Source organism: Helicobacter suis (assembly GCF_902196135.1).
GTDB lineage: Bacteria > Campylobacterota > Campylobacteria > Campylobacterales > Helicobacteraceae > Helicobacter > Helicobacter suis_A.
Window position 1 is genome coordinate 230687 of the sequence record NZ_CABIKE010000001.1, and the last position, 57671, is coordinate 288357.

The following is a 57671-nucleotide window of genomic DNA, read 5'->3' on the forward strand; positions in this document are numbered from 1 at the left end:
GCGGCATAGCTGACCCTCGCGGGATTGGCTATATGTTTATGGGTGAGTGGAACGGGCTTTTCCCAAACTACTATCCAGCTAGTGCCTATACTCCCGGTCAATCACGCCGCTATGAAATTTATAAGGCTAATATCCAATATAAAAGCGATCGGGTTTGGATGATTTTAGGGCGTTATGATACCACTCAGGTTAAAGACATTGACTGGTTTTATCAATTAACGCAAGGTTTCTATGGGATGTTTAAGCTGACTAATAAGCTAACCTTCCAAGTGTTTAGCTCCTGGGGCCGTGGTATTGCTGACGGGCAATGGATGTTCCCAATCTATCGCGAAAAACCTTGGGGCCAACATAAAATCGGCTTTATTTATCAAGTGAATAAGCACTTCTCTATCCACCCGCATGTGTGGTTCTCTCCAGAAGTGTTTACCGCTCCAGAAATTAAAATGTATTATGACACCAACCCAGAATTTAACGGACGGGGTTTCCGCTCACAAACAACCTTCTATGGTATGTATGTTTATCAGTGGAACAACGCCAAATACGGCCGTTATGCGCCCGCTCGTTATAACTCTTGGGATCCTTTCTTAGATGGTGGCAAATGGCGCGGTTTACAAGGTCCGGGCGGTGCGGTTATCTTGATTAAAGAACGCCTAGACTTTAACAACTACAATGTTAGTTTTGGTATCTACGATGCCATCGGTAACCCGAACCAAAACATCGGTACATATGGTAACCCAGTGGCTATCGACGGCGTAGAACAATGGACAGGTGGTATCTACTCATTAGGGTTTGCATCCATCAACAACATCACCGACGCAGACGCCTTTACTGCGTATGCAAAGGTTGGTGCGGTGTATGGTAAATTTGACTGGGAGTTGGCTGAAAGATACACCACAGCTCCTCGTGCAGATGGTCAAGCTCTAGCGTTGTATTTAGACTACCAATTTGGCAAACATATTTCAGCGGGTATCAAGCTTGAATGGTTCTTGCAAGTGATTCGCGCGGGCTATAACCCAGGTGTGGGCTTCTTAAGCTATATGGGACAACCTTTAAGTTTGAATACAGGTCTGTTCTCTGCGGCTGGCTTTGCACAGGGTCCGCAAAATACTGGTGGTATTGCTCATACAGTGGCACAAGATCGAAGCCACTTGATGACTCACATCAGCTATAGTTTCTAGTCTTTTTTTCTAGCTTAAGGAGAACTTCTCCTTAAGTGTGTTGTTGCTATAATACGCCCCGTTTTTATAACTCCATCCAAGCAGGTTCCCATGCAAATGCAAGTTAGAGAGAATATTACGAAGTGGCTTGTTTTTGTGCTCCTTGTCCTTGTAATTGATCGTGCTTTGGCCTTTGACATGAGCATTAGCGGGAAACTGAGTAGCTATACCAAGTATGGCTTTAATAACCAAAAATACGATCCGTCTAAATTTATTTATCCTACAGGGAGTTATACCTCCCTTTTGGCTGAAATGAATATCAGCATGGATATTTATAAGGGCTTGCATGCTGAAGTAGGCGGCATGCTTTCAGCTTTGCCTTATGACTCAACCGCTTATCAAGGCAATAATATTCCTCCGGGTCAGCCCGGGGGCCCCGGAGATTTCTACCAACATGATGGCGGGATATTTTGGGAATATATTGGTTGGTATGCCGGGCATAGTGGTTTACATGTGCAAAAACCGCGTTATGCAATGGTGAATAACGCCTACATTAGTTATGATTATAAAGGCATTTTTGGCATTAAAGGCGGGCGTTATGAACTCTCAGATTATGACTGGTTTACCTCTTTTAGCCAAGGGGTAGAGGGGTATGCTAAGTATAAGGATATGAAACTACGCGTACTCTATTCAGATGCGCGTGCTTCTGCTTCAAGCGACTGGTTTTGGCCTTTTGGGCGTTATTATACTAGTGGCAAACCCTTAATGATTGCCGATTTTAAATACCAACACAAGGGCTGGAAAATCAACCCCTATTTTTACTCCATTTTTGGGCGCATGAATGCTCCCGGGATTAATATCACTTATGATACTAACCCTAATTTTAGAAATAAAGGGTTTAGATGGGTGGGTACTTTTGTGGGGTTTTTCCCTTTCTTTCCTCCCTCAGGGCGTGGCTATGATATGATCTTGTTCCAACAAGAAACAATGGGTAAGGCGGGTCAAACTCTTTTTTTCCGTTCTCGCTTCTACTATAACAAATGGATTTTTGGGGGGAGTATTTATAAAAATATTGGCAATGCCAACGGGGATATTGGGATTTATGGGGACCCTCTTGGTTATAACATCTGGACAAATAGTATTTATGATGCCGAAATTAACAACATCGTTGGTAAAGATGCCCTTAATGGATTTTTATATTTTGGATCGCGCTTCCATGGCATTACTTGGAAAGTTTTAGGCCGTTTAACCACCTCACCGCGGGCAAATGAACAAAGTGTTGCGCTCTTTTTGGGGTATTTTTTAAGCCGTTATAATCTGAAGTTTGATCTTAAATTAGAGTACTACAACAATATTACCAAAAAGGGCTACTGCATTGGTTATTGTAACTCTTGGGGAACTGTCCCTTTGCCCCGCAATGTTGACTCTGATCGTAGCCACCTTATGTTTACCATTACCTATGGTTTCCAAATTCTTTAAGAATAGAAATTTCGAGTAAGGCGTGGGGGTTTGGAGTGCTTATTTAGTGATTTGTAGTACAAAACCTTTTGCTTAAAGCTAGGGCTTATAGCGCGGGTGGCAAGTTTTACCCTTGGAGTAGAGTCTGTGAGAACGGCTAGCTAGCTAGCCTATGATGATTCTCTTAATCTGCTAGCTTAACGCGCGGGGGGTGTGTCAAAAGAGCAATAGCACCTCAGCGCTTTGTACGGGTTCTTCTACTTGGTGGATACAAGCAATGGCATTAGAGGCGCTAAGCGCATTAATAGCCCCCGCGCCGTAAGTGTTATTTTGATAGGGAGTGAAGACTCCCCCTTGTAATTGCCCTAAAATTAAATGTGTGCGTTTGCCTTTTAAAATAAGCGGATTTGCTAAAGTGGCTTTAAAAGTAGTTGGTTTAGCCAGACTAAGCGCTAATCTTTCCAAAACAGGCAACACCAAAGTTAAAAATGTCAGCGTACAACTCAAAGGATTACCCGGCATGCCAAAGATAATTTTTTGCGAGAGACTAGCTAACATGATAGGTTTACCCGGTTTAAGCTTAACCCCATGGTAGTGGATTTGTGCGCCCATTGATAAAAGCGTCTCTTTAAAATAATCCTTATCGCCCGCACTCACACCCGCACTACTAATAATCACATCATGATCTAAAGCTCTGATTAGGGCTTTTTTTTGTGCCTCAAGATCATCTTGCAAATAGCCTAAATGCATTGGCTCAAAACCATGTTTTTCTAAAAGATTGCATAAAATAACCCCGTTAGTATCATAGACTTGGTGTTTTTGCGCATGCCCTCCTAGAGCTATGATTTCATCGCCGCTACTAAAAACCCCCACTCTTAAACGCCTAAAGACGCGTACAGATACAACTCCTTGCGAGGCTAATAAAGCAATATGCCCGGTTGATAAACGCGTGCCTTTTATTAAAATCAAATCCCCACTTTTGATATTTTCACCCTCAAACCGGATATTATCCCCTTTTTTAAAGCCTTGTGGGGCGTGGGCATGCGTGTCTGTAAAACTTTGCATTTTTTCAAAAGGTACAACTAGTTCCACGCCTTTAGGGATAGAAGCTCCTGTCATGATCTTAACGCAGGTGTGGGGGGGTAATTCTAAGGGCGTTACATCCATGCCCGCATAAATGCTATAAGCAATGGGTAAAGATTTTCCTAAATCCTCTAAGTACAACCCAAAACCATCCATAGCCGCATTGCTTACTTTAGGTAGAGGGTCTTGTGCATAAATATCTTCTGCTAAAATGCGCCCTCGTGCCTTATTTAAAGCAATGGGTTTACTTTCTAAAGGTATTAAAGGGAGTGTTAATCCCAAATCTAGGGCTTCTTGAAAACTAATTAAATCCATAGATATTCCTTTAAAAGAGAGTTGTCAGTACATGGAATGCCTGTAATAATTGCTCTTTAAAGCGGTGCATAATAGAAGCCATGATTAAAATAAGCCCTAATAGAGCAATGGCAATTTTAAGCGGAAAACCAATAGCTAAGAGATTAAATTGCGGGTGGGTTTTCATGATCATGCCAAAGACAATATCGCCAAACATAATAATGGCTAGGATAGGAAAGGCCATGCTAAAACCTACCATGAACAAATGCCCTAAGGCTTGCATGCTGGCCTGTGCTATGTGATTTGTAAAGACAAACCCCCCTAAAGGAATTTTTTCTAAACTGTGCTGTACCCATAAAATGATTAAATGGTGCATGGAGGTTTGTAGCATGATTAGAATAGCTAAAAGCAAAACAACCTGCCCTACAATGGCCTTTTGTGCCCCTGAGATTGGATCATAAGCACTAGCCATAGTTAAACCCATAGAAAAACTAATGGTATCTGTAGCAAAAGCAATGGCGTGGAAAACCACTTGTAAAAAAAATGAGGCACATAGCCCTAAGAAAAACTCCGCACAGCAAGCGATTAAAAAAGTTTCTGCTGTGGTGTATAGTGGGGGGTGGGGTAGAGTGGGATAAAACACAAGGGTTAGAAAAAAACTAAGAGCCCCTCTTATAGAAACAGGGATAAGATTATTATCAAAGAAAGGAAAGAGCGCGATCACCCCACTTAAACGCAAAAACAAGAGTAAAAACCCCTCTACATTTTGATCGCTCATGTAGGCTAACCAATCTAACATGTAAGCATTATAGCGCATGGATTTTAACGGGTATTCTCTCTTGGGCTTATTATTAATCATTTAGTGTTACAATGGGCAGAAGTTTTTATATTTTATACAAGGAAGTTGTCATGCGCGGGTTTTGTTGTGTGTTGGCGTTGTGTGCTGGATTTGCTGGAGCAAGTGAGGTGGGTAGTAATGTGATTCGCTTAATTGATAAGCAAATCCATAAGAAAGTCAATGTGCTAGAGGTTAAACCTTTAAAAGCCAATAAAGATTTTCAAATAGTGGTTGTAGAAGATCCAGACACGCAATATCATATCCCCTTGCTAGTTAATAAAAGTAGCGATCTTGTGATAGGCATTACTAATATTTTCTTTAGCACGAGCAATAAGGATACAGAACTAGTCCAATCAATCTACCACCAAACCCAAAGCTATAATTTTAAACAGCAAAATAGCGAATCGCTGAATGCCATGTTTGATGCAGTCCCTAAGGATTATGTGATCAATCTGTCTTCTAGTAATAAAGGGGTGCATAAAGACCTTTATATTATTTCAGACCCCATGTGTCCTCATTGCCGCAACGAGTTAGGCCACATCCAAGAACGCCTTAAAGAAGCCAATGTACACATGGTTTTAGTCGGATTTTTAGGAAGTGAGTCTAATCTTAAAGCAGCGGTTATTCTTAAAGAGATCAAACGGGCTAGAAACACACAAGGCAAAATTGATATTTTAAATAAGGTTTATGCCTCTGCTTTCCACAGCCCTACAGATGCGCCTGATAAAGAAGTTCAAGAGGTACAACAGGTTACCAAAAGCATTTTAGCTACAAAACTTGTCAAAGGCGTGCCCTTTCTTTATGAATACCGGGGCACTCCAAAAGTACAAGGGGCTAAAGCTACAGATTAGCAACCTGCTGTTTTTTTAAGCTTTTTAAAATAGCACCGCTATAGGTGCTAGAAAAGATATAAAACAAAGTGAAAAGCCCTAAGAGCCCTTGATACCAGAGAAAAACAACCACATCTAAAAAGCCTACGCTATCTTTTGCAAAGCCTAAAAGAATTAACATTTGCGCGCCATAGGGGATTAAACCCTGAAAAACACAAGAAAAAATATCTAAAATCACTGCGCTTTCGCGTCGATCTACCCCAAATTTTAAACTGATTTTACGGCTAATCTCCCCGACAATTACAATAGCCACCGTGTTATTAGCCACCGCTAAATCCACTAAACTAACCAGACTTGCAATGCCTATTTTGGCGCTTTTTTGGCCAACAATGAGGGTTTCAATTTTAGCAATAATCCATGCAATGCCCCCCTCACGCGCCACCATAAAGGCAATTCCACCGGTAAGCATGGAAAGCAGAAAAATTTCTTGCATGCTAGTAAAGCCGTTATAAACTTCTTTACCAAAACTTAAAAGAGTGAAATTACCATAATAAAGCCCGATGGCTCCGGATAAAAGAATCCCACTAAAAAGTACTAAAAATACATTTACCCCCAAAAGCGCTAGGGTTAAAACAAAGACATAGGGTAAAGTTTTGATTAAAGAGTAGTCATGGATTTGAATCGGGGCGACATTTTCAGGTTGTCCCCAAATTAAAAGCAAAATCACGGTTAAAATACTAGCCGGCAGAGCAATATAAAGATTGATTTTAAATTTATCCTGCATGGCCACATCTTGGGTACGGGTGCTAGCAATGGTGGTATCTGAAATAATAGATAAATTATCCCCAAACATCGCCCCTCCCATTAAAGCTGCTAATACTAAGGGCATGGACAAATGGCTTTGCTGCGCTAATCCTACGGCTATAGGTCCTAAAGAGACAATAGAACCTACACTTGTGCCAATAGCCAAAGAGATAAAAGCAGCGATAACAAAAACCCCGGCTGCTAAATACTGTGCTGGGATATAACTAAGCCCAAAATTCACGCTAGCCTCAACTCCCCCCATTGCCTTACTCACCACAGCAAAAGCCCCAGCTAGTAAGTAAATGGTACACATAGTCATGATATTTTTATCCCCACACCCGGCTAAAAAATCATCAAATTTTTTATTCAGATCGCTTTTAAAGAGTAAAAAAGCTGTGGCTACACCCGCCCCTGCAGCTACGGGTCCTGGGAGTTGGTAAAAGCCCATTTTCACACCGCTTAGCTCCAAATAAAGACCTGTGCCTAAATAAATGCTAATAAAGACTAAAAAAGGAATGAGAGCAAAAGCATTAGGAACTGGCATAAAAATCCTTTAAGAGCAGACTAGGCTTTTAATTGTAGCTAAGAGGGCTTAAAAACCACTTGCTATTATGCCAACTACAGCTATTTATAAACCTCTAAAGTATTTATAGCCTTTTAAGAGGCATTGTAGTAGAGTGAGCGCCCTAATAATTTTAATCTAAGGGTTTTTAATGATTCATTCTTTACGGCTAACTTTATGGCTAGCTATTTGTGTGGCTTTGTTGCCCGGAGCACCTAAGCATTTGAAAGGAAAACACATGGAAGGACAAGAAATTACGCGTAAGGGACAATTAGGAGGGTTTGAAGGGGATAGTTCTAAGTTTAGCGGTGTTGTGCATGTGCAAATTTTATTTAAGTCTGAGAAGTGGCGTCATTTTGGAGGGGGTTTAGTATCCTTTGAGCCTAAGGCTAGGAGCGCATGGCATACCCACCCTGCTGGCCAAACACTCATTGTAACTAAAGGGGTGATTTATACGGGTACGCAGGATGGAAAAGTGAGTGTTGCCCATGAAGGAGATGTGATCTCTTGTCCACCGGGTGTTAAGCACTGGCATGGAGCAGGGCTAGATTCTGGTGGATCTCACATTGCCTTAACTGGAGTTAAAGATGGGGTCAATGTGATCTGGGGGGAGAAAGTTAGCGATGCGGAGTATATGCGCGCAATGGCCTCTATACATAACAAAGCTTCACACGCACCACATTTAACTAAAACCGCACAACATAATTTTGATACTCTTTTTAAAGATGCATCTTTGCCTCTAAGCCAAAGTGATCCGGATTTTGTAAACACTTATTTAAATTTTTCTTTAGGTGAGGCCCTTACTCAATCCGGTTTGAGTACTCAAGAATATATGCAATTAGTCCTAGCCTCTTTGGTGGCTACCCCGGCACTTGGTGAGTATAAAAACATGCTTGGGATAGCCCTTAAAAACCATGTCAATCCTGTTGCAATCAAAGAGATCTTATATCAGGCAGTGCCCTATGTGGGATTTGGACGGGTGTATGATTTTTTAGAGGCCACTAATGTAATCTTAAGCGCGCATGGCTTTAAACTCCCCTTAGAGGCACAAAAAAGTGTGGCTAGAAATCAAAGGCAAGAAAAAGGTCTAGCCATCCAAAGAAAATTCTTTGGGGAAGCAATTGATAAGCACAATGCTGCAGCGCCTAAAGATGAACAGCATATCCGCCGGTTTTTATCAGAAAATTGTTTTGGGGACTACTACACTAGGGAGGGTTTAGCCCTGCCTTTTAGAGAGCTTTTAACCTTTGTGTATCTGGCTTCTTTAGGAGGAGCAGAGGCGCAACTTAAAGGACATGTTAGCGGGAATATCACGGCGGGTAATGATAGGAGGAAACTAATAGGTGTTATAACAGCACTCATTCCCTATATTGGCTATCCAAAAAGTCTTAATGCTTTGAGTGCAATTGATAGCATGGCTCCAGCAAAATAGTTAGGCGCTGTTAAGAGTGTTGGCGCGGTTTTACCCCGCAGTTTTACCCGTTTCTAAAATTTCTTTTACTTTTTTTACATGTAAATCAGCTAAGGTTTCTACTTTGGTTGTTTCTTTATCAGCGTGGGCAGGACGGCCAATTTCACCGTAGGTGTAGACATTAGGCAATTTTTCCATCCGCGCATCGCGCGCCATAATATCAAAGCAATATAAACATTGATCTAGTGTGCACTTCGCATAACCGCTCTCTTGATAAATATCTTGGTGTCTTGCAGCTGTAACTGATAACATCAGTTTTTTTCCTTTGAGTTTGCCACCTTTAGAACCAGTTGCAAAATTATAAAATAAAAGATCGTCAATATAGCGTTTGAGTAAGGAGGGTGCGCTATGCCAAGATAATGGAAATTGTAGAACAATCACATCATATCGCACCAAACGGGCATATTCATATGCTATATCAATTTGATAGTCAGGGTAGGTAGTATCTAGATAAAGAAAATCAGCATTAGGTAGTGTTTTTTTCATTTTTTCTAAAATAACTTTGGTTACCTTGGATATTTTTAAATTAGGATGCCCTGAGATAACGAGTATTTTTTGCACTTGGTTTTCCTCTTTTGGGTTATGATTAGCGCAAATTATGCGTTTTTATAAACGCAAAGTCTACCGATCAATTTTATATTTTTAGCCAATAAATAACCGCAACCTCTATTTAAACACACTTAATTAAAATTTGATAGTATGCATACATCACACTATAAGGATTTTTATCTATGGACACGCAGAGCCATACGAATAAGGACGCCTATTTTCGCCAGTCCTTCCGCCTCAAACGCTATTTTGTTTATGTTGCCATCGCTCTTATCCCTATGATCATTCCTTTCTTGCACATAGGAGATGGGCAGATTTTTTTAATTTCCTTTGAACGCGGGCAACTCCACTTATTAGGCAAGATTTATAACACCCAAGAAATGTATCTTCTCCCCTTTTTAGTAATCTTTCTTTTTATTTTTATCTTTTTTATAACCACAATGCTTGGGCGAGTCTGGTGTGGCTGGGGTTGCCCACAGACTATTTTTAGAGTGATTCATCGCGATCTAATTGAAACCAAAATTTTAGGCTTGCACGCTAAAATTGCTAATAAACAGCGCCCCACTCCCCCCACAGCGGCTAATCGCCTTAAAAAAATTGCCGGCCTCTTTTTATTTGCTCCCGTGCCTTTGATGTCTATGGCCGTGCTTCTCTTTTATTTTATCCCGCCACTAGATTTTTTTAACCACCTCGCCCACCCTAGCCACCACCTCTTACTTTTAACAATCTGGTTAACTTTAAGTGCAGTTGTGTTCTTTGATATTGTGGTGGCTAAAGAACATTTTTGTATTTATCTTTGCCCTTATGCGCGAGTACAAAGCGTACTCTTTGATGATGATACTTTAAATCCCATTTATGACACGCAAAGAGGTGGGGCTATTTATGATGCAAATGATGTTAAAATCCCCGCCCTCCCACAAAAACGAAATAAAGCCAATGAATGCGTGAGCTGTAACCACTGCGTTTTAGTTTGCCCTACCCATATTGATATTAGAAAAGGCATGCAATTAGAGTGCATTAACTGCTTAGAGTGTGTAGATGCTTGTACCATTACAATGGGTAAACTCAATAAACCTAGCCTGATTAATTGGTCTTCAACTAACGCCACCGCTACACATAGCAAGGTTAAAATGTGGCGGCTTAAAACTTGGGCTTATTTGGGGGTGTTACTCGTGGTTATAGCTGCTCTTATCATCGGTACGCTTAGAAAATCTACCATGCTTTTAGACATCACGCATGGCGGGCAACTTTATAGCATTAAAAACGGCTTTGTGGATAATAGTTATATTTTCTTGTTCCAAAACACAAGTAACAAAGCCCACGAATATACTTTTAATGTAGATGATCCAGATATTAGCATTTTACGGCCTAAAAACACGCTTTCTATCGCACCACAGGGCAAGTTAAAAGTAGTTGTGATTTTGCGCATGTCTATTAAACTAGCCAAAGAATCTTATGAAAAACACGATGTAACCCACTCTAAAAAAGAGATTTTACCCATCGTGATTAAGGCCTATAGCACAGACGATCCAAAAATCTTTGTACAACAAGAGAGCGTCTTTATCGTTCCTACTTTTTAGGGGGCTCTTCGCCTTTAAGTCTATTTCCTCGCCCTCCTCTATCCAAAGGCAGGGAGGTATCCTCGCTATAAGGAATCCTAACTAGCGCATTATTTGCCTTTAATAGGAAGTGCTAGTTGCTGTTTTTCTTTTTGTTTTACAAGATGTTTAAATTTTCTAAGAGTTTCATAATATTTTTTTAGATCCGCAAAACTATTTGTATTATTTGCCAATAGTCTATGTATTTTTTCTTTATTGCTAAGTGGGTTTGAAAAAACTAAATAATCTATCACTGGGCAAACTTCTTTGGGAGCTTACACGCGCAATTGTTTTACACACTCTGTAATTTTCTCAAACATATTTAAGAAATTTTCATTAGTATTAACACTACTGCTAAAGGATTTTCAGTGGATGCGTTATTCCCCCTATCCCCTGAAAGCGCAACATTTCTTTTCAATGATGACTCTGGGCGTTTGTATGCATTTGATTGCGTATCTGAAAATGATCTTTTCTCTATAGCGCTAGCATTGGCAAAAGCTAAAAATTGTTTTGAGTTTGACTTTTCTAAGGGCTCTTGGGTTAAATTGACAAGAGAGGATTTTTTTACTAAAACAGATGTTACAGAATATGAGTATGTTGACAAGCTTAGTGTTGAAAAGGTTAAATCTTTAATGTCTCTTAGCGCTGATGAAGTTAAATCTTTAGTATCTAAAATAAAAGCATCAAGAACCTTATACCGCAAACGAGGTTAGGTCTTTAATATCAAAATCTAAATCCTGAAATAGCCTCTTGTTTTTCTACTTTGAGTGCTTCTATTTTCTGATCTGTAAGTGTCTGCTTTATTTTCTGTTCTCTTAACACATGGTAGATACTATCCGTTTGCTTTTTAATCTCCCAACCCTTAGTTGTCTGTAGCTGTATCTCACTTGGCACGCCATTAACTTAAATTGTACATGCATGTCTTTTGCGCTGGCCTTCTATGTGGTAATTTTGCACTTTAATGATCTTTTCTAGTCGGGCAATTTTCTCCTCTAAAGCTAAAACATGTCCCCTCTCCTCCGGTTGGTTGTTTTTCAACGCCTCTTGGAATTGGCTACTGGCTTATCTTTTTGCTCTAAAGCCTGCTTGAGAGTGGTAATTTGTTTTTTGGTTTTCCTCTAGTTTGGCTGTTATAATTTGGAGATATTTACGCTGGCAATCTTTTGATCTTTTTCTTGTAGGCGGGTATTAAATTCTTTTTCAAGTTTAGCCCTCTCCTGCTTGATAGCCACTTGCGATTTACATTTAAACTAGAAGTTAAAACCTCTTTGATTTCTTTAAGTGCTTTGTTTAAGATGGCTTCTTAAAGCCTGTTGCGTGTTTTGTTTGAAGAAAGCCCCCGTTTTAGGGGCATTTGGCATTAGAAGTTGTAGCGATACCCCACATACAAGCTATATTGTCTGCGGTAAGTGAAAGAGAGCCCTTTTTTGTTGAAGTAGTAATCATTAATGGTGGGGATTTTAATCCCAAAGTCAAATTCTTGGTGTTTGCCAATGGTGGTGCGCATACCTAAATTAAAGAGAAATTGGAAAATAGCAGGGTCAAGAGCTTGTTCAGAAGTAGCTGGATAGGCAAGAGCAAGAAGTGGCCCACCTGTAGTGTTACCCCAAGAGTTACCCGCAATGGCTGCTCCTAAGAAGAACCCAAAGGTTACATCATCTTTATTAATCACATCATAGAGTGTATCAATGCCACCGCCATAGGTAAACATATCAGAGAGGTTAGCAAAAGTGCCTTTACCAGGTACTAACTCATTAGCTCCAAAAACAGAGTGCCCATAGTCCATAAAACCATAGTAACGCAGACCAAACCATTTTTTCTTACCAAAGAATTGTTTATACCCCACACTAATACCAAGTCCTTGCATCACGGCCAAAAGGCTGTAATGGCCAGAAGGTAGCCTACTAAAATTGTAATCACTACCTCCCGGTTTGGGATTTCTTACCGTCTCACCAACCTGCCCTACTTCGTAACTTGCTCCCACATACCATGCATTTCTTTCGGCTTGCAGGCCCGTTACGCCAAGCACCATGGCACTTGATAAAAAGGCATAAAATTTTCTCTTCATGTCATCCTCTTCTTTATATTAAGTATTTTGGCGCTATTCTAGCATAATTTTTTTAAGATTTGTTTTTAAAAAAAGAAAAATTGCGATCTGTGAGCGCATGGTCTAAGAGCTCTATGGGGTGTAAAAATTGTACAGATGATTCAATCTGTGCTAGAGAATTATTAATCTGCATTCTACAAGCCGAACACTCCGCACTCACCACCTGCGCTTTAGTTTGAGCAATATCTAAAGCCTTAGGCGCTCCTGCTTTTAAAACTAAATCATAATGCTCACTTTGCATACTCACTCCTCCAAACCCGCAACAACGATCGCTCTCTTGCATTTCAATTAAAGAGTGGTTGATCTGCAAAAGCGCGCGGGGTTCTTTAAAAACCCCTAAAACTTTTTTGGCATGGCAAGGATCGTGGTAAGTAAGAGTGAGGGGGATTTGTGGGCGCTTTTGTAAATAATTTTTAAGCGGGGTAGAATTAGCTAAAAAAGCAGAGGCTAGTTGTAACTTATCCTCTATGACTTTAAATTTTTCTAGCCAAGAGATGCGATCCTTCTCATCGCTTAGGCTTTCTAAAATGTGTAAATAGTCTTTTTTAAGCATACCTATACAGGTGGCCTCTGGAACTAAAATAGCCTCCACTTCAGAGGCAATAGAATAAAGTGAGGCGATGTTTTTTTGTGCTAAAAAATAGGCTGTGTCTAAATCCCCTGTAAAATACGCCGGTGCTCCACAACAAAACTGCTCAGGGATTAAAGCGCTGATATTAAGTTTATCTAGCAAGGAAAGCAGACTTTGACCCACTTCTGTATAGTTATAATTGCTCAAACAGCCGATAAAAATACCCACTTTTCTAGGCGGAGTACTGGTATCTAAAGGGTTTTGAGGGGTAATTAACCCCTTGTAGGTTTGTAAAAAGCTTTTTCTAGCAAAAGGAAAGATCACGCGTTTTTGCCAAGCTTTAGAGCCTTTAAAGCGCCATTTGAGTTTGTCCTCATCTTTTTTAAACACACAAGGCGCAAGTACATCACAAAGAGAAAACACAAAATCCATAAGTTTAGGATGCTTTAAAAGATAAAAATATATTTTCTTATGCCAACTAATGCCATGTTTATTTGCGCTCATGTGGCGGATTCTCTCTATCATGGCATCTATGGGTAAATGCAGGGGGCAGACTTGTACGCAAGTGGTGCATAAAAAGCAGGTTTCAAAGATTTTTTTAAGCGAGTTATCTAACTCTAAACTCTCTTGTTTGACCTGTGCGATCAAATCTAAAAACCCGCGCGGAGAGGTGATTTCATCTTTATGGATACGATAAATCGTGCAAGTGGGTATGCATTTAGCGCATTTAACACAGGCATTTGTACTGCTTTCTATTTCTTGCCAAAGGGCATTAAAATGATTAGAGGGTTTGGCTAAAACGCTTTTCTCCTTGGTGGGTTTTAAGATAGCTATCAAAAACCATAGCAATATTGCGCACCAACATGGCCCCTGTGGCGCTTGTTTTAAGCCCTGTATCGCTTAAAGTGAGTAGGCCATCTTGTTCATAAGGTTTAAGCGCCTTAAGCGCCTCTTTGAAATGTACTTTAAAATCAATGTGAAACGCTTTTTCAATGCTTGCAAAATCAATTTCTAAATTATTCATCAAATGCATGATCACCTCTTTTCTAAGCCTATCCTCTGCACTCAAAACTATCCCCCTCTCTACCGGCAAATGCCTGTTATCTAGTGCTTGTTCGTAGTGCTTGAGGTCTTTAAAATTTTGGGTGTAATAATCTAGCCCCTCCCCAATGCTAGTAACCCCCACCCCTATTGTCTGGGAAAATTTTTGGGTGGTGTAGCCTTGAAAATTGCGCCTAAGCTCTTTATTTTGCAAGGCTTTATAAAGCTCATTGTCTTTTTTAGCGAAGTGATCCATTCCTATCATCTCATAGCCATGATCTTTTAAAAAAGCGATGAGAAACTGCAAGAGTTCTAATTTTTGCTCCGGGGAGGGCAGGGTTTTAGGATCAATTTTCATGGTGTGCTTAATCCATGGGACATGGGCATAATTAAACACCGCGAGGCGATCTGGATCAAGCTTAAGCACCTTTAAAAGGGTTTGTTCAAAACTTTGAATACTCTGGAAAGGCAACCCATAAATGAGATCAAAGTTAATAGAGTGGATACCACAATCCCTAGCCCACTGCACTTTTTCTTGCACCAACTCAAAGCTTTGCAAGCGATTAACAGCCCTTTGCACCACAGGATCAAAATCTTGGATACCAAAACTCAAGCGGTTAAACCCTTGATTTTTAAGTACCTGCATTTGCTCAAAAGTAAAGTGTCTAGGATCAATCTCACAGCTTAGCTCAGCCTGAGAAGAAAAATTAGAAAAGAGGTTATAAATACTTTGGATGATGATCTCTAATTGCGTGGCATTAAAAAAAGTGGGAGTCCCGCCGCCAAAATGCAGTTGCACCACCTCTCTTTTTGTGTCTAAATATTGTTTTAATAAATCTAACTCTTTTTGTAAATAGGTGATGTAGCGCTCTTTTTTGGCTTGGCTACTCGTATAGATCACACTACAGGCACAAAAATAACAAGCACTTTTACAAAAAGGCAAATGGAAATACAAAGAGAGCGGGATTTGCGAATCACTTCTTTGAAAAGCTTCAATCAAATCGGCTTCTTGAAAATGCGGGCCAAATTCCACTGCTGTAGGGTAGCTGGTGTATCTGGGCCCGGGTTTGGAGTAGGAGGCAAACTTTTGGAAATCTAGAGTCTCCATATTAAAAGGGAATTTGCAAGTTATCCAAATCTAGTTCTTGTCTCTTGCTCTCTAAAAATTCTGGGAGATTAAAGAAAAGATTAGGATATTGTTTTTTAATTTGTTTGACCAAATCTAAAGAGCTAATTTTAGGCAAACTCCCATCGCTCCCACGCATAGCCTCTAATTTCTTAAAGACAACCGCCATCGCATCTGCAAAGTCTATGGGGGTGAGTGTGGCCATGTCGCGCTCTAATTCTACGATAACTTTATCCTCATAGGCTTTTTGAATCATCCGTACGATGTATTGGAGTAAGGACTCTGGAATCACAACATATTTTTGATCTTGATCGTCTTTGACAAACCATGCTTCTTTGGTGTTAAAATCCCCTTCCTCTAATTCTAAAAGCATTTGTTTAGGTGAAAGCAATTTAGCCTGAACTCTATTTTTCCCTGATTCTAAACTTTGATAAATTTCTTGCATATCCGCTGGTTCATTTAAATGGGCTTTATTGCCTCTATTTTTACCAGATCGTGAACTTTGCATATACACCTCTCTTTCTGCCTATTTTAACATGTTTTAATTATTCTTAATAGAAATCCGGGCAAATGCGTTACCTTGTTTTTTAAAGGTCGTTTTATTTCAAAGGAGAGCAAATATTAAAGGGTGTTTGTGTGTAGCGTTGGTAGGTGTACTTTGCAGATGGATAACTACAAGTCTACCCGCCTTTAGTAGATAGTTTTACTAACTTCTTGTATAAAACGCCTCCACACCACTAAGTTTAGCCCCCATATTTAAGAGTAAAAAATCTGCCACCACTAAGGCTAACAAACTCTCACACACCACACTCCCACGAATTGCAATACAGGGATCATGCCTACCTTTAATCTCTAATTCTACACTTTGGTAATGGATATTGATACTCTCTTGTTTGAGGGCTATACTAGAGGTGGGTTTAAAATGCACCCACACTAAAATATCCTCCCCCGTGCCCATTCCTCCAAGCACCCCCCCGCTATGATTGCTCTTAAAGCCTTCTTTATTCATGGCATCGTTATAAACACTACCCCGCATAAAAGAGGCATGAGGATCGCCTATAAAAACCCCCTTCACCCCATTAAGCCCCATCATCACACTAGCAATCCGCCCATCTAATTTATCATAAAGTGGCTCACCTAAACCTAGTAGATTTTTATGCGCTTTAGCTTTAATTAAAACAACCCCTCCCAAACTATCCCCACTTTGTTTAGCCTCTAAAATGGCTTGTTTTTGATTAGCCTCTACCTTAGCATCTAAACTACAAATAACACTTTCTCTAGCAAAATTAAAATCTAAATTAGTAGCCTCTATCCCTCCCACACTAAAAACCCCTCCCATAACTTCCATGCCAAGCTGCTTTAATAAAAGTTTAGCAATCGCTCCAGCCCCCACTCTAATCACGCTTTCCCTAGCCGATGCGCGCCCCCCGCCTCTATAATCTCTAATGCCATATTTAGCAAAAGTACTAAAATCAGCATGCCCGGGTCTAAAATTCTCTTTAAGATTAGAATAATCCTTGCTCCTGACATTTTGATTATGCACTAAAAGCCCAATGGGAGCGCCGGTACTCTTGCCTTCAAATACCCCGCTTACAAGCTCAATCATATCCTCTTCTTGGCGAGGGGTGGTAAAAATACCCGTGCTTTTACGGCGATTTGTCTCTGCTTGGATAAAATCTAGATCAAGATTTAAACCAGCTGGTACCCCCTCTAAAACCCCTCCAACCATGTTTGCATGCGATTCTCCAAAGGTAGTAAGCCTTAGCATTCTACCCAGTGTATTCAAGGCAATTCCTTACTTAGTTGTTTATAAGCCACTTGGGCACAAAGTTGTTCGGCTTGTTTTTTACTCCCAGCCTTGCAAGTCCCATAAAGTTTATTTAAAATAAAAATTTGCATTTCAAATTGCTTAGCGTGATCCGGACCACTTTCACTTTTAAGCGCATAAATTGGAATGGCTTTGAAGCGCGCTTGGGTTAATTCTTGTAAAGCGCTTTTATAGTCCATAAACAAGGTTTGGGGGGATAAGTTAGGGTAGGTTATGTCTAATAAGTCTTGGATTAAGTTTTTAATGATCCCTAAGCCGCTTTCTAAATAAATAGCCCCCATTAAGGCTTCAAAGGCACTTGAAAGAATGGAGGGTTTGGTATGGCCATTATTATTAGCTTCAGCTTGTGAGATTAAAATATGATCTTGCAAGTTTAAAGATAAGGCTAATTTAAAAAAGGCTTTCTCATTGACTAAAGAAGCGCGCATTTTAGAGAGATCGCCCTCTTGCAAATCAGTAAAACGGGTGAACAAAATCTCAGCTACTACCAAATCTAGCACAGCATCGCCTAAAAATTCTAATCTCTCGTTGTTTTTGTGCGCTTTTGTACTTCTATGTGTTAGGGCTTGTTGTAGCAATAAAGGGTCTTTAAACGCATAACCCAAGCGTTTTTGGAGGGTTTCAAACATCTTAAATCCTTTTATCCTTAAGACGGGCAAAATGTGGCTTTTTGTTTGTAGTTTAGGGCTTGTTCTCTAGCAAGTTTATCACAGCGCTCATTTTCTGTATGTCCGTTATGGCCTTTGATCCAATGAGTGGTGATTAAATGATTAGCCTTAAGCGCTAAAAACTCTTTCCACAAATCCACATTTTTAACCTTAGAAAAATTTTTATGAATCCAGACTTGTAACCACTGGCTAATGCCATAGCAAACATAAGTTGAGTCGCTGTATAAATCAATTTTACACGATTCTTTGAGAACTTTAAGGGCTTCATTGACGGCTCTTAATTCCATGCGGTTATTGGTGGTGTGTAATTCCCCGCCTTGAATGATTTTTTCAACACCGCGGTAACGCAAAATAGAACAATACCCGCCAAAACCCGGATTACCCAGAGCCGAGCCATCACAAAAAAGCTCAATCTGTTTCATGCATTCTCCTAATTCAAATTGCCATTTTTACTATAATCGCTAGGGTGTTTGTCTAAACTCAAGATAACTTCCTTTGGCCCGATTTTAGCACAAACCAAACAGCGATAACTCTCAAACGGAGAAAGACTTTTACAAGCTGTGCACTTATAGCTAAAGTTTAAACTCAAAGCATATTGTTTTTGAAATGTCTTAAAAACTTCTAACTCTAAAGTGTGGCATTTTCCTTGTATATACCCCTTAGCCACAAACACTTCTAAGAGATGGGGGTGTAAATCTTGCAAATAGGGTTTGATTTCTAAATAGTCTATATCCCAAAGCAAATCAATAAAAGGTACTGCCTCTTTTAAATGCGTGATTTCCTCAAAAAATAGGGTTTTATGGTAGGTTTTAAGGTGTTTAAGGGCTAGTTTGTAGAGTTTATTTTGTTGGCGTCCTAGTTCTAAAATAGCCATGCTTTTATCCTCTAATCCTAAATCTTGCTCCATTAAAACTTGCATTTGTAGGTAATAATAATCATCTAATAACCCACTCTCCCCTAAAGCGTCTAAACATTCTAAAATCTCCAAAGCTGTTTGTGGATCACACATTGTTTCATAAACCTGCACCATTGCCTGCAACGCATGGGCATTTCTAGGATCGATACGCAAAACCTCTACCAAAATATCGCGCGCTTTTTGCACATAACCCATATCAATATAGGCTTTGGCTAAGTTTTCTAAAATCACAATGCGTTCATTTTGATATTTAAGCAAGAGCACTAAATAAATTTTAATAGCCTGCTCACTGCTGCCATATGTAGCGTAGTGTTTGGCTAGAAACATCCATGTTTTAAACCCTAAAACCTCTAGCGGGTTTTCTTGTTCTTTTTGTAAAAGTTGTTGTACTTCAAAGGCTAGTTCTACTTGTGTGTAAGAAAGTGAGAGGGCATTGAGAATTTTAAGGTTGCGGCGATGGGCTAGAGTGGAGCGGCAATAATCTAGTAAAATCACACCCCCGATAATAAAAGCCAAAACCGCCACGCTAAAAAGCGAGTCTTTATAAATAAAGGCTAATTGCTCCACCAAAAAGCCCTAGCGTAAAAATTTGATCTTAGCTTTGACCCGTAGTTTTTCATAATATTCGGCTAAGATTTTATCTTGTTGCTCCTCTATTAATTTATTGGCAATAAAACCCCTTGCTTGGACAAAAGACACCTCTTGTTTGCCTAATTTTTCCTCAATATAAAAGGCCACATAATTACCCCCCCCCGCATTTAAAATAGGCGTAAAGGTGTGCTCTTTAGTGGAGAGAAACATCTGGGCAATTTGGGGATTTAAAGCCTTAATGCTAATTCTTTCCTCTCCTTTAGTAACTCCGGGTACATCTGTATCTTTATGTTCTAGAGCTTGGGTAAGAGTCTGGGTGTCTTTAGCCGTATAACGGGTGGCAACCACATCGCTAGGCACAGTAAACTCATCTCTATGGGCATTGTAATACTCGCGCATTTTGGTTTCGCTATTGGTGTTTACATTAAAAAGCAAAATATTACGCAATAACTCCCGTGTTTCTAGCTGCTTTTTTAATTGCGCTTTGTAGGCAACTGGATTAATCCCCTCACCTGCTAGGGTACGCATAAAATCGCTTACATTCATTCCGTTATGTTTGGCGATATTTTCAATCTCAGCATCAACTTTATCATCCTCTATATCAATTTTAAGCCGTTTGATTTCTTGGGCTTGGATGCGCTGGAGAATTAATGAGTTAATCGCTTGTTGGCGGTTAACATGGTTGAGTTTCTCCTGCATTTCAATCTGATAGAGGGTAATGGGATCGTTATTTACCGTAAGAGCAATTCCGCCCACAATCCCATCTCTGCGGTTTTCTATCATATCCTCTGGGGAGGTTTTTTGCTGTTTTTGTGGCGTTTGGGCTGCTTGTTGAGTCTCTTTATTTACCGGTTTAGGTTGTTTGGTTTTCTCCGTGTGCCTTTGTTTTGGTGGCAAACTTCGCCGCAAAGATTGTTTGATTCTTTTATCCAAACTTCTAGCCCGACTCTTATTACCAGAAGCGCCACTACCCGTAACAGACTCCACCTTAGAACCTGCTCCCTGCAAAAGCACACACCCCACACACAAAGCAAGCCCCACACGCGATAACAATACCCAAGAACTAGAACAGGATTTTCTAACAAATTGGATAGACTTTAACAATTTTTTTCTCGTGTTGGTTTAACCACTCAAGTATAGTATAGCCAGACTAAGGAGCAGATTAAAAACCATAGATACAAAAATAACCAAGAGTGGTTATAATCTCTACATTTTTGAAAAAGGAACTTTTATGTCTTCTTCTATCTTTGAAAAACTCACGCATAATCTCAAAGAAGCCCTTGATCAAGCGCTTTCTTTGGCCTTGCATGCTAAAAATCCTGAGATTGAGCCTTTGCATTTATTCTGGGCTTTACTCTCTAATCACAGCTCTTTACTCAACCAAGCCTTAATTAAAATGGGTATAGATAAAACCCCGCTAGAATTAGAAGCCCGCAGTTTAGCCGACAAACTGCCCAAAAGCTCGCAAGTAAGCGCGCAGGATCTACGCCTGAGTAAAAATCTAGTTGATGGCTTGCAGGCAGCTTTAGGTTTAGCGCTAAAAAAAGGGGATTTATACGCGGCGATTGATACTTTTATTGAAGCCAATATAGAAAGTTTTAAGGCATGTTTTGGTCAGTTTTTAGATACAACAGAGCTTTTAAAAACTTTAGAGAGTTTAAGACAGGGGGTTAAAATCCAAGAACCCAATGACGATGCCAACTTAGAAGCTTTAGAAAAATATGGAATCAACCTGACAGCTAAGGCCTTAGATAATGGGCTTGATCCAGTCATTGGGCGCGATGAGGAAATTTTGCGGATGATGCAAATTCTTATTCGTAAAACTAAAAACAACCCTATTTTACTTGGCGAGCCCGGGGTGGGTAAAACCGCTGTTGTAGAAGGGCTAGCCCAACGAATCGCTAAAAAAGAAGTCCCGCTTTCTTTGCAACATAAACGGGTGGTGATGTTAGATTTAAGCATGCTTGTTGCGGGGGCTAAATACAGAGGCGAATTTGAGGAGCGCTTAAAAAAAGTGATAGAGGAAGTGAAAAAAGCGGGGAATGTGATTTTATTTATTGATGAAATCCACACTTTAGTAGGGGCGGGTGCTTCAGAGGGGAGCATGGACGCGGCTAATATTTTAAAACCGGCTCTAGCTAGAGGGGAACTACACACCATTGGCGCGACTACGCTAAAGGAATACCGCAAATATTTTGAGAAAGATAGCGCGCTGACTAGGCGTTTCCAGCCCATCTTTGTAAATGAGCCTAGCGTGAATGAGACTTTACAGATTTTAAGAGGGCTTAAAGAAACGCTAGAGGCACATCATAATGTCAGCATTAATGATAGCGCTTTAGTAGCTAGCGCTAAGCTCTCCAGCCGCTATATCCCCGATCGCTTTTTACCCGATAAGGCTATTGATTTAATTGATGAAGCGGCTGCAGCACTCAAAATGCAAATTGAATCTGAGCCCTTTGCGCTTTCTCAAACCAAACGCAGTATCCAACAACTAGAGGTAGAAAAGCAAGCGCTTTTAATGGAGGAGAGCGAGGGCAATAAGGAACGATTGGCGGTGGTAGAAAAAGAATTAGAACACGCTTTAGAGGAAAAACAACGGCTAGAGGCGCAGTTTAGCAACGAACAAAAGGTTTTTAAAGACATTGCAGAGGCTAAAAACACCATTGAAAATTTAAGGCGCGAGTCAGAAATAGCCAAACAACAAGCAGATTTTAGAAAGGCCGCTGAGATCGATCATGACAAAATCCCCACCCAAGAAAAAGAGGTACAGGCTTTAGAAAAACAACTTTCTGCCATGCAAGAACAGGGCTCTCTTTTAGAACATGCGGTGAGTAAAGAGGGGATTGCGCGCATTGTGAGCCAGTGGACACAAATCCCGGTACAAAAGATGCTACAAGAAGAGAAAGACAAGATTTTACACATGGAAGAAGAGCTAGAAAAACATGTGATCGGACAAAAAGCGGCTATTATGGCTATTTCTAAGGCCATTAAACGCAATAAGGCAGGTTTGAGCGATCCAAATAAACCCATTGGGAGTTTTTTATTCTTAGGGCCTACGGGGGTGGGTAAAACTCAGAGTGCTAAAAGTTTAGCCCACTTTCTTTTTGATAGCCAAAAGAATTTGATCCGTTTAGATATGAGTGAGTATATGGAAAAACATGCGGCCAGTCGGTTAGTGGGCGCGCCTCCGGGGTATGTGGGTTATGAAGAGGGGGGGCAATTAACAGAGGCGGTTAGGCGCATGCCCTATAGTGTGGTACTCTTTGATGAGATTGAAAAGGCACATCCAGATGTTTTTAATATGCTTTTACAAATTTTAGATGAGGGGCGTTTGACGGATAATAAAGGGGTGGTGGTGGATTTTAAAAACACCATTATTATTTTAACAAGCAATATTGCCAGCGAGGCTATTATCCAGTTAAGCGATGCAGAAGCCAAGAGAAAAGCGGTACAAGATACCCTTAAAAACTATTTTAAACCCGAGTTTTTAAACCGCCTAGATGATGTGGTGATCTTTAATCCTTTAGAAATGGAGAGCATTGTACAGATTGTGGATTTACTCTTTATGCAAATCCAAGAAAAACTCAAGGAAAGAGATATTGTCATTGAGATGAGCCAAGCGGCTAAAGAATACATCGCCAAAAGCGGGTTTGATCCTATTTATGGCGCGCGTCCGCTTAAACGGGCTTTGTATGAGGAAATAGAGGATAGACTAGCGACTTTACTTTTAGAAACGCATACAGATACCTCTAATCTACTTTTTGATGTGGAGAATGGGGGCATTGTGATTAAGAAATTTTAAGGGGCGGTTATGACAAGAAAAAAGAGAGTAGAAAATCTAGATGCAAACAAAGAGGCTATCCCTGATAATGTGATTCGCATTGAAACAAAAGATGATTGTGAGGATTATATAGAAATTATCTTTGATAGACCGGTAGCAGAAATAAAAAGAGAAATAGCCGCGCAAAAAAAGGCTGAGAGACTTTTATTAAACCAAAAGAGGACTTGGTGGTGGCGGCTTAAACGCATTTTTAAAAGAGGGCAAAATGAAAAACATACGCACAGGCATACAAAAGCAGGAGAACCCGCCTGAAAACCAAATATTTTTAGTCTTTAAAGCTTTAGGGTAAGCGAGCAAATTAACAGGAGCAGTTTATGCATTTATTTTCTTTAGGTAAGCAAATCGTAGCGTTATGGTTTTTTACGATTTTGGTGGTGGTGGCAACTTTGCTTTTATTTGCTAAGAGCAGTTATGAGTCTGTGGATCGCGTTAATACTTTTGTTAGTAAGGATTTTAGACAGCTTTTAGGTGAAAAGCTCCAGCTCTCTATTGACACTTTAGCCTATAGCCTTTCTAATGCTATTAAAAATGCCCCTACAGATGCAGTAAGACAACAAATCGTTACTGACAGGCTTAAAGGCTTTCGCTTTGAGAGGGATAAATCGGGTTATTATTTTGTCTTTAAGAAAACCACTTTGATGTATACAGGCAACCCGGAGTACCGCATTGGGGTAGATGAGGAAAACCTCAAAGATATAAATGGGGTGCACTATTTTAAAAAACTCTATAATAAGGCAATACAAGGCGGGGGCTTTGTAGACTACATCGCGCCTAAACCTTTGCCAGAAGGTGGGTCTCAAGATACGCCTAAAATTTCCTACGCCCAAAAGATTGCCGGTACAGAGGATTGGTGGGTGGGAGCGGGGGTTTATATGGATAATGTGGCTAAGCGCACCTACATGATCACCTCTGAAATTGAAAGAGATGTCAGGCACTCCTTTTACATTTATGCCTGCATTGTGGCTTTGATTTTGCTGATTGTAGTCGTACCTCTGTATTACTTTTTCTACCGCAAGATCACGGGCAATATTAAAACCCTTAATGGGGGACTCAACCAGTTTTTTAGCTTTATTAATTATGAGAGTAAGCAAGCCCCACAGACGATGATCTTGCGCTCTAAAGATGAGTTTGGGCAAATGGCGCAGGCTTTAAACACCAATGTACAAAAGGCCTGTAGCCATTTAGCAGATGATCAAAACTTTTCAGAGGAGGCACTCCATATTTTAGGGAGCGTGCGGGCAGGAGATTTGAGTAAAAACATTAAAACAAATGCCTCTAACCCACAACTCCAGCATTTAGGGAGCAACCTCAACGATTTTTTTACCTTTTTGGATCACATCTTCCGCCAAATTTGTAGCACGATTCAAATTTATTCTAAAAACGATTTTACAAAGGGTATGGATACGGCCACTTTGCAAGGTAGCTTTTTACAACTCGTTAACGATCTTAATACCTTGCAACAAAGCATCGTAGACTCGCTAAAGCATTCCTTAGATTTTGCCCACACCCTTAATGAGGAAACAAAAACCCTTAATAAAACCGCCTCTAGTCTGCAAGATGCCTCCAAACAACAAGCGCAGTCTTTAGAACAAACTACTAGTATGCTTGAGCAAATTAGCGCCTCTATGCAGGGGGTGAATGCTAAAAGCCATGAAGTGATCGAACAATCTGATGGCATTAAAAACATGGTGCTTATTATTAATGAAATTGCCGATCAAATTGGTTTATTGGCTTTAAATGCGGCTATTGAAGCAGCTAGAGCCGGTGAACACGGCAGAGGGTTTGCGGTGGTAGCTGATGAGGTAAGAAAACTTGCCGAGCGCACACAAAAATCTTTAAGAGAAATTGAGGTGAGTACGCAATCTCTCACGCAAAGTATCAATGATTCAGCCAGCGCTGTAGAAGAGCAGACCGCAAATATTGCTAAGATTAACGAGGCAATGGAAACGCTTAAAGAAACCACGATACACAATGCAGAGATTGCCAGTACTTCCCTAGATATTAGCCAAAATGTGGCCGCGATTGCGCAAAAAATCCTAGATGAAGCCAATAGTAAGAAATTTTAGACACTAGAGAAAATAATAGCTAAATGGGGCAGCTAAGCAGAGATAAGGGTTATTTTTTGCTAAAATTAACAAAGAAAATCCTAAAAATAATAACTTTTTAGTAAGGAGTCCCATGCAAAAAATAACAAAGGGAATTTTAATAACATTAGCAGGAATGTCTCTTGTACTCTCAGGCTGTGCTATCAATATTGGAGCAAAATCTACAAACAAACAAGCCAAAAAGCTAAGGCTTAAGAAAAATACCGCCTCTTTAGATTTTAACTACCCCATTGATATTAGGCAAGAAGATCTAAATAACCACACCATTGCTATTTTAGACCCACATATCCAAGCAGATGAAAATGTTGGGCCCTATATTAAGCAATTCCAAAGCGCCCTAGTCAAGCAGGTTCAAGAGGTACTTGAAAAAAAGGGTTATAACATCATACACCTCACATCTGCACGAAACTTAACACCCGAGCAAAAAATTAAAATATATTCTGTTTTAAAAATCAAAGGATGGGTGGGCGTACTTGAAGATGCAGATATTAATATAGATAACCCAGAGGATACTAACATGAAAACAACAGTCGATCAAAGTGCTGGGGCTGTTTTGTTTCAATTCTTTGAACCAAAAACAGGGCGCACCACCCATAACTTTGCTATTAATGTAGGCGGAGAACATGCCATCACTTATTCCTATTTGCAACAAATAACAGATAGTTTTGCTGGTGCAAACTCAATTAGTCTTGGCGCAGTCAGTTTAGTTGATCGCAACCAAATGGATAAAAACCGTGATGATGCAATCCATACAATTCTTAACAAGGTGTATGGAGATGTGATCAAAAAACTAATCTACTGGGTAATTAACACCGACTTAAAGCAATATAGAAAAGTCATCGATCAAATTAGAAATAAACTTGTTCTTTAATCTCAAATCAATATGTGGGCGTCTAATCTAACAACAAAACCTAATCATTTGGGCACTTCACAACACCCATACAAAAATTAAGCACCACATCGCTAAATTGGTATTTTAATCCCAAATTTTAAGGTGTAATAAGATTATTATGCTAGACTTAGGCGGTATCTTTTTGGATATGGGGCTGAACAGGATTTCGACAGGAATTGCGTCGCGTGGGTGGCATGCCAAGTGTCTCTTGTAAAACGACACAAACAATAACCGTAAACAATCCTAATTACGCTCCCAACTACGCTAAAGCAGCGTAGCGAGCCGGAAACTTAGCTGATCAACTGGTGTTGGCTTGGTATTTCCGTCATTTTTGCCAGTTGCCTTTAAAAAGCGCCCGCTTTTAAAGTAAGAAAAGGGCTATGGTCTTGCTAAGATTTTTAGAGAGATTGGATCGCAAGCACCAGAATCTCACCAATTTCTCTAAGCATGTAGAAGCCCGCGAAAGGATGTGATTTTTGGACTGGGGTTCGATTCCCCACGGCTCCACCATTAATCTAAGTTGTATAATAAAGGATTGATTAGATACATGGATTTTAAATTATACCCCTATGTTTTAGCTCCTTTTTTCTTGCTTTTTTCGCTTTGTTTGTCGCCACTAATAGCTATTGACATTCAAGCACTCGTAGATGAACAAATCAAGAGCGCAGGGTTAGCAGCCCAGTTAGTTACCAAGAGTAATAAAATGCTTGAAGATGCCATCAATACAGGGAAAAGTTACCAACAAGTCAAGCAATTAGATAAGCTCCACCAAGAATCGCAGAATCTAAAATCTGTACTCTCTCCTAATCAAGATACACCAGACAAACCAAAGAATTTAGGGGCGATTTTTAAACATGCCATCGAACCCCCCATTGATTTAGATAAGGCGCTGAGTCTGACAAATGCGTTGCAAAAGGAAATTAAAAACGCAACCCAAACTGGGATTAATTTTTCTCCCCTGTTAAGCATACTCAACAAATTAGAAGACTCGCTACAAAATGCTTTAGATCTTAAATCCCAGTGGCTAGATACAAGAAAAGCTAACTAATGCATCCAGTGGCGTACATCTCCGCTATAACGCACGCTTTTAGTGTCTGAATCTTGGATTTTCTGAATAATTTCTTGTAAGCCTAGAGCTTGTTGATCGTCTTCAGCATAGCTATAATGCATATGTGCACTTAAAACCCCTACAGCTTGTTCAATGGCTTTATTGGCCTCTAATTCTTCTTGGACATTATCTGCTTCAATCAAGGCAATTAAAATACCCTTATCCCGATCAAAGGTGGGTACTTCTACATGAGAAATGGCTTGAATAGCTTTTAAAGAAGCCTCAAAAGTTTCTACATTAACCTTGACAATTACACTTGAAATATTCACTTTAACCTCCTTGTGTAATGAGTTGGATTGCTTGAGTAGGGCACACCCCCACACACATGCCACAACCCGTGCAAGATGTTTGGATACTAGGATAAAAAAGCCCTGTAAAATGGATAGCATCTACTATGCAAGCATCTTTACAAGAAAAACAGATCACCTTTTGATAACTTAAACATGTGCTTAGATCAATCTGGGCAATTGCTTGGATCAAATCACCCCGCGCCTCTTCTAAGACTTTAAACCCCGTGCTCTCACAGGCTACAATACATTTTTTACAAAAGGTACAACCCCTTTGTTCTACCTGCAAATAGGGTTTATTCTGTTCTATTTTAAAAATAATTTTCTCTGGACAGCTAGATACGCATTCTGCGCTACACTCTAGGCAAGCATCTGCTTTCTCCGGATTAAAATAGGGCAAAGGAATAGGGGATTTAGAAGGGTTTAAAAGATCTTTAAAGGGTTTTCTTGTCATGTAAATCCAATCCAACCGGGCAGTGATCGCTACCTAAAATGTGGTGATAAATAGAGGCACTTTGTAAACAAGAGTTAAGGGTTTTAGAGGTTAAAAAATAATCAATGCGCCAACCGATATTTTTAGCCCGCGCTTGGTTGATATAACTCCACCAAGTATAACTTTCTGTTTTAGTGGGATAAAAATGGCGGAAAGTATCAATTAAGCCTAAATTGAGTAATTGTTCAAATGCATCGCGTTCAGGATCGCTAAAACCGGCATTATAGCGGTTACTCTGTGGATTGGTTAAATCAATTTCATTATGCGCTACATTTAAATCCCCACACACCACAACAGCTTTTTTTTGCATAAGATTTTGTAAAAACCCCCTAAAAGAGCGCTCCCATTCTAAGCGGTAGGGCAAACGCAATAAACCTCTTTGTGCATTAGGGGTATAGACATTAACCAAATAAAAATTGGGGTATTCACAGGTAATTACCCGCCCTTCTGTATCATGCTCTGCTATGCCAATGCCATAGCTAACTTGCAGTGGCGCAATTTTGCTTAAGGTGAGTACGCCACTATAGCCCTTTTTTTGTGCGCTATTCCAAAAGAGCTCATACCCTTTAAAACAAAAAGACGCCTGCTCTTGTTGCATTTTAGTCTCTTGTACACAAAAAATATCTGCTTGGCTTTGCTCTAAAAAATCGCAAAACCCTTTTTGCATACAGGCGCGCAAGCCATTAACATTCCAAGAGACTAGCCGCATTGCTTTCCTTGTTGCTAGAATTAATGAATCATTATAACATCTTAAGTAAAATTTAGTGTAATTTATAGTAGAATAAGAGCTTTTGAAGGCTTGATAGCTCAGTCGGTAGAGCAGAAGATTGAAAATCTTCGTGTCGGTGGTTCGATTCCGCCTCAAGCCACCATTCCTCTTAATAGACTATGCTACAATACACCCATGCAATTACGCCCTTCCATTATTCAAACGCTGGTAGCATTTTTACAAACAGAGAGTTCTCAACGCGGTTTTGTACGCGTGGTTTATGGTTTAAGCGGGGGAGTAGATAGCGCGGTTGTGGGGGTGTTATGCCAAAAAGCCTTTGAAAATAACGCCCACGCTTTACTTATGCCCGCCTTAAACACACCAAAAAGCGCTTTGCAAGATGCGTTATTGCTCTGTGAGCGTTTTAATATTGCTTATACTCAATGTCCCATTACTCCCTACCATAGCGCCTTTAAACAAGCATACCAAGAGGCTAGCCCAATTAGGCAGGGTAATTTTTGCGCGCGGATGCGCATGGCTATGCTTTATGATTATGCCTTAGCTGACAACGCTTTAGTGGTGGGCACGAGTAATAAAAGCGAAATCTTATTAGGATATGGTACGATTTTTGGGGATTTAGCTTACGCTATTAATCCTATTGGCAATTTATTTAAAACCCAAGTTTATGAGCTTGCGCGCATGTTAGAAATCCCTACTAGTATTTTAGATAAACCGCCCAGTGCAGATTTTTATCATAATCAAAGCGATCAAGACGAATTAGGCTATAGTTATACACAAATTGATCCATTGCTCTTACACATGGAGCAAAACCCGCATTTAAACACTCAAGATTTAATTAATTTAGGTTTTGCACCTGATTTAGTACACACTATAAAAGAAAGAGTGGCTAAAAACGCCTTTAAACGCGTGATGCCAACTTTATGCCCTCTATGACTTGGTTAGAACGCTATTTTTACCGCCCCTCTCTTTTTCAAAAAGCTTTGGCTTACGGGCTATATCCGCTCTCTTTTTTCTATGAAAAAATTGCAACCCTTAAACGGCAATTGGCTTCTTTTGAGGATTTGAATATTCCTATTATTAGTGTAGGTAATCTAGTAGCTGGAGGGAGTGGGAAAACACCTTTTATTTTAGCGCTTGCCCAAATCTTAGCCCCACTCTACCATGTAGGCATTGTGAGTCGGGGTTATAAACGCGCTTCTAGCGGGTTAGTGGTGGTGAGTGCGCGGGGGGATATTTTAGTGTCTGAACAAAAAGCAGGCGATGAGGCGTTTTTACTGGCTAAGGCGCTAAATAAATGCAGCGTGATTGTGAGTGAAGCGCGCAAAGAAGGCGTATTAGAGGCTAAAAAATTAGGGGCACAGGTGGTGTTATTAGATGATGGGTTTCGTTTTAATTTTAAAAAACTTAATATCTTACTCAAGCCAGAATCCACGCCCTATTTTGATTTTTGTTTGCCTAGTGGGATTTATCGCGAATGCCCTAAATGTTACACTCTAGCTGATATTATCGCACAAGAGGGAGTGGACTACACAAGAGAAGTACAGGTTTTAAACCCTACTTCTAGAATGCTCTTAGTTACCGCTATTGCTAATCCTAGCCGTTTAGATACTTATTTGCCTAAAGTGGTGGGCAAACTCTACTTTTTTGATCATGCAAACTTTTCTCTAAAGCGTTTGCAACGAGAATTTATAAATCATAGTGCCACTTCTTTACTAGTAACCTCTAAAGATATGATAAAACTTAGCCACTGTCCTATCCCTTTAAGTCTTTTAGATTTGCGCCTACATATCCAGCCAGCTATCCAAGCTAAAATTCTAAACTATGTCCAAATCTAGCACCAGATTATAAGGGTCAAAAACAAAATAACAAATGGTTGGCATGAAAACATGGGGGGTTTTATTCTGTAAGTGTTGGATTTTACTAGCTCTATTCTCTATTTGTTGGGCTAAGAATTTAAGTTATATGTCTTCGGCCTATCAAGTGGGTATGGTTTATTTAAAACCTTTAAATGCTAACAAACCTCTTCAAGGGGCTTCTATTACTTGGGGATATGAATACAACCCTAAGCATGATTGGTCTTATGGCCGTTATTATGCTTTTTTAGATTATGGAAATGTACTGTTAGACCCCGGAACTTCTAAACAGGCTAATTTATTCACTTATGGAGTGGGCGCGGATTTAATGGTAGCTTATAATAAAAACCCGATTAATTGCTGGGCGTTTTTTTTTGGGCTACAGCTAGCGGCTAATACTTGGGTGATTAATAGGCGATCTAAGGATTTAATCTTAAACACTTGGGATTCTTTTAAAAATTTTACTTTCAAACCCGCTTACTTTAGAGCTATTGGGACATTTGGGGTGCAATTCCGCACGATTGTAACATGGCATATTGTAGATGTAGAAGTTGGGATGAAGATTTTTCTAAACCCAGAAAAACAAAGCCCTTTTGAGCGCAATCTCTTATTTTTCATCTCACACGCATGGCATTTTTAAACCATGCGCGCTAGCAAATCCAAAGCATTAACAAAAGATTAACCTCTTTAAGGCACAATGGCTATCTGTAGATTTCTTAGGTTTCCAAATCCAAATTAGGAGACAGAGAGCAACATAACAACAGCAAAGAACTTTCCCCAACAGCTAGGAAAGTGGTTTACAAACAGCTTATCATGGATTTGCAGCACGGCTAGGTGTATCAAACACGGCGCGTATTCTACTACAAAGAGCCACCCTTGTCAAGGTAAAAACGCTAAAAATTTGGCGCATTGTCAAAATAGATTAGACTTTAGCGTCTAATACAAATTGAATCACAAACAAGACCCCAAAAAGATAAAGTAGGGGGTGTACTTCTTTAAACTTGCCCCGAGAGATTTTAATTAAGGGATAAAGAATAAGACCCACACCCACGCCATTTGTGATGCTATAAGAAATAGGAATCCAAAAGAGTACAAAAAAGGCAGGCAAAGCCTCTTCTAAGTCTTGCCAATCAATTTGGCTTAAATGACTCATCATCATAAAACCTACAATAATGAGTGCGGGGGAGGTGATGGCTGGCACGCTAGCTAAAGCTTTAGCCAAAGGCGCTAAAAAAAAGAGCAAAGCAAAGAGAAAAGCCACCACAACGCATGTAAAACCCGTGCGTCCTCCCATACTCACTCCCGCACCAGATTCAATATAGGTGGAGGTGGGCGAAGTGCCTGCAAGAGCCCCTATGGCGCTAGCAATGGCATCTGCTGATAAAGCACTTCTGGCATTTAAAAAATAATCGCCCTCCAAAAGATTAGCTTGCTTGGCTACTCCAATCATGGTAGCTGTGGTATCAAAGAGCATGACTAAAAAGAAAGTAAAGATCACAGCGCCTAAATCTGGTTTAAAGGCATGTAAAATATCTAGCTTTAAAAAAGTGCTATCTATGTTTTTGGGGAGTTCAAAGAGATGTTCAGGGAGTTTAAGATGTCCTAAGAGAAGGGCTAAAAAAGCGGTGATGAGAATGCCTAAAAAAATAGCTGCGCGCACACGATTGACGAGTAAAACAATGGTGATAAACAATCCAATTAAGGACATATAGGCAATGGGCTGGGAAAAATTGCCTAAGGTGATGATAGTAGCTGGGGAGGATTCAACTAAATGGGCATTTTGCATGCCAATAAAGGCGATAAAAAGCCCGATCCCGGCTGCAATACCTGCTTTTAAAGAGGTGGGAATGGCTTTAATAAGCGCCTCTCTAAAACCAGTCAGTGAGAGGCATAAAAAAATCACAGAGGCAATAAAAACACTCCCTAAAGCGCTTTGCCAAGGAATGCCCATTCCAAGCACCACCACAAAGGCAAAATAGGCGTGCATGCCCACCCCGGGGGCAATAGCAATGGGATAATTAGCCACAAGCCCCATAATTAAAGTACCGACGATAGTGGCTAATAAAGTGGCCATAAACACGCCATCAAAATCCATGCCTGTTTTTTGTAAAATGGCTGGGTTGACAATGGCGATATAGGCCATAGTTACAAAAGTGGTAAGACCGGCTAAAGTTTCAATACCAAGCGAAGTACGGCGCTCTTTAAAACGGAAGAAACGGGCTAAAAATGCTACCATGCAGGGGTTGCTCCTTTTGTTAAAATTCATCTAAAAGTAAATGGAGCAACGATTTTGAAATTGTAGTTTATCAAACTAAAATAGGGCTTAAATGCAAATTGTTTTAGAACATTTAGAGATTTTATTAAAGGGGCGGTGTTTGCTAGGGTTTTCAGGGGGAGGTGATTCAGTGGCGTTATTTTTTTTGCTTAAAAAAGAGGGTGTAAACTTTGACATCGCCATTTTAGATCATGGATTGCGCGCGCAGAGTCAAGAAGAGATCGCCTATGCTAGGCATTTAGGACAGATATATAGCAAGCGTGTACATGTGAGACAAGTGCATTTAAGCGGGAGTAATTTAGAGGCGCGCTATAGAAAAGAGCGCTATAGCTTTTTTGAGCGGATTATTCAAGAGTTTAACTACACCCATTTAATCCTAGCCCACCATCTTAATGATAAATTAGAGTGGTTTTTCATGCAACTAGCTAAAGGAAGTAGTTTACAAACTTTATTAGGCTTTAGCGCGCTAGAAAAACGCGTAGGCTATGATTTGATCCGCCCGCTTATTTACACACAAAAGCACACATTAAGAGAATATTTACACACAAATAAGTACCGCTATTTTGAGGATGAAACAAATCTTAGCCCGCGTTTTAAGCGCAATATTTTTAGGCAACATTTGAGCAATCCATTTTTAGAAGGGGTTTTTCCGGGTTTTAATGTGGCAAGGGGTTTAGTGCGCAGTTTCAAAGCCTTAGAAAAAGAAAAACAAGAACTCTACCCGGCTATTAATCCTGTTAAAGTGTGTGGGGTATGGGTATTTGCTACGCATTTACAAAACCTTTATTACATCACTTCTTTATTAAAAAAACTAGGCTATGTACTTAGCGCTAAACAACGCCTAGAGTTAGAAAAAAATCATTTCAATGGAGTTTTTGTAACCGCAAAACAAACTTATCTTGTGGGATTGGGTGGGAGGCTTGTTTATGTGGGCATGGCTATTAAAAATGATTCTAGAGTTCTTCCAAAGCCTTATAAACAGGCTTGCCGCCTTTTAAAAATACCGCCCCATTTGCGCCCTCTTTTTTTAAACCCTCATTGGGAGCAAAATTTTAAAATCCTTAAAAATCTTGTGCGCGCACAATCAAACTAGCAGGTAGATTAAAAACTCTAATCACTTCCTCCTCTTTCTCTCTTTGCTCCCCCCTATCTTTTTCGTGATCAAAACCTAAAAGATGTAAACAGCCATGTACAAATAAAAGCGTGATCTCTGCAAGTAGATCATGCCCTCTTTGCTTGGCCTCTATTGTGGCTAATTCTACATTAATCACCACACTCCCTAACAGTTTTTGCCCGGGTATTTCTAATGGGAAACTTAACACATCAGTACTTTTATTAAGCCCTCTAAATTCTAAATTTAACTCCCGCATCTTTTCTACATCTACAAGCAGTAATTCTACTAGACCTTGTATGTTTAAATACTCCATAAGCGGACTAAGTTTGTAGGATAAATCTGTTTCTAAATCCGGAGCTAAAGCGCTGTGGTTAAGAATTTCTAAGGGCATGGTTTTTGTCCTAGAGCGTTGGGATAATATTTTGTAAAAGTTTCAAATGTGATAAGGTGTTCTTTTTTAGGATCGTTAAAACTTTGGCGATAAAAAATTTGTGTACCCAAAATAGTACCATCTTTGCGATTATAATCTTCTTGGCTATACTGGTGCAAATAAAAAAGCAAGGGGCCTTTGTAGATAAAGGTGATCATAATTTTGCGCATAACATTTGTAAAAAGAGGGGTGAAAAATTCTAGGGTTATATAATTTCTCTTAACAACAAAATCAGCTTGTCCGGGTTGTTTAAAACAAAGAGGCATATTAGTAAGTTCTTGACCCTTTTGAGCGATGTTAAGACATGGATAGCCAAATTTTCCCTCTTTTGTTGTGATATGGCGAATCAAAATATAGGATTCTTGCTGGAAACGCACCGGTTGCAGAAAGGTAATGTTATCGGGGGCTAGAGTAATTTGGATAGCTTTTTTATGCTGGCGGAGTTTGTTTAAGAGATTGTTATTGATCTCTTGCAAGCTATATTGTAAGCCTCCTTTAGCTTGATAAAACACAGTAGAACCACTAGAAAACGCGCTAAATAGAAAATCCCGTTAATAAGTTTAAAAACAAGGTTGATAGGGCTTTTTTGGCCCGGTGTAGTGGGTGTGGGGTGTTTGGTAATCTGAGAAAGTTGGAGTTCTACTAAATCAGGGTTTTGGCTATTTTTAAGACTTAATAGATTTTCCATATCCTCCAGACAAAATTGACCTTGCATTTTAGAGGCAGAAAACACCCCTACACACAAAGCTCTATGAAAATCATCTGCTTTTTTGCCATACACATGGATAAAAGAATAAGTTTGGCTATGGATATTAACCTCGTTTTTCTCTTTTGTAAAACTTACCTTGTCATAGCCTCTATTCTTAAAAAAATCCGTTTTACTCAATTTGTTCCATTGATCCCAATTACAGGTAGAACAGGTTTTACATGCCAACAACAAACAAGAACTTAGCAAAAAACTTAAAATAAAACGCATGTTTACTCTTTTATGCAAAATCTATGCTTATAGCAAAGAGTGGCTAGACTCTCTAAAGCGGAGGTATTAAAATAGTTATCAATATTTAAAGGATTTTTACCACTAGGATCGTCTCTACTCTGGGAGTAAAAAAACATGGCTTCTTACAAGTTCTTTAATCCCTCCTTTCTTTTTAAAAACCTGTTCGCTGTATTGGTGTAAATAGAGGTGATCTCCGCGCTCTTTGATTGTAATAAATCGCTTGTATTTCATGTCTTTAGAAAATGTATGAGAAAGTTCTAAGGTGAGATAGCCTTCTTTATAGATAAAACGGCTTGTGGTGTTTGTGTGGCAAAGTCCAACATAGCTAGTTCCTTTGCTATTGATAATATAATCACAGCTTAAAAGTAAAGAAGCATCAAAGGAGGAGATGAATTTTAGAAGAGAGTAAGTTTGACTCCCCATTTTGATCTTTTGGGGCAAGGATTGCTTAAAACTTTCTATAGAGCAGGGATGCTTGTGGGATACTTTACTAAGCTTGGGTAAGAGATCGTTTGTAATGGCGCTCATAGGAATGAGGGCTTGAGAGCCGTTTGGATTGTCTCTAAAGAGGCAATAGTGATCGATTCTTTGATAGGCTGTTTGCCACCCGTAATATTCTAAATAAAAGGTGTTATAAAAATCATGATCAAGAGGCTTAAAGACTAAAAGAGGCATAGTAGGTTTGTTATAAAAACCTGTTATGTTTAGTGTCAAATACATTTCTTGCGGGTTTTTTATAATATGGATAAAGGCCGTTTTAAAACCTTGCAAACAAAAAGCCCTATATAGCTTACCCGCATAAAGCATACCCGAGCACATCCAAGCATTTTTATCTAGCTTGTTATGTGTAAAATGCTTGGCTATAGCATAAAGAAAGGTGTAGTTTTGGTTTGCAAACTTAAAAGAAACCTTGTTTTCTCGGCTCATTTCTGTTTCAGGATAGAGAACATAGTAATTTGTAGTTTGGGTATCTTTTGGTAAAAACTCGCGTAGCCACTCTTTAACCTGATGCATCGCTTGAAAATCATCTATTGCTTGCAAAGACAAAGAAAGAGCTAGTAAAAATACAAAAACGCGCATGCTATCCCTGTTTTTAGCAGAATTTTAGCAGAGAATAGAAAATCAAGAAAGCTAGGAAACAGAAGCCTTTCAACAATTTTAAAGAGATTTTTTAATTCAAGGTGATTTTGAGATAATTGCAAATAGTGGCGTGAATAGGGACAATTTGCGCTACAATCACACGCATGGATATTTAAAAAAACAAAATCATAAACTGCACACTGGCATGCTAATATTGCCAATCCACACTCACCTAGGAGACGATCAATAAAATGAATAAACAACAGCTTGCCAGCAAGATTTGGGATAGTTGCAATAAAATGCGGGGCAAAATTGAACCTAATGAATACAAAGACATTTTGCTAGGTTTTATCTTTTACAAGTATCTATGTGATCGCCTTATCAGCAAAGCGGACGAGGCAAAAATCCCACCAAATCAAAGAGAGCAGGCGTTGCGTTTTAATAGCTCAAGTTTTAAACGCCTACGACGAAAATTAGGTTATTTTATCGAGTATCAACATCTCTTTAGCACTTTTTTGCAAAAGGGAATAAACCTAAAAATCCAAGATATTACAGACGCTTTAGCAAATTTTAATGAGCATGTTGTAGAGGAGAACAACGAAAAAAAGGAGAACAACTTATTAAAGGGCATTTTTGACAATTTAGAGAAAAGTTTAAGCAAGCTAGGCGATCCTAAAGAGCAGGCCAATCATGTTAGAGAGCTTTTAAAAGAGATTGCAGATATCCCTAGCCAGTCTAAAACCTACGATGTTTTAGGTTTTGTCTATGAATACTTGATTGCCTGTTTTGCTAGCAGTGCGGGTAAAAAGGCGGGGGAATTTTACACCCCTTCTGAGGTGAGTGTGTTAATGAGTGAAATCCTAGCCTCATTTTTCAAAACCCGTACCCCTGAAGAAAACAAGAAAATTAGCCTCTATGATTCAGCCTGTGGATCGGGGAGTTTGCTTCTACACATACGCCACATTCTAGCCGAAAAATATCAAATCATAGAGAAAGATCAGATTGACTACAAGGCCCAAGAGTTAATTAGTAGCACCTGCAACCTAACTAAGATGAATTTAATCATGCGCGCCATCAATCCAAGTAACATTGACATACGCAACGCAGACACTTTAAAAGAGGATTGGCCCCGTGGAGAGGATGGTAAGGCTTTGTGGGTAGATGCTTGTGTGAGCAATCCCCCCTATTCAGCCCATTGGGATTCTAGCACCTACACAAATGATGCGCGCTATAAAGACTATGGTATTGCCCCACTAACAAAGGCAGATTACGCCTTTTTATTACACGATCTTTATCACCTCAAGCCAGATGGGATCATGGCCATTGTCTTGCCTCCTGGGGTGCTATCTAGGGGCAATGAAGAGGGCAAGATACGGCAAAATTTACTTGAAAAAAATAAGATTGATGCCATCATTAATCTACCTCCTAATTTATTCTTTGGCACCTCTATTAGCACGATTATTATGGTGTTAAAACAAAATAGGGCTAATAGCGATGTATTTATCATTGATGCTTCCAACGAATGCATTAAAGAAGGCAATAAAAATAAATTACAGGCTAGACATGTGCGTAAAATTGTAGATGTGTTAGAAAAAAGAGAGGATGTGCCCTATTTTGCCCGCAAAGTGGAGCTAGAGGAAATTAGAGCAAAAAATTATGTTTTGAGCATTTCTAGCTACATTGCCCCCAAACAAGAAAGCAAGGATGATCTAAATGCCCTAATCTTAGGGGGTATCCCAAAGTGGCAAATTCAAGAAATTGATTCATTAGAGCAACTTAATGTCAAAGAAAAACTCTTTATCCCCCTTGATCAAAGACCCGGATACTACCAAAGATGTACAGGGGATATTTTAGAGATTTTAAACACCCACGCCCCATAAAGGCTTTTAAGCAAAAATTTAAAAGCGCGTTTGGGGATTTTAAGCAGTTTTGCACCCAAAAGTTTTTAAAAAGTTTAGAATATCTAAGAGACTGCCCCGTACCTGCTTGCATGGAAGAATTAAGAGAGGAAGTTTTTAAGCGCTTTGATGGGCTAGAGTACCTTGATTCATACCAGGCCTTTCAAATATTAGAGGATAATAGCGTGGTATGGTTAGTAGATTTAGAGACGATCCAACTAGAAGGAGATCACACAATTAAAGAGACCTTACCCCTTAAAAAAGGGGAGAGATTTTCTACAATCGCCAAACACGCCAAATGTGAGGGGAAAATTATCCCCCTTGAGTGTATTGCATCGCAATTTTTTAAATCCCTCAATGAAGAAATCAATCGCCTTAACATAGAGTTAGAAAAAATCCTTGCAGAAAAACAAGCCCTTTTATTTGACTTAGAGCCTGAGGAAGTACAGGATTGTTTAGATTTCTTTGGCATGCAAGAGGAAAATGTAGAGGAGGAACAAGAAAAGTCAGAGCAAGAAGCAGAACAAAGTGAGGCAGAGCAGGCTATCAAAACGCTAAAAGCGCACTTGAAAGATAAGGGGTTAGAAAAATTGCTACGAAAAATGGGCGGGGAAGTTCTGATGCGATCCTCTTGTACTACTCAAGCGCGTTTAGTGGCGTTGCATGACTTTTTAGAGGAATATAAGGATAAAAGCTACAAACAAGAAAGAGAACAACGCCAAAAGGAGCTTTTAGAAGATAACACGACCTTGGAGCATTTTAAAGATTTATGTAATCGCGATTTAAAATCCTTTAATGCTAGCAAATTAAAAGCCAAATGTCTAGAGTTAGTCTTAGAAGCACTCAAGCAAGACCAGCTAGGGGCTAAGCTTGTATCTTACTATGAATACAGCAAGCAAGAAAAACCTCTTAAAGACGCACTCAAAACCAAAAAAGATGAGTTGGTGAAATTGGTGTTAGATAAACTTAAAAACTTAAGCGATAAAGAGATTATCACCCTCTTAGGGCAAAAATGGTTTGATCCTTTGGAAAACGCGCTTTTTGTACTGCCTAATTTATGGATTACAGATTTAGCACGCCAGGTACAAGGCTTAGAGAATAGATATAACCCTTGTTTGCAAGAAGTGCAGACGGCTATTATCCAAAACTGCAAAGAATGCAGCGCTGCACTTCAGGATTTAGAGGGCTTTAAGGATCATCAAGGGTTACAACACTTAGTAGAATTGCTTAAGGTCTAACATGTACATTACACAAAAGAAAGCCCTTTTAGAGAGAATTAAACAAAGGTTGCTAGAGCTGTTGTTAGACTTTAAAAACTATAGTTTAGCAGAAGCACCCAGCACACAAGACCCAATCTTAGACGCGTTTAATCCCCCAACAAGCCTTATTAAACACCCCCTACTCAAAGAGAGCTTTAGGGTGGAGTGGGTGAGATTGGGAGAGGTGTTAAGCTTGGAATATGGCGATAGTTTACCCGAATATAAAAGGATAATAGGAAAGTATCCTATTATGGGATCTAATGGAGTTGTAGGTTACCACAACACTTTTTTAATCAGAAGTCCCGCCATTATTGTTGGGCGTAAGGGTTCAGCGGGGAAAGTGAATTACATGGATCAGGATTGTTATCCCATAGATACAACTTATTTTGTCCAACTCAAAATAGAATGTTCTTTAAAGTTTGTTTATTATGTTCTTACTAATCTGCAATTGGAACATCTAAAGACGGGCGGAGGAGTCCCCGGATTGAATCGTGAACATGTGTATCAAATTCTTATTCCCCTCCCCCCTCTTCTTATTCAAGAAAAAATCATACACCTAATAAGCACCCTTGATAATCTCATTGTGCTTTATGCACAACAGCAAACTCTTTTAGAGAGAATCACCCACCACTTTAGAGATCAATTTGCAGGAGAGCTAAATGACAGAGAAAGATTTTGAAGAGCAATTTATAGAGGTTTTGCAAGAACATGGGTATAAAGAAGTGCTTAAGTGGCCTAAACATGAGGATCTTAAAAAAAATTGGCAGGAGATTCTTCATGCAAATAATAAGGATCGTTTGAAATCACCCTTGGGTGATTCAGAAATGCAAGAATTATTAGAGCAAATCAAGAACAAAACCCCCTATGAGGTCTATAACATGCTAGAGGGGGAGAGTATGGTGTTAAATCAGGGTGCGACAAATCAGTATCTTAAGATTTTTGATACCAATGGGGGGCTTGGTAACACCTGCTACCAAATTGCTAGGCAGCCATGGTTTGAGGATAGCCCAAAAAACAAAAAACGAGGGGATTTAAGCCTTCTTATCAATGGCTTACCTTTAGTCCATATTGAGTTAAAAAATGAGGGTGTGTCTTGGCGTGAGGCCTTTAAACAGATTAGAAATTATGCTAAAGAGGGGGCTTTTAAAGGTTTGTTTCAATGTATCCAGCTTTTTATATGCGCTACCCCTGAAGAAATTGTCTACTTCCCTAATTTTGGGAAAGCGGAATATTTCAAAGAAAAGTTTTGTCTGCATTGGGCAGATTCTAAAAACAACACTATCCACGATTATAGGGATTTTATTAAAAGGTTTTTATCAGTGGATTTTATCCACACATTTCTTAGCCAGTATATGGTATCTGATAACAGCACGCAAAGCTTAAAGGCGATGCGCCCTTATCAGTGTTATGCCGTGCAAGCAGTTTTAAAAAGTGCAAGGGAAAATCAGGGGAATAAGGGGGGCTATGTTTGGCACACTACAGGCAGCGGTAAAACCCTCACGAGCTTTAAAAGTGCGGTTTTATTGTTGCGCCAAACACAAGCCACTAAAGTGGTGTTTCTAGCCGATCGGCGTGAGTTGGTGTTACAAACTTTTCATGAATACAAAAAAGCAGATACGACGAATGTGGTGAAAGATACCACCAAGTCTACCCAAGACCTTGAAAAAACACTTGGAGAGAATGGGGAGGCGGTGGTTATTGCTACCTTGCAACGCATGTCAAAAATCAAATATCATAAGAAATTTGACAAGCATCGTTTTATTTTTATCATAGATGAAGCCCACCGCAGTACCTTTGGAGATGTCCGCAAAATAGAGGAGAATTCGCTAGGCATGCTTGAAGCCATTCAAGAGAATTTTAGCAAAGCGCTTTTTATAGGTTTTACCGGCACCCCCAAAGTAGACAAGATAAGCAAACTGAGCACAGAAGACATTTTTGGGGAGGAATTGCACCGCTACACCCTAGCAGATGGTATGAAAGATGACATGGTGCTAGGCTTTTATGTTGATTTTATCAACACCATGCCTAATTTGCGCAAAGATATTGCTAATCTTATGGCCCAAAAAGGCAAAAAGCAAGAAGAATGGATGGATAAAACAAAAACCCCGCACCAAAAACTTGAGGCAGAAATTCCTTCTGAATGGTTTAATCAAAATCATAAAAAGCAGGTGGTGAAATATATTTTAGAAAACCATAACCGGTTTAGCAATGACCAAACTTTCCACGCCATTTTTGCCACCTCTAAGATTTTCCCCGATGCTCTGGAGTATTACCAAATCTTTCAAAAAGAACAACACCCCTATAAAATTACCGCTATATTTGATCCTAGTGAAAATGACACAATAGACAAGAAATCAGCCATTGAGAAGATACTAGAGGATTATAACCGCTATTTCCGATGTAAATTTAGTTTTGAGAAGTACGCTATTTTCCAAAAAGATGTAGCCCAGCGCCTTGCCCACAGCGGGCCTTATTTACATTTAGAAAAAGAACAAAACCTAGACCTTGTAATTGTGGTGGATCAAATGCTGACTGGCTTTGACTCTCAATGGGTGAATACCTTATATTTAGATAAAATCCTAGAGGGAGCAAATTTGATCCAAGCCTTGAGCCGTACAAACCGCATTTTTGGCCCTAATAAACCCTTTGGCAATATTATCTTTTTGCGCAAATACGCCACCATGAAAGATAACCTAGAACAAGCAGTTGCCATGTATGCAGACGGGGAAGGTGTTAATATCATAGAGAGCAAACTAGTCCAAAAAGTACACGAGATCAACAAATTACATGCAGACATCACCACCCTTTTAAAACAGGATAAAGAGCTTGAAAATCCCAACCAACAAAGAAAATTTCTTAAGCTTTTTAACCAACTAAACACCACCATCAGGAGCGCACAGATTCAAGGGCTTAAATGGGATCAAAAACAATATAACCTGAGTGAGACAGAGCAAAACCTATTAGAAAAGCCCCAGAAGCCGGTGGAATTAAAGCTAAAAGAAGAGACTTTTAAGATGTACTTGCAAAAATATAAAAACATCGCTGGTAACTATGAAAAGCGCAAGCGTGAAAAAGGCATTGAGGATCCAGGGTTTGAAATTGATTATGGCATAATCGAGCAAGATGAGGGATTGCATGTTGATCTTGAGTATGTTAGCAAATTGCTTCGCGAAAAAGATCAAGAGAAATTGAAGGAAAATCAAGAAAAGTTAGATCGGTATTTACAAACCCTTGATCCACAAGTTAGAGAGTCTTTTCGAGAGTTTTTGCAGCACCACTTGCCTAAAAATTGGGAAGAAAAGGGGCTTGAGGCTTGTTTTGATCAATACATTAAATCAAAGCAAGATGAAAAATTACAAGCAGTGGTGCAAGTGCTGGGGGTGGATATTAAACTCTTAAAAGAGTGCGTAGAAGAGCCCTTACGGCGTGAACATCCTGAAAGATTCTTAACAAGTGAACTTTTTGATAAACTTGAAAAGAGTGCAGATAAAGACGCGGCTAAAGCTTACTTTGAGAGTAAGAAGGGTAGAGAGTTAAGAGAAGATGATGTAATCAATGAAATATATGCTTTTTTAGAGGATTTCTTAAAAAAACAACCCTAACCCCCCGCTAAAGCGCTCAAAGGGTCTAGTACACGGATGATTTTCTCTTGAATGCATAGAGGGGGGAGGGGGATTTTAAGATTTCTAAAATCTGGTTTTTGCAAATGTTTTAAACCCGAACCCTTAAAAAAATGCGTATTAATATAATCTATCTGTGTTTCTAATACATAAAAAATAAACTTTGTTAGAGCCACTAATGGATCGTTGCTAGTAATTACAAAAGTATCGGTAGAATACGCGCTTTTTCCTTTGTAAAATTGTACAACAGCATTTCCACCCGTTGATAGATAAATGTTTTCTCCCTCTATTAAGGCTTCATCGTAGCGATAAACATTAAGTCCACTTGTATAAAAAGGGTATTTACCTTCCTTGTTCTCTTTGGCTTGATTAACCTGAATTTTAGATTTGGGTCTTTCTAAAATAACTTCCCCCAATCTCACCCACTCCACCCTAAAGCTCTCCTTGAGTAAGGGGTATTTGACAAGGCTTAAAATATCATCAGGCATAAAACCCTCTCTTATTAAAATTTTCTAGCTATTAACTCTATCCACATTTTATAAAGACAAGAGCATAGCACACTCTCTTAAGCACAACATTAAGGCACATTAAGCCCATACAAAAAAACGCATATATGATGTTTTTTTCTATTTTTGCTAGGATTTTTTTGCTAAAATTGCAAGGATCATAAGATTTCTCATCCTAACTTTTGCAAGGCTGGTTTTGAAGTTTAGAAATCTTTGGATACTCTTGCTTTCTTTTTCTTATTTATTGGCTTTTGATTATAAAATTAGTGGCCGTGCTGGCTCATTTTCACGCGTGGGGTTTAACAATTCAGGCATCAATTCAAATAAGGGAATTTATCCAACGGGGAGTTATGTTACCACCGTAGGAATGCTACAAATTGATGCTAATTTACTGCCTAAATCTGTAAGTGGGCATAAACTCAGCGCAGGCATTGGAGGAGAATTAGGTGCTCTGGCTTTTGATTCAACAAGAACCCTTATTAATCAAAGCGATCCGAGTGCAGGATACCAACCCGCTGGCTGGTATTATATCGGGCGTTGGCAGGGTTATTTATTACATGCCCCATGGGCTAAATCTAACTATGGCAATAGCTTATACGCCCATAACTACATTATTTATAATGCCTATATCAGTTATGCTTACAAAGATATAGCGGGCTGTACTCTGGGGCGTTATCATAGCCATGCACTTTTTTTAAGCGATCACAATCAAGGGTTTGAGTGTTTTGTAAAAAAGAAAAGTTGGCGTTTGGATTGGTTTAGTAGCTATGGACGGGGCCGTTCTACTTTGCAATATATCCGCGACTTTTACGCACCCGTTCAATACGAGTTTGCCAATGGAAAGCGCTTTAATTATGGCATGCACGCAGCCACTCTCTCTTGGAATAAGAAATCTTGGGATATTAAAACTTTTCTGTGGTTTTATCCTAAAAATTATAGCGCCCCGGGGGGACAAATTTCTTATGATACCAAGCAGAGTTTAAAAACTTGGCGCATAGAAAACCACCTTTATTTTTGGTTTCCTATCTATGCTAAAGAATTAGCCTCCACTTACTGGCGCAGTAGCCCGATTGAACACTTTACAGCTTCTCTTTTATTCCAACAAAATTTTTTAATCCATGCCTACCATTTTGGCTGGAGTGTTTATAAGAATTTTGGCAATTCAAATGCCATGTTTGCGCGCTTTGGCACGCCTATTAATTATGATACTAAAGATAATACCCCCTATGAAAGCCGTTTAGATAATCTTTATAATAGCAATGCGCTCACACTAGTAGCACGGGGGGGAGGTGCTTATAAAAAGCTTTCTTGGGAAATTTTAGGTAGGCTTACCTATTCGCCTAAAGCCAATGAACAAGTTTTGGGTTTAACCTGTTTTTATAATGTAACTAAAAATATCCGTGCAATGCTGCGGCTTGATTATTATGAAGTGTTCACACACCGCGGGTATAAGGTGGGTTATTCTGGAGCCCCTAACTTTAAATTTGCCCCCACCATTCAAGATCGCAGCTATCTTATGACCTCTATTAGTTATCAATTTGGAGGTTTTACAAAGTTTATCAAAAAGTGAGGAATCCATGCATCACTCTTTGCACTTCTATATTGCGCGCACAATTCTTGGAAGTTTACTTGGATTTATGGATTTATATGCTTTTGATTACCATATTTCAGGCAATGTAGGTTCATTCTCACGCATTGGTTTTAACAACGCCCCTATTAACTCAGATAAAGGGCTTTATCCTACGGGTAGTTATGTAACCACTATTGGGGCGCTACAAGTAGATGCTAATTTATTACCAAAATCTATTAGCGCACACAAACTAAGTATAGGGCTTGGTGGAGAAGTAGGGGGATTAGCCTATGATTCAACTAGGGCTTTGAGAGATCAGAGTGTGCCTAATTCAGGTTTGCAACCGGCTAACTGGTATTATATGGGGCGCTGGGAAGGGTATTTAATGAATGCTTCTTGGAAGTCTGTACGCTTAGAAGATGAATCGCATGCTAAAAACTATGTTTTATATAATGCCTATCTAAATTACACCTACAAAGATATTTTTGGAATCATACTAGGCCGCTATATCAGTTCTGAGGCTTTGTTTTTGCGTGGCTATAATCAAGGCTTTACGCTCTTTTTACATCTGGGCAATTTCAAACTTACATGGTTTAGCACCTATGGCAGGGGTTTAGCCAATGTCCAATTTATCCGGGATTTTTATGCCCCTGTGAGTTATGAGTTTAGTAGTGGCCGCCGTGTCAATTATGGTATGCATGCCATCTCTTTAGTTTATGCAACCAAGCACTACACGATCAAACCCTTCTTTTGGTTTTATCCTAAAAATTTTAACGCCCCCGGCTTACAAGTAAGTGCAACCTTTAATCCGGGTCAGTTCAAAATCCAAACCGATATTTATGCTTGGTTTCCCATTTATAGCGCTGCTCTAGCCAAAACCTATTATCGTGGCAATTTAATAGGCCGGGATACGGCTACTCTTTTAGTGCGCCAACGGCTTTACTACAAAGATTACTATTTTGGTTATGGGGTGTATAAGAATTTTGGCAACGCTAATGCCCAGTTAGGCTGGAATGGTTCGCCTGTTTCTTTTGATACTACAGATGATACGCCCTATGAAGATGCTTATACCAATCTTTATGATGCCAATGCCATTACTTTACATGCCCGTTTAGGTGGAGCATTTAAACATTTTTCTTGGTATCTACTAGGCAAGCTTACCTTTGCTCCGCGCGCACAATCACAAAGTCTAGGTCTGACATGCGAGTATAATTTAGGTAAACATATCCACTTGATGTTACGAATCAATGGCTACCAAGTAAGCATGCATAGAGGTTACAAAGTGGCCTATTTTGGAGCCCCCAACCCTAAATTTGCCCCCACTACCCAAAATCGTAGCTATGTCATGACTTCTATTAAATACGATTTAGCACTCTAAAAGACTGATTTAGCCTAAAATGCTCGTTTTTCTGTTAGAATGGGGGCTTATTTGATCAAAATATAAGGGAGATATGATGTCAGTTAGTTTAGTTAAAGGTGGAAGGCTTTCTTTGAGTAAAGAAAAACCCGGATTGTCTAAAATTGTTGTGGGGCTGGGCTGGGATGTGAATGCAAGCGATACAGGGCGCGAGTTTGATTTAGATGCTTCTGCGTTTTTAACAGATGCTTCCGGTAAAGTTAGTGATGATGCTAATTTTGTGTTTTATAACAATCTTACAAGTAAAGATGGATCTGTAGTACACACCGGAGATAATCGCACCGGAGCCGGTGAGGGCGATGATGAAAGCATTAAAGTTGATTTATCTAAAGTTTCTGCTGATATAAAAGAAATTAATATTGTCGTTACTATTCATGAAGCCAGTGAGCGCAAACAAAATTTTGGCATGGTTAGAAATGCCTTTGTACGCGTTGTAGATGAAAGCGATGGGAAAGAAATTTTGCGTTATGACTTAGAAGAGGATTTTTCTATTGAAACTGCCTTGATGTTTGGGCGACTCTATAGAGATAATAATGAGTGGAAATTTGCCGCTGTAGGCACAGGGTTTAAAGAAGGTCTAGCGGGCTTTTGTAAACAATTTGGCGTGAATATTTAAAGGAGTTTCATGGTTAGTCTAGTTAAAGGGCAAAAGATTTCTTTAAAGAAAGAAGATGGCAATGCGCTTAAATCCTTTTGTGTGGGGGCTAATTGGGGGGCGATTAGTAAAAAGGGTTTTTTTGGCAATACCAAGACTGAAGCGGTGGATTTAGATTTGAGTGTGGGGCTATTTGATCAAAATAAGCGCCTAGTAGATTGTGTGTATTTTGGTAAGAAAGCAAGTAGTGGGATTAAACATAGCGGCGATGATCGCACAGGCGATGTAGGAGGCGATGATGGGCTAGATAATGAAATTATTAGCCTTGCTTTAGATAGTTTAGATCCAGCCATTGAGCAATTAGTTTTTGTACTTAATTCTTATACCCATATTGATTTTGATAAAATCCCCTTTGCTAGTATTAGGCTTTATGAGGGCACGCCAGAGAAAGTACAAAATATCTTTGCTTCTTACAATGTGGCTAAAGATGTGGCTTTTGCAGGCAAGGAGGCCATGATTTTAGGCAAACTTTATAAACACAATGGGGAATGGAAGTTTAGCGCCATTGGCGAACCTACAGCTGATTCTAAATTAGAAACACTTCTAAAAGAGTCCGTGCCTAAATATTTATGACAGAAGGTTATAAACCCCACTTACAAAGCGCGTTGTTGCGCCGTTTGTTTGTGGCGGCTTCTATTAGGCGTTGGAACGATCAAGCCTGCCCGATTGAATTTAGCGAACTAGACAAACAAGCGCATAAGGCGATGGTGGTGGTTTTATTAGCCAATCACCATACAGGCATTGATTGGGATAAATTACTGCGCTATTTTTGTTTTGAGTTTTTAAGCCGCGTGGTGTTAACTGATATTAAACCACCCATTTATCACGAACTACTCAAAAAGCACCGGGAGGCTTTTGCTGATTATGTCTGGGGCGTGCTAAAAAATGAGGTAGAAGGGTATGCTTTTTTTAAACACTTGCATGGCTATTTTTGTAAGCCTCCCACAGATATAGAACACCAACTGTTAAAAGCCGCCCATGACTATGTTTCTGCTTGGGAATTTGATTTTATTGCAAATTTTTATCCCCATGGTTACGGGGTTAAAGATATTAAAAAAAATCTAAATGAGGCACTATCTGAGCATGCGCATTTGTTAAATGTACCCCATTTAGACTTACTAGCTTCTATGTTTGGGCAGTTGCGCTTCCAAAAGCGTTGGAGTCAAACCCCAAGAGTTCCACAAACCAGTGTTTTAGGCCATGCGTTATTTGTGGCTTTATGTGCTTTTTTGCTTAGTTTTGATTTAAAAGCTTGTGTGCAAATGCGCGTTAATCACTTTTTAGGCGGGCTTTTCCATGATTTACCCGAAGTCTTAACGCGTGATATTATCTCTCCAATTAAACATGGCGTACTAGGTTTAGATGTGTATTTAAAATCCCTAGAAGCGCGCGCTATGGAGGAAAATATTTTGCAGTATGTCAGTTCTGATTTTAAACAAGATTTGCTTTACTTCACTCAAGATGAATTTAAAGATCGCTATATCCACCCAGAAACTCAGAAAATTATTTTTGTTGATTCTATTTCATTGTGGCAAGAATATAACCAAAATCAATATAAAAGCATGTGTGGGAGTCTTTTAAAATTTTGCGATCGTTTGAGTGCCTTTTTAGAGGCTAAGATTTCTATTTCACATGGGATTAAAAGCGATGTATTAGTCAGTGGAGCGGCTAAAATTAAAGAAAAGTGCATGCATACCTCTATTCAAGGTATTTATTTAGGCGCGCTTTTGGAGGACTTTACCTGAAATTTTGGCTCATCTGCTTTATTGGTTTATTACAAGCTGCAGCCATGATTACTTTAGATACGCAAGCTAATGCCAAGCTAGCCACTTCAAATGCTAATGAAAGCACCATGATTGCCAAATTACAAGAGCATTTGCGCTTATTCCAGCAACTATTAGATCGGGCTAAAAGCCAAGCCAATACCTTAGAACAAATTAAAAACACTCTAGCACAGACCCAAGAATTCATGCAAGCCTCCATCGCTCCATTAGAACCCATGCAAACCTATTTAGCACAAGAACTTAAAACAGCTCAGATTCAAGAAAAAGACTTACAAAGGCGTATGCAAGATTATTTAAAATTCCAGACTATCCAATTAGCCCGCTTAGAAAAAGCCTGTCCTTGGCTAGATTTTAACACCGCTACACTCACCCAAGATCACCCACAAGCCAAACAAATTTTAGAAACTCTTCAACACCACAACCCCCCTTTAGCGCCTAAACCCTTAAGCATGTTACTTTGTGAGCGCGTGCAAGCTAGTGAGGCTAAAGAGAAGTATCAAGAAAATCTTAAAGATATGCAAGAGGCATTATTTAAAGGGGATTTTAAGCACTATAAACAAATCCAAGCCAAAATTTTTTATCCAGACTCTAAACAAATGCCTTTGATTCCTCTTGATAAACGCCTAGAACAATTACAAGAAAACTTTTCTAATACCCATTTAGAAGAACAGATCAAAGCCCTTAATTCTCATTTAGCCTCAGATTTAAAACAAGCAACAAATCCCAATGCTAGAGCTTTAGCCTATGCAAATTATAACCAACAAGCACAGGGGTTACAATTACGCTTACTTTTAGAATTAACCCGCCATTTAGCCTTTCTTAATGAAACTATGGCCATGCAAGCTAGTCTTTTAAATAAACACCTCCCCCTAAAATCTAGTACGCCGCTTAATGCTTATGGCTTTCCTAATTAACCCCTAGTATCTAATAAACTTTGCTCAAAATTAAAAAGCGGTTGGGGAGGCTTTGTTACAAAAATCTGGATTTGCTCAAAACCCTTTAGCTGATCTTGGTTATTCTTAAGATGTTGTGCCACACTTTCATAAGAAACTCCCAAAGACAAACCCACCCCCCCCTCTTGTTTATAAACCACTCCCTCTAAAGGCCCTAAATGGGGGTATAGAGCGTAAAACTCTAACCGTTCTTGTTCTTTTTTAGCCTTGAATTGTACAAAAGCCTCTTGGTGGCCATCTTGAATAATAAAGCTAGCCACTTGGTGGTGTAAAGAGAGCAAAAGATTACCCAACATTAAAAAATCTTGGCGGGTGTGGGCGTGGGCAAAATGATGGATTAAGGTTTCTTTATAATCTTGAAAATGCTCTTGGCTTAACAGTTTAGGCAAATCTTTTAATTCAAATTTAAGCGGCGCGTCTTTGAGTTGTTCGCTAATGGGGGGCTGGGCTATAAGATTAGAAAGCATAGTCGCCCCCACTGAACTTTTATGCATCAAAGCCCAATAAGTTTTTCCTAACGCTAATTCTCTTTGGCTTTTAGTTTCTAAAATTTGATTACCAAGTTGTAATAAATATTTCTGATCCCCCTTTTTCTCTAAGACTTTTAATAAAAGCGGTAAAGTGGCGTTAAAATTATGGGTATTTTGCGTGTCTTTTAAAAACTCTTGGAGCAGTGAAAGATTTTGTAAGGCGCTAATCGGGTTTAACATGAATTGTAGGTATCTCGCACAAAGTCTAAAATCTCAAAACTTAGATCAAATTTAGTAGAGCATTTAGTGGTTTGGCTTGTAACTTGGTTTAATAAAACCATTTGATTATTAGTTGCGCTTAATGCCTGAGTAGAATTAAGACACACAACTTTACAGCCCTTACCCCCTAAATCTACTGGTTCTAAAAGCTTTTGTGCGCTTGCTAAGGATTCTATGGATTCTTCAGCCTTAAAACCAATTTTATAAAACCCCTCTAAACTTCTTAAAATATCCGGATTTTGCACACATTCTAAATTCCAAGTTGATCCTAAATCTTGCTTTTTTAGTTTACCGGTATAAACATGGGCGCTTTTATAATCACTAATGGCAGCTAGCATGAATAAAAAAGGAGGGTTATAAAAATTTTGTTCAGATTTAAGAGCCTTTAGATAATCTTGTGCGCTTTTGACTGAAATACAAGTAATGCCCTCTGGTAATAAAGCAAAAGCACTAGAGATAAAAACCACTTGTGCGCCTTTAAGCCACAGGGCTAAAGCTAGAGAACTTGCCTGTAAACCACTAGAAATATTAGAGATACAGCGCACAGAATCAATAGCCTCTACACTCCCCCCGCCGGTAACCACCACTCTTTGATCTTGCCAAAAAGAATCAAGGCATAAAGCTTTAACACTAGCCCCCACTATTTCTATAATTTCTGCTAATGCCCCCTTACCGGTTGTATTACAGGCTAACAGATCGCTTTTTGGTTCTACTATGATGCAACCCCAAGATTTTAACCGCTCTAGGTTTTGCTGTGTAGCTGGTGCTTGTAACATCTGTGTATTCATGGCTGGGGCGATGATTTTAGGGGCATGGCTAGCTAGAAAAGTCGCTGTGAGTACATTACCTGCTAGTCCATGGGCAAGTTTAGCAAGGGTATTTGCACTAGCTGGTGCTAAGAGTACTAAATCTGCTTTAGCATAAGTGATATGATTAATAGCCTGCTCTTGCATGTTCCAGCGTTCATTTTGATCGGTCAGTACGCTAAAGTGGCTTAAAGCCTCAAAACTAAGCGGGGTTACAAATTTACAAGCCCCCGCACTCATCACCACCCGCACACTAGCCCCCATTTTTACAAAAATGCGCACTAAATCTAAAGCCTTATAAACAGCAATCGACCCACTCACTAAAAGCAAGATATTTTTACCCTGTAAAAGTGTACTATTCATTAAACTAGAGAGCATGTACCATCTCCAAAAGCTCTTTTTCTGTGAGATACCAAGGATTATCTTTACTATTGTAGCTAAATCCTTCGGGTGTGGGTAAACCTTGTTCGCCTAAAAGCGTTTCTGTGTAATTTATGGGTGTTTGAAAAGTAATGGTGGGTTCTAGGATATAAAAATCCTCAAATTCTAACGCTCGATCATCTGCGCTAATCATCACTTCATGTAATTTCTCCCCCGGTCTAATCCCAACAATTTGCATAGGAATTTGTGGCGCTAAAGCTTTGGCTAAATCTACAATATTCATACTCGGGATTTTAGGTACAAAAATTTCACCCCCATGCATGCGTTCTAAACTTTTGAGTACAAAGGCCACGCCTTTTTTTAAAGTGATCCAAAAGCGCGTCATGCGCGTATCCGTAATGGGAATTTGTGTTGCGCCTAATCTAACTAACTCTCTAAAAAAAGGGACAACACTACCCCGACTCCCCACCACATTTCCATAACGCACCACACTAAATTTAGTCCGCGCACTGCCTTTCATATTATTAGCACTTGTAAAAAGTTTATCGCTACATAGTTTGGTTGCGCCATAAAGATTAATCGGATTACTTGCCTTATCTGTGCTTAAAGCAATGACTTGTTCTACCTGTGCAGATAAACAGCCCTCAATCACCGCACTAGCCCCTAAAATATTAGTTTTAATGCATTCTAGCGGGTTGTACTCAGCGGTAGGGACTTGCTTAAGCGCAGCCGCATGGATACACACATCTACGCCCTGTAAGGCACTTTTAAGCCGGTCCTTATCGCGCACATCCCCGATAAAAAAGCGCATTCTAGAATCATCATAGGTTTTAGCCATTTCATATTGTTTGAGTTCATCACGGCTATAAATAATCACCTTTTTAGGTTTGTACTGTTCTAATAAAACTTGGGTACATTGTTTACCAAAGCTCCCCGTGCCTCCCGTGATTAAAATAATCTTGTCTTTTAAAAATTCACCAGCAGGCTTTTTTTCTGCTATCATTTTATCCCTTGTGTTTTTAACCAAACTGATTATATTTTAAATTATATTTGAAAAAACGACAAACCGGTGAAATCCATGCAAAAGTTTTTATCTCTCTTAAACGATCCAACTACTTTAAGCCTAAGCATTGGCAAATTTGACGGCGTGCATGTCGCACACCAGCATTTATTACAAGCACTTGGCCCTCAAAGCGCGGTGTTAGTGGTGGATAAAACAAATCTCAAAGAAGCCCTTACCCCTCTTAACTACCGCCAGCATTTATTAAAAAAATGGGTAGATCAAGTGTATTTTTTAGCCCTAGAAGAGGCTTTTTTATTAGAACCTTTAGAGTTTGTCAATCTGATTAAATCTAAATTTTCACGCCTACAAAAAATCGTGGTGGGTTATGATTTTAGATTTGGGCATAAGCGCATGGGTGATATAGACACATTAAAAACTTTACTCAACCCTAAAATTGCCCTAGAGGTGATCCCTGAGATCAAAATTAAGGGTATTTCTTTACACGCTTACCACATCAAAGAATGCATTAAAAAAGGGGATATGTCTCTAGCTTGCCAATTTTTAGGGCATCCTTTTATGCTAGAGGGGCCTATTATCTCTGGGCAGGGTCTTGGCCACCAAAAACTCTACCCAACCCTTAATATGCCAATCAATCCTGAAATGTTATTGCCTAGTTTTGGGGTGTATGCAACCCATGTTGAATTTCTTGAAAGTTATTTGCCTAGCGTGAGCTTTTTAGGGAATCGATTGAGTACTGATGGAAAAATAGCGCTTGAAACCCATGTTTTAAACATCTCCCTTTCTACCCCGCCCCCCTCCATGCGTGTTTTTTTTGTGCAAAAAATCCGCGATAATGCCCTATTTGATAATTTAAATAGCCTTAAGCACCAGATTAGTTTAGACTTACAAGAGGCAAAACACATCTTAAAGGCATAGACAAGAGCAATTTGTTAAAATAACCCCATTCTCCACTAAAGGTTTGCCATGCACTTTTCTAAACTCCCTCTTAGTCAAGAGGATTTACCCACTTTACAAAAAATGGCCACTACACTGCGCTTTTTATGTGCAGACATGGTAGAAAAGGCAAATAGCGGGCATCCGGGTGTAGCATTGGGTTTAGCCGATGTGGCGGTGGTACTAGGCTTACATCTTAATTTAAACCCTAAAAATGCACAATGGCTTAATCGTGATCGCTTAATCTTTAGTGGCGGGCATGCGAGTTCTTTAGCCTATGCGCTTTTGCACCTTTGGGGCTTTGAAATTAGTTTAGAAGATTTAAAAGCCTTTAGACAACTTGATTCTAAAACTCCGGGGCATTTAGAGTTTGGACACACTCAAGGAATTGAAATCACAACAGGCCCACTAGGGCAGGGTTTTGCTAATGCGGTGGGTTTTGCTCTTGCTAGTGCTCTTGCTAAGGATTTTTTAGGGGAAGTTATTTCTCATAAAGTTTATTGTCTATGTGGTGATGGGGATTTACAAGAGGGCATTAGCTATGAAAGCGCCTCTTTTGCCGGGCATTTAGGGCTTAATAATTTGATTGTAATTTATGATAGCAATTCTATCACCATTGAAGGAGAGGCCAATCTAGCCTTTAGTGAGGATATTGCTATGCGCTTTAAATCACAAGGCTGGGAGGTACTTAGCTGTAATGGGCATGATTTTTTAGAGATTGATAGAACAATTTTACTTGCTAAAACCTGCACTAAACCCGTGCTTATCATTGCTAAAACCACAATTGGTAAGGGAGCTTTAGGGGTGGAGGGGAGTGCTAAGGTTCATGGCGCGCCTCTAGGTTTAAAAACACTTGAGAGTTCTAAAAAAGCCTGTGGGTGGCCTCTTGAGTCTTTTTATATCCCTAAAGAAATAGCTTTGCACTTTAACATGCAAAAAGGCGAGGCTATGCAAAATCTTTGGGAGCAACAAATCACACCGGCTATTCAAGATAAAATCACCCATTTACAAGCCAAAGATTTTAGCCAAGTGATCTACCCTAGTTTTAAAACAGGAGAAAGCCTTGCTACGCGTACAAGTAATGGGCAAATTTTAAACGCCATTAGCCAAGCTTATCAAGGATTTTTAGGAGGGAGTGCGGATTTAGCCCCCTCTACTAACACCACACTCCATAAAGAAAAAGATTACACACCCTCCCATGTTGGGCGTAATTTGCATTTTGGCATTAGAGAGCATGCTATGGCAGCTATAAGCAATGGAATAGCTAACTATGGCTTATTTGTACCCTTTTGTGCGACCTTTTTTGTCTTTAGCGATTACTTGCTCCCTAGTTTGCGCTTAAGCGCTTTAATGCAAACACCTATTTTTTATATTTTTACCCATGATAGTATCGGAGTAGGCGAAGATGGCCCTACCCACCAGCCCATTGAACACTTAAGCCATTTAAGGGCTTTGCCTAATTTTTATGTGTTTAGACCTATGGATGCCCATGAAAATGTGGCATGTTGGCAAGTGGCTTTGAGGCTTAAATCTAGCTGTGCCTTTGTACTCTCACGCCAAAGTTTAGAGATCATGCCCCCTGTATCCTCTGATAGTGTACAAAGAGGGGGGTATGTTTTATATAAAAGCCCAAATAAGGCTCAAATCACTCTAGTAAGTAGCGGGAGTGAGGTACAAATTAGTTTAAAAGCCGCCTATTTATTAGAAGAACAAGATATTGCTGTGCAGGTGGTAAGTGTCCCCTGTTTTGATTTGCTTTTAAAACAAGATCAAAAATATCTAGACTCGCTTTTTGTCGGGCGCGTACTTGCTATTGAGGCGAGTAGAGGTTTAGAGTGGTTTAGATTTGCAGATGCTTTACTTAATATGGAGAGTTTTGGGAAATCTGCCCCCGGCTCACTTCTCTTTGAACATTTTGGTTTTACACCGCAAAATATCGCTCAAAAGGCTAAAGATTTATTACAGGAAGTTACATGTTAGAGGAAAAACCGGTTTTATATGTCTTTAGTAGTAGACGCGCTTGTAATGCTTTTTATGCCAAACAACAAGATGGGTTTTTGCCTGTAGTTTGGAGTGTAAAGGAGTTTTACAACCAGATTAGCTTTATAGAGGGGCTCTTAAAAGTCCCTAGAAGTGTACGCCAAGTGCTTTTAGCCCATGCCATTAAAGAAGTCGCCCAAAATCTACCTAAGTCTACAGAACACCTTTTAGTGTTTGAAAAGAGTTTTTTAGGCTATTTAGATAGCAGTACATTTGTGGCGCATTTTTTTAACGAGTTGGCTATTTTTGATCTAGATATAGAGCAGATTGAAAGCCAAGATATTTATGGCGATTATGCTAACCATTTGGAGGTGTTAAAGCGTATTTTAGTACATTACAAAGAACAGCTAGAAAAGCATCGTTTTTACGATCCGATTTTGCGTATAGAACCCACCCTTATTTCTGCTGTGCTTGAAAAATTTACACGCATTGAATTTTACTTGGGGGGTTCTTTAAATAACCAAGAACAGCGCTTACTTTTCAAAGTGGCCTCTTTAGTACCTGTATTTTTGCATGTTAATTGCGATTCTTATAACAAAGATTTTTTAGGCTTTTTAAAATTAGACTTGGAAGTCAATCACTACTATAAGCTAAACTTATCAGCTCTTTTACAAAATAAACCAGCCATTATACAAAAACAAGAGCAAAACTTACAGGTAGATCATATCCGGGTTTATAGCTTTAAAACCCGGTTAGAGCAAGTGGGTTTAGCCCTTTTAAGAGTGCAGGAATGGTTAGAAGATGGATTAGACCCTAGTACTTTAGCTATCATCACCCCGGATTCTTCTATCACTGCCCACCTAAAGCTTTTAGATATAAAAAATAACCTCAACCTTGCCCGCGGCCAAGATGTTAAATGGGTTTATTTTGCCTATTTTCAAGCCCTTAAAAACCTACAAACCAACCCACCCCCTTTAAATGCCTCCCCCTTAGAAGAGCTTGATAGAGTATGTAAGCAAGCAATGGAGCAAATCTATACCACCCCCCCCAAACATCTCCAAGATTTTCATGAAGATTTTTATAACAATCTCATGAGCATTAAATCTTTATTAAAAGACTATCCTTTAGCCGATCTCTTAGAACTCTATTTACGAGAATTAAAAGAACAACGCATTGATGATGTCTCTGGAGGTAAGGTTAGGGTTTTAGATGTGCTAGAATGCCGCGGGTTATCTTTTGAGCGGGTGGTGTTGTTAGATTTTACTGATCATTTAGTACCCTGTATTGCCGATCATGATTTGTTTTTAAACAGTACAACCCGTGCACGCCTTAATATCCCCACCCTCAAAGATCATGAAAACCTACAAAAACATTACTATTATCAAATTTTGCAAAACACCAAACAAGTAGATATTGCCTATTATGTTGATGATAAGATA

55 protein-coding genes, 1 tRNA gene and 1 other RNA gene (2 of these 57 running past the window's edge) are annotated in these 57671 nt (G+C 39.4%); 30 read left to right on the forward strand and 27 right to left on the reverse strand.

Features of this window, described 5'->3' with window-relative positions:
• Together G6Q06_RS01145 and G6Q06_RS01150 are read left to right on the forward strand one after the other, a co-directional pair.
• Positions 1-1178 carry the 3' portion of an outer membrane family protein gene (locus G6Q06_RS01145; RefSeq protein WP_163534250.1) on the forward strand. It extends 496 nt beyond the left edge of the window, so only the last 1178 of its 1674 coding nucleotides appear in the window; its start codon lies beyond the left edge, outside the window; the stop codon is at positions 1176-1178.
• A 96-nt stretch (positions 1179-1274) separates the two neighbouring features.
• Positions 1275-2636, forward strand: a complete 1362-nt coding sequence (locus tag G6Q06_RS01150; RefSeq protein WP_163534337.1) for an outer membrane family protein — start codon at positions 1275-1277, stop codon at positions 2634-2636.
• 195 nt (positions 2637-2831) lie between these two features.
• Here G6Q06_RS01150 and G6Q06_RS01155 read toward each other — a convergent pair whose 3' ends face one another.
• Positions 2832-4013: a molybdopterin molybdotransferase MoeA gene (locus G6Q06_RS01155; protein WP_163563919.1), complete on the reverse strand. Its 1182-nt coding sequence runs from the start codon at positions 4011-4013 to the stop codon at positions 2832-2834.
• Positions 4014-4023: 10 nt separating this feature from the next.
• A complete protein-coding gene (gene fliR, locus G6Q06_RS01160; protein WP_205435728.1) occupies positions 4024-4791 on the reverse strand; it encodes a flagellar biosynthetic protein FliR in 768 nt (255 codons plus the stop codon).
• Between the two features lie 110 nt (positions 4792-4901).
• Between fliR and G6Q06_RS01165 the strand changes: the two genes are divergently transcribed.
• The gene (locus G6Q06_RS01165) at positions 4902-5681 is read left to right on the forward strand and encodes a disulfide isomerase (protein ID WP_240329138.1); all 780 of its coding nucleotides are present in this window, start codon (positions 4902-4904) and stop codon (positions 5679-5681) included.
• Here the strand turns inward: G6Q06_RS01165 and G6Q06_RS01170 are convergent.
• Complete coding sequence (locus G6Q06_RS01170; protein ID WP_034375300.1) at positions 5671-7008, reverse strand: Na+/H+ antiporter NhaC family protein; 1338 nt, start codon at positions 7006-7008, stop codon at positions 5671-5673. The two genes, G6Q06_RS01165 and G6Q06_RS01170, sit on opposite strands and share 11 nt — an antisense overlap.
• A 169-nt stretch (positions 7009-7177) precedes the next feature.
• On the opposite strand from G6Q06_RS01170, the gene G6Q06_RS08770 reads away from it, so the two are divergent.
• Entirely contained in the window at positions 7178-8458 is a 1281-nt protein-coding gene (locus G6Q06_RS08770; RefSeq protein WP_346009284.1) for a cupin domain-containing carboxymuconolactone decarboxylase family protein, read from the forward strand.
• 30 nt (positions 8459-8488) lie between these two features.
• On the opposite strand, the gene G6Q06_RS01180 is transcribed toward G6Q06_RS08770, so the two are convergent.
• Positions 8489-9058 (reverse strand): NAD(P)H-dependent oxidoreductase, encoded by a 570-nt coding sequence (locus G6Q06_RS01180; protein WP_163532967.1) that lies wholly within the window; start codon positions 9056-9058, stop codon positions 8489-8491.
• 170 nt (positions 9059-9228) lie between these two features.
• Between G6Q06_RS01180 and ccoG the strand changes: the two genes are divergently transcribed.
• Entirely contained in the window at positions 9229-10626 is a 1398-nt protein-coding gene (gene ccoG, locus G6Q06_RS01185; RefSeq protein ID WP_163565442.1) for a cytochrome c oxidase accessory protein CcoG, read from the forward strand.
• 89 nt (positions 10627-10715) lie between these two features.
• Here ccoG and G6Q06_RS01190 read toward each other — a convergent pair whose 3' ends face one another.
• Positions 10716-10898: a hypothetical protein gene (locus G6Q06_RS01190; protein ID WP_163565443.1), complete on the reverse strand. Its 183-nt coding sequence runs from the start codon at positions 10896-10898 to the stop codon at positions 10716-10718.
• A gap of 114 nt (positions 10899-11012) precedes the next feature.
• Here G6Q06_RS01190 and G6Q06_RS01195 point away from each other — a divergent pair, with 114 nt between their 5' ends.
• Positions 11013-11357 (forward strand): hypothetical protein, encoded by a 345-nt coding sequence (locus G6Q06_RS01195; RefSeq protein ID WP_163565444.1) that lies wholly within the window; start codon positions 11013-11015, stop codon positions 11355-11357.
• A 10-nt stretch (positions 11358-11367) separates the two neighbouring features.
• Here the strand turns inward: G6Q06_RS01195 and G6Q06_RS01200 are convergent, their stop codons facing one another.
• The 10 genes from G6Q06_RS01200 to G6Q06_RS01245 form a co-directional block, all read right to left on the reverse strand.
• Positions 11368-11538, reverse strand: a complete 171-nt coding sequence (locus G6Q06_RS01200; protein ID WP_163565445.1) for a hypothetical protein — start codon at positions 11536-11538, stop codon at positions 11368-11370.
• Between the two features lie 466 nt (positions 11539-12004).
• A complete protein-coding gene (locus G6Q06_RS01205) occupies positions 12005-12712 on the reverse strand; it encodes an outer membrane protein (protein WP_163565446.1) in 708 nt (235 codons plus the stop codon).
• A gap of 52 nt (positions 12713-12764) precedes the next feature.
• Positions 12765-14159, reverse strand: a complete 1395-nt coding sequence (locus G6Q06_RS01210) for a (Fe-S)-binding protein (protein WP_240329139.1) — start codon at positions 14157-14159, stop codon at positions 12765-12767.
• A complete protein-coding gene (hemN, locus tag G6Q06_RS01215) occupies positions 14104-15471 on the reverse strand; it encodes an oxygen-independent coproporphyrinogen III oxidase (protein ID WP_205435729.1) in 1368 nt (455 codons plus the stop codon). The genes G6Q06_RS01210 and hemN overlap by 56 nt, the downstream gene beginning before the upstream one ends.
• Position 15472: 1 nt before the next feature.
• Positions 15473-15997, reverse strand: coding sequence for a DUF2603 domain-containing protein (locus tag G6Q06_RS01220; protein ID WP_163532963.1), 525 nt, complete (start codon positions 15995-15997; stop codon positions 15473-15475).
• Positions 15998-16195: 198 nt separating this feature from the next.
• Entirely contained in the window at positions 16196-17275 is a 1080-nt protein-coding gene (gene aroC / locus G6Q06_RS01225) for a chorismate synthase (RefSeq protein ID WP_163565447.1), read from the reverse strand.
• Positions 17272-17946: a ribonuclease III gene (rnc, locus tag G6Q06_RS01230; RefSeq protein ID WP_163534242.1), complete on the reverse strand. Its 675-nt coding sequence runs from the start codon at positions 17944-17946 to the stop codon at positions 17272-17274. Before rnc ends, aroC begins: the two co-directional genes overlap by 4 nt.
• A 17-nt stretch (positions 17947-17963) precedes the next feature.
• Positions 17964-18407: a ribonuclease HI gene (gene rnhA / locus G6Q06_RS01235; RefSeq protein WP_163565448.1), complete on the reverse strand. Its 444-nt coding sequence runs from the start codon at positions 18405-18407 to the stop codon at positions 17964-17966.
• Positions 18408-18415: 8 nt separating this feature from the next.
• A complete protein-coding gene (locus G6Q06_RS01240) occupies positions 18416-19468 on the reverse strand; it encodes a tetratricopeptide repeat protein (protein WP_240329140.1) in 1053 nt (350 codons plus the stop codon).
• A gap of 9 nt (positions 19469-19477) precedes the next feature.
• Positions 19478-20596 carry a peptidylprolyl isomerase gene (locus G6Q06_RS01245; RefSeq protein WP_205435730.1) on the reverse strand — a complete coding sequence of 373 codons (1119 nt, stop codon included), beginning with the start codon at positions 20594-20596 and terminating at the stop codon, positions 19478-19480.
• 127 nt (positions 20597-20723) lie between these two features.
• Between G6Q06_RS01245 and G6Q06_RS01250 the strand changes: the two genes are divergently transcribed.
• From G6Q06_RS01250 to G6Q06_RS01275, 6 genes are all read left to right on the forward strand, one after another.
• Positions 20724-23294 carry an ATP-dependent Clp protease ATP-binding subunit gene (locus tag G6Q06_RS01250; protein WP_163565450.1) on the forward strand — a complete coding sequence of 857 codons (2571 nt, stop codon included), beginning with the start codon at positions 20724-20726 and terminating at the stop codon, positions 23292-23294.
• Positions 23295-23303: 9 nt separating this feature from the next.
• On the forward strand, positions 23304-23585 hold the full coding sequence (locus G6Q06_RS01255; protein WP_163563933.1) for a hypothetical protein: 282 nt from the start codon (positions 23304-23306) through the stop codon (positions 23583-23585).
• A gap of 62 nt (positions 23586-23647) precedes the next feature.
• The gene (locus G6Q06_RS01260; RefSeq protein ID WP_163532956.1) at positions 23648-25399 is read left to right on the forward strand and encodes a methyl-accepting chemotaxis protein; all 1752 of its coding nucleotides are present in this window, start codon (positions 23648-23650) and stop codon (positions 25397-25399) included.
• 112 nt (positions 25400-25511) lie between these two features.
• Complete coding sequence (locus tag G6Q06_RS01265; protein ID WP_163565451.1) at positions 25512-26309, forward strand: HpaA family protein; 798 nt, start codon at positions 25512-25514, stop codon at positions 26307-26309.
• A gap of 171 nt (positions 26310-26480) precedes the next feature.
• Positions 26481-26840, forward strand: a transfer-messenger RNA (tmRNA) gene (gene ssrA / locus G6Q06_RS01270).
• A gap of 37 nt (positions 26841-26877) precedes the next feature.
• The gene (locus G6Q06_RS01275) at positions 26878-27378 is read left to right on the forward strand and encodes a hypothetical protein (RefSeq protein ID WP_163565452.1); all 501 of its coding nucleotides are present in this window, start codon (positions 26878-26880) and stop codon (positions 27376-27378) included.
• On the opposite strand, the gene G6Q06_RS01280 is transcribed toward G6Q06_RS01275, so the two are convergent.
• Genes G6Q06_RS01280 through G6Q06_RS01290 form a run of 3 tightly spaced genes read right to left on the reverse strand, consistent with a single transcriptional unit; the run spans position 27375 to position 28927 of the window.
• A complete protein-coding gene (locus G6Q06_RS01280; RefSeq protein ID WP_163565453.1) occupies positions 27375-27707 on the reverse strand; it encodes a chaperone NapD in 333 nt (110 codons plus the stop codon). The genes G6Q06_RS01275 and G6Q06_RS01280 overlap by 4 nt on opposite strands.
• Before the next feature lies 1 nt (position 27708).
• Complete coding sequence (locus G6Q06_RS01285) at positions 27709-28179, reverse strand: 4Fe-4S binding protein (RefSeq protein WP_163565454.1); 471 nt, start codon at positions 28177-28179, stop codon at positions 27709-27711.
• The gene (locus tag G6Q06_RS01290) at positions 28160-28927 is read right to left on the reverse strand and encodes an exodeoxyribonuclease III (protein ID WP_163565455.1); all 768 of its coding nucleotides are present in this window, start codon (positions 28925-28927) and stop codon (positions 28160-28162) included. The genes G6Q06_RS01285 and G6Q06_RS01290 overlap by 20 nt, the downstream gene beginning before the upstream one ends.
• Before the next feature lie 87 nt (positions 28928-29014).
• On the opposite strand from G6Q06_RS01290, the gene G6Q06_RS01295 reads away from it, so the two are divergent.
• The 4 genes from G6Q06_RS01295 (at position 29015) to G6Q06_RS01310 (ending at position 31441) form a co-directional block, all read left to right on the forward strand.
• Positions 29015-29090 (forward strand) — tRNA-Phe (locus tag G6Q06_RS01295).
• Between the two features lie 32 nt (positions 29091-29122).
• Positions 29123-29881 carry an NAD+ synthase gene (locus tag G6Q06_RS01300; RefSeq protein WP_163565456.1) on the forward strand — a complete coding sequence of 253 codons (759 nt, stop codon included), beginning with the start codon at positions 29123-29125 and terminating at the stop codon, positions 29879-29881.
• Positions 29878-30783, forward strand: a complete 906-nt coding sequence (locus G6Q06_RS01305; RefSeq protein ID WP_163565497.1) for a tetraacyldisaccharide 4'-kinase — start codon at positions 29878-29880, stop codon at positions 30781-30783. Before G6Q06_RS01300 ends, G6Q06_RS01305 begins: the two co-directional genes overlap by 4 nt.
• A gap of 43 nt (positions 30784-30826) precedes the next feature.
• Entirely contained in the window at positions 30827-31441 is a 615-nt protein-coding gene (locus G6Q06_RS01310) for an outer membrane protein (RefSeq protein ID WP_240329141.1), read from the forward strand.
• 282 nt (positions 31442-31723) lie between these two features.
• Here the strand turns inward: G6Q06_RS01310 and G6Q06_RS01315 are convergent, their stop codons facing one another.
• Entirely contained in the window at positions 31724-33037 is a 1314-nt protein-coding gene (locus G6Q06_RS01315; protein WP_205435731.1) for an NCS2 family permease, read from the reverse strand.
• A 91-nt stretch (positions 33038-33128) separates the two neighbouring features.
• Between G6Q06_RS01315 and tilS the strand changes: the two genes are divergently transcribed.
• Positions 33129-34169 (forward strand): tRNA lysidine(34) synthetase TilS, encoded by a 1041-nt coding sequence (gene tilS, locus G6Q06_RS01320; protein WP_163565458.1) that lies wholly within the window; start codon positions 33129-33131, stop codon positions 34167-34169.
• Here the strand turns inward: tilS and ybeY are convergent.
• The 4 genes from ybeY to G6Q06_RS01340 form a co-directional block, all read right to left on the reverse strand.
• Positions 34138-34503 (reverse strand): rRNA maturation RNase YbeY, encoded by a 366-nt coding sequence (gene ybeY, locus G6Q06_RS01325; protein ID WP_240329151.1) that lies wholly within the window; start codon positions 34501-34503, stop codon positions 34138-34140. The genes tilS and ybeY overlap by 32 nt on opposite strands.
• Positions 34504-34571: 68 nt before the next feature.
• A complete protein-coding gene (locus G6Q06_RS01330) occupies positions 34572-35096 on the reverse strand; it encodes a hypothetical protein (protein WP_163565459.1) in 525 nt (174 codons plus the stop codon).
• Positions 35069-35596, reverse strand: coding sequence for a hypothetical protein (locus G6Q06_RS01335; protein ID WP_163565460.1), 528 nt, complete (start codon positions 35594-35596; stop codon positions 35069-35071). Before G6Q06_RS01335 ends, G6Q06_RS01330 begins: the two co-directional genes overlap by 28 nt.
• A gap of 114 nt (positions 35597-35710) precedes the next feature.
• Entirely contained in the window at positions 35711-36697 is a 987-nt protein-coding gene (locus tag G6Q06_RS01340; protein WP_163565461.1) for a hypothetical protein, read from the reverse strand.
• A 251-nt stretch (positions 36698-36948) separates the two neighbouring features.
• Here G6Q06_RS01340 and G6Q06_RS01345 point away from each other — a divergent pair, with 251 nt between their 5' ends.
• Genes G6Q06_RS01345 through G6Q06_RS01360 form a run of 4 tightly spaced genes read left to right on the forward strand, consistent with a single transcriptional unit; the run spans position 36949 to position 43456 of the window.
• Positions 36949-38577, forward strand: a complete 1629-nt coding sequence (locus tag G6Q06_RS01345; protein ID WP_163565462.1) for a type I restriction-modification system subunit M — start codon at positions 36949-36951, stop codon at positions 38575-38577.
• On the forward strand, positions 38532-39833 hold the full coding sequence (locus G6Q06_RS01350; RefSeq protein WP_240329142.1) for a hypothetical protein: 1302 nt from the start codon (positions 38532-38534) through the stop codon (positions 39831-39833). Before G6Q06_RS01345 ends, G6Q06_RS01350 begins: the two co-directional genes overlap by 46 nt.
• A 1-nt stretch (position 39834) precedes the next feature.
• Complete coding sequence (locus G6Q06_RS08475; RefSeq protein WP_240329143.1) at positions 39835-40533, forward strand: restriction endonuclease subunit S; 699 nt, start codon at positions 39835-39837, stop codon at positions 40531-40533.
• On the forward strand, positions 40514-43456 hold the full coding sequence (locus tag G6Q06_RS01360; protein ID WP_163565463.1) for a type I restriction endonuclease subunit R: 2943 nt from the start codon (positions 40514-40516) through the stop codon (positions 43454-43456). The genes G6Q06_RS08475 and G6Q06_RS01360 overlap by 20 nt, the downstream gene beginning before the upstream one ends.
• Here the strand turns inward: G6Q06_RS01360 and G6Q06_RS01365 are convergent.
• On the reverse strand, positions 43453-43962 hold the full coding sequence (locus G6Q06_RS01365; RefSeq protein ID WP_163563948.1) for a restriction endonuclease subunit S: 510 nt from the start codon (positions 43960-43962) through the stop codon (positions 43453-43455). The two genes, G6Q06_RS01360 and G6Q06_RS01365, sit on opposite strands and share 4 nt — an antisense overlap.
• 214 nt (positions 43963-44176) lie before the next feature.
• On the opposite strand from G6Q06_RS01365, the gene G6Q06_RS01370 reads away from it, so the two are divergent.
• The 6 genes from G6Q06_RS01370 to G6Q06_RS01395 all read left to right on the forward strand — a co-directional run bounded on the left by G6Q06_RS01370 (position 44177) and on the right by G6Q06_RS01395 (position 50320).
• Positions 44177-45550, forward strand: coding sequence for an outer membrane family protein (locus G6Q06_RS01370; protein ID WP_240328935.1), 1374 nt, complete (start codon positions 44177-44179; stop codon positions 45548-45550).
• Between the two features lie 67 nt (positions 45551-45617).
• Positions 45618-46928 (forward strand): outer membrane family protein, encoded by a 1311-nt coding sequence (locus G6Q06_RS01375; RefSeq protein WP_430734571.1) that lies wholly within the window; start codon positions 45618-45620, stop codon positions 46926-46928.
• Between the two features lie 76 nt (positions 46929-47004).
• Positions 47005-47583 carry a TerD family protein gene (locus G6Q06_RS01380; RefSeq protein WP_205426614.1) on the forward strand — a complete coding sequence of 193 codons (579 nt, stop codon included), beginning with the start codon at positions 47005-47007 and terminating at the stop codon, positions 47581-47583.
• A gap of 9 nt (positions 47584-47592) precedes the next feature.
• The gene (locus G6Q06_RS01385) at positions 47593-48195 is read left to right on the forward strand and encodes a TerD family protein (RefSeq protein ID WP_006563914.1); all 603 of its coding nucleotides are present in this window, start codon (positions 47593-47595) and stop codon (positions 48193-48195) included.
• Complete coding sequence (locus G6Q06_RS01390; protein ID WP_240329144.1) at positions 48192-49367, forward strand: HD domain-containing protein; 1176 nt, start codon at positions 48192-48194, stop codon at positions 49365-49367. The genes G6Q06_RS01385 and G6Q06_RS01390 overlap by 4 nt, the downstream gene beginning before the upstream one ends.
• Before the next feature lie 44 nt (positions 49368-49411).
• Positions 49412-50320 carry a hypothetical protein gene (locus G6Q06_RS01395; protein WP_163565464.1) on the forward strand — a complete coding sequence of 303 codons (909 nt, stop codon included), beginning with the start codon at positions 49412-49414 and terminating at the stop codon, positions 50318-50320.
• Here G6Q06_RS01395 and G6Q06_RS01400 read toward each other — a convergent pair.
• The 3 genes from G6Q06_RS01400 to pseB are packed head-to-tail and all read right to left on the reverse strand — an operon-like array spanning position 50317 to position 53298.
• Positions 50317-51069 carry a hypothetical protein gene (locus tag G6Q06_RS01400; protein ID WP_163563950.1) on the reverse strand — a complete coding sequence of 251 codons (753 nt, stop codon included), beginning with the start codon at positions 51067-51069 and terminating at the stop codon, positions 50317-50319. The genes G6Q06_RS01395 and G6Q06_RS01400 overlap by 4 nt on opposite strands.
• Complete coding sequence (gene coaBC / locus G6Q06_RS01405; RefSeq protein ID WP_205435734.1) at positions 51063-52292, reverse strand: bifunctional phosphopantothenoylcysteine decarboxylase/phosphopantothenate--cysteine ligase CoaBC; 1230 nt, start codon at positions 52290-52292, stop codon at positions 51063-51065. Before coaBC ends, G6Q06_RS01400 begins: the two co-directional genes overlap by 7 nt.
• The gene (gene pseB, locus G6Q06_RS01410) at positions 52282-53298 is read right to left on the reverse strand and encodes a UDP-N-acetylglucosamine 4,6-dehydratase (inverting) (protein WP_163565465.1); all 1017 of its coding nucleotides are present in this window, start codon (positions 53296-53298) and stop codon (positions 52282-52284) included. Before pseB ends, coaBC begins: the two co-directional genes overlap by 11 nt.
• 75 nt (positions 53299-53373) lie before the next feature.
• Between pseB and G6Q06_RS01415 the strand changes: the two genes are divergently transcribed.
• The 3 genes in view from G6Q06_RS01415 to G6Q06_RS01425 are tightly spaced (at most 48 nt apart) and all read left to right on the forward strand, a layout consistent with a single transcriptional unit that may run on beyond the window.
• Entirely contained in the window at positions 53374-54234 is an 861-nt protein-coding gene (locus tag G6Q06_RS01415) for a bifunctional riboflavin kinase/FAD synthetase (protein WP_163565466.1), read from the forward strand.
• A 48-nt stretch (positions 54235-54282) separates the two neighbouring features.
• Positions 54283-56232 carry a transketolase gene (gene tkt / locus G6Q06_RS01420; protein ID WP_163565467.1) on the forward strand — a complete coding sequence of 650 codons (1950 nt, stop codon included), beginning with the start codon at positions 54283-54285 and terminating at the stop codon, positions 56230-56232.
• On the forward strand, positions 56226-57671 hold the 5' portion of the coding sequence (locus G6Q06_RS01425; RefSeq protein WP_163565468.1) for a PD-(D/E)XK nuclease family protein. 867 nt of this gene lie beyond the right edge of the window; the window shows 1446 of its 2313 coding nt (coding positions 1-1446); its start codon is at positions 56226-56228; the stop codon falls past the right edge of the window. Before tkt ends, G6Q06_RS01425 begins: the two co-directional genes overlap by 7 nt.

Bases quoted from the DNA above. Each gene is read 5' to 3' on its own strand.
- G6Q06_RS01150 (WP_163534337.1), top strand. From the start codon at position 1,275: ATGCAAGTTAGAGAGAATATTACGAAGTGGCTTGTTTTTGTGCTCCTT.
- G6Q06_RS01155 (WP_163563919.1), bottom strand. From the start codon at position 4,013: ATGGATTTAATTAGTTTTCAAGAAGCCCTAGATTTGGGATTAACACTC.
- fliR (WP_205435728.1), bottom strand. From the start codon at position 4,791: ATGTTAGATTGGTTAGCCTACATGAGCGATCAAAATGTAGAGGGGTTT.
- G6Q06_RS01165 (WP_240329138.1), top strand. From the start codon at position 4,902: ATGCGCGGGTTTTGTTGTGTGTTGGCGTTGTGTGCTGGATTTGCTGGA.
- G6Q06_RS01170 (WP_034375300.1), bottom strand. From the start codon at position 7,008: ATGCCAGTTCCTAATGCTTTTGCTCTCATTCCTTTTTTAGTCTTTATT.
- G6Q06_RS08770 (WP_346009284.1), top strand. From the start codon at position 7,178: ATGATTCATTCTTTACGGCTAACTTTATGGCTAGCTATTTGTGTGGCT.
- ccoG (WP_163565442.1), top strand. From the start codon at position 9,229: ATGGACACGCAGAGCCATACGAATAAGGACGCCTATTTTCGCCAGTCC.
- G6Q06_RS01205 (WP_163565446.1), bottom strand. From the start codon at position 12,712: ATGAAGAGAAAATTTTATGCCTTTTTATCAAGTGCCATGGTGCTTGGC.
- hemN (WP_205435729.1), bottom strand. From the start codon at position 15,471: ATGGAGACTCTAGATTTCCAAAAGTTTGCCTCCTACTCCAAACCCGGG.
- G6Q06_RS01220 (WP_163532963.1), bottom strand. From the start codon at position 15,997: ATGCAAAGTTCACGATCTGGTAAAAATAGAGGCAATAAAGCCCATTTA.
- rnc (WP_163534242.1), bottom strand. From the start codon at position 17,946: ATGTTTGAAACCCTCCAAAAACGCTTGGGTTATGCGTTTAAAGACCCT.
- rnhA (WP_163565448.1), bottom strand. From the start codon at position 18,407: ATGAAACAGATTGAGCTTTTTTGTGATGGCTCGGCTCTGGGTAATCCG.
- G6Q06_RS01250 (WP_163565450.1), top strand. From the start codon at position 20,724: ATGTCTTCTTCTATCTTTGAAAAACTCACGCATAATCTCAAAGAAGCC.
- G6Q06_RS01255 (WP_163563933.1), top strand. From the start codon at position 23,304: ATGACAAGAAAAAAGAGAGTAGAAAATCTAGATGCAAACAAAGAGGCT.
- G6Q06_RS01260 (WP_163532956.1), top strand. From the start codon at position 23,648: ATGCATTTATTTTCTTTAGGTAAGCAAATCGTAGCGTTATGGTTTTTT.
- G6Q06_RS01265 (WP_163565451.1), top strand. From the start codon at position 25,512: ATGCAAAAAATAACAAAGGGAATTTTAATAACATTAGCAGGAATGTCT.
- G6Q06_RS01275 (WP_163565452.1), top strand. From the start codon at position 26,878: ATGGATTTTAAATTATACCCCTATGTTTTAGCTCCTTTTTTCTTGCTT.
- G6Q06_RS01285 (WP_163565454.1), bottom strand. From the start codon at position 28,179: ATGACAAGAAAACCCTTTAAAGATCTTTTAAACCCTTCTAAATCCCCT.
- G6Q06_RS01290 (WP_163565455.1), bottom strand. From the start codon at position 28,927: ATGCGGCTAGTCTCTTGGAATGTTAATGGCTTGCGCGCCTGTATGCAA.
- G6Q06_RS01300 (WP_163565456.1), top strand. From the start codon at position 29,123: ATGCAATTACGCCCTTCCATTATTCAAACGCTGGTAGCATTTTTACAA.
- G6Q06_RS01305 (WP_163565497.1), top strand. From the start codon at position 29,878: ATGACTTGGTTAGAACGCTATTTTTACCGCCCCTCTCTTTTTCAAAAA.
- G6Q06_RS01310 (WP_240329141.1), top strand. From the start codon at position 30,827: ATGAAAACATGGGGGGTTTTATTCTGTAAGTGTTGGATTTTACTAGCT.
- G6Q06_RS01315 (WP_205435731.1), bottom strand. From the start codon at position 33,037: ATGGTAGCATTTTTAGCCCGTTTCTTCCGTTTTAAAGAGCGCCGTACT.
- tilS (WP_163565458.1), top strand. From the start codon at position 33,129: ATGCAAATTGTTTTAGAACATTTAGAGATTTTATTAAAGGGGCGGTGT.
- ybeY (WP_240329151.1), bottom strand. From the start codon at position 34,503: ATGGAGTATTTAAACATACAAGGTCTAGTAGAATTACTGCTTGTAGAT.
- G6Q06_RS01335 (WP_163565460.1), bottom strand. From the start codon at position 35,596: ATGCGTTTTATTTTAAGTTTTTTGCTAAGTTCTTGTTTGTTGTTGGCA.
- G6Q06_RS01340 (WP_163565461.1), bottom strand. From the start codon at position 36,697: ATGCGCGTTTTTGTATTTTTACTAGCTCTTTCTTTGTCTTTGCAAGCA.
- G6Q06_RS01345 (WP_163565462.1), top strand. From the start codon at position 36,949: ATGAATAAACAACAGCTTGCCAGCAAGATTTGGGATAGTTGCAATAAA.
- G6Q06_RS01350 (WP_240329142.1), top strand. From the start codon at position 38,532: ATGTACAGGGGATATTTTAGAGATTTTAAACACCCACGCCCCATAAAG.
- G6Q06_RS08475 (WP_240329143.1), top strand. From the start codon at position 39,835: ATGTACATTACACAAAAGAAAGCCCTTTTAGAGAGAATTAAACAAAGG.
- G6Q06_RS01360 (WP_163565463.1), top strand. From the start codon at position 40,514: ATGACAGAGAAAGATTTTGAAGAGCAATTTATAGAGGTTTTGCAAGAA.
- G6Q06_RS01365 (WP_163563948.1), bottom strand. From the start codon at position 43,962: ATGCCTGATGATATTTTAAGCCTTGTCAAATACCCCTTACTCAAGGAG.
- G6Q06_RS01375 (WP_430734571.1), top strand. From the start codon at position 45,618: ATGGATTTATATGCTTTTGATTACCATATTTCAGGCAATGTAGGTTCA.
- G6Q06_RS01380 (WP_205426614.1), top strand. From the start codon at position 47,005: ATGTCAGTTAGTTTAGTTAAAGGTGGAAGGCTTTCTTTGAGTAAAGAA.
- G6Q06_RS01385 (WP_006563914.1), top strand. From the start codon at position 47,593: ATGGTTAGTCTAGTTAAAGGGCAAAAGATTTCTTTAAAGAAAGAAGAT.
- G6Q06_RS01390 (WP_240329144.1), top strand. From the start codon at position 48,192: ATGACAGAAGGTTATAAACCCCACTTACAAAGCGCGTTGTTGCGCCGT.
- G6Q06_RS01395 (WP_163565464.1), top strand. From the start codon at position 49,412: ATGATTACTTTAGATACGCAAGCTAATGCCAAGCTAGCCACTTCAAAT.
- G6Q06_RS01400 (WP_163563950.1), bottom strand. From the start codon at position 51,069: ATGTTAAACCCGATTAGCGCCTTACAAAATCTTTCACTGCTCCAAGAG.
- coaBC (WP_205435734.1), bottom strand. From the start codon at position 52,292: ATGCTCTCTAGTTTAATGAATAGTACACTTTTACAGGGTAAAAATATC.
- pseB (WP_163565465.1), bottom strand. From the start codon at position 53,298: ATGATAGCAGAAAAAAAGCCTGCTGGTGAATTTTTAAAAGACAAGATT.
- G6Q06_RS01415 (WP_163565466.1), top strand. From the start codon at position 53,374: ATGCAAAAGTTTTTATCTCTCTTAAACGATCCAACTACTTTAAGCCTA.
- tkt (WP_163565467.1), top strand. From the start codon at position 54,283: ATGCACTTTTCTAAACTCCCTCTTAGTCAAGAGGATTTACCCACTTTA.